This is a genomic window from Bacillus sp. TH17 (genome assembly GCF_016651125.1).
Lineage (GTDB): Bacteria > Bacillota > Bacilli > Bacillales > Bacillaceae_G > Bacillus_A > Bacillus_A mycoides.
The window spans coordinates 1-55,928 of the sequence record NZ_JAEKEN010000004.1; the positions used below are offsets into that span (position 1 = coordinate 1).

Consider the following 55,928-nt stretch of genomic DNA (forward strand, 5'->3'; position numbering starts at 1 on the left):
ACTAATTGGTGTAATTACATAGTTTAAACCAATTAATTATAAAAGGATAGGATCTACAGTTCTATCCTTTTTTATATAATGATTATTAATTTTTATACCTTATTTCTACAATCTATTTATCCCCATGCTATCCCTGAAGCCCACTAGCATTAAAGACATTATAACATCCTTCCTTGTTTAACAAAAGAACATATAGAGCAAGATTCTATAATATAATTATATTGTTATAGAAATACTCAAAAAACAGCTCCCGATATCTGATTATTAAAAGGGAATATGTATGATATATATTCCCTTTTAAAGTTTAAAAATCCACATTATACTTAAACTCAGTTACATGTCTTTAGATGCTAATCCTTTTCTTTCTCTATTCGATTACTTCATATCCTTTGTTTTCATTTTGTCCAATTCTTTTTTCTGTTTATTTTTTAATTCTTCTCTGCCCTTAATCCAAATTCCTAATAAAATGGCTAATCCACCTAAAATAATTATGATGAATATAAGTGTATTCCCTTTGACAGTTAGAGCCTCAGTTACCCATAGATATAGGAGTGTTATCACATATAAAATAGGTAAACATATTCCCCAATAAACATTTTCTCTTCTTGATAAAAAATATTGAAGTCCTATTAATAAAATCGCAATTATAAATCCATATAGACGAAACATTAATTATCCCCTCTTTCATTTTTATATTTTTCAATTATTAATTTTGCATCTTCTAAATTAATACGATCTTCAATGGAAAGTTTTTTGATAAAAGTAATAAACTCTTCATCTTCATCAGTATCATTTACTTTTATTTTTTGAATTAACTTATCTACCCGTACCCTCACCGTGGGATAAGAAACATCATAAATTTTTGCTATTTCTTTCAAAGATCCAGAATGTAAAATGAAATTTTTAATAAATTCAATGTCCTCATTCTCTAAATTTAATAGCCAATTTGGAATCTTTTTAAAATCCATAACCTTCAGCTCCTTTAATTACATTTTAACATAATTAAACAAAAAATCAATTTTATTTTTAATAAAATTGATTTTTTGTTTAACTTTATTAAAATCCAGTTTTTCCTCAAAGCTTCTTAAACCTATTTACAAATAAAAAAAAGAAGCATAAAAATCACAAACGCGATATTTTAAACCCTCTTACATTCCCATTTGATAATGTGCAAACTACTTTTTGCAACTTTAAACAATATATATAGCCATTGCATAAAAAAGTTTCTTCACAAAGAAAACAGTAACAATTATTTTTCATTATTATCTAAAACGGCCTATAAAAAACAACATCTACAGTGTTGACGGTAGACAGTATTCAAAAAGCAAAACTAATAACCTGAGTTATATATTTATATGGCCCCAGGTTATTTAATTTCTTTTGAAACCTTTGATGATTATAGAAGCGTATATATTTGCGCACAGCAAACTTAGCCTCATCAGATGTACGGAAAGAGGATAAATGAAAACACTCTGACTTAAAGTGATTGAAGAAGTTTTCTATATAAGCATTGTCCTAACAGTTTCCCTTTCTGGACATACTAGCTTCACTTGATTTTTTTAGTAGTTGACGGTATGTGTAAGAGAACCCTTTTCATATTCCGTTCTTTTCTTACCTTTTTAATTGTGTCTAGCAATAATTTCATTGTTGTATAAGTCTTTAATCAAGGATAAGTACACTCCCTGTTCATTGAAAGATATCCAAATTCCTGTATTAATTCCAGCTGCTGCTACAGCTCTATTAATTGGTTTAGAAATAATTCCACTTTGTTCTTAATGTAAGGAATCCCAAACAGTTCTACACTTCAATTGATAACCCGTCAATGCTTGAGGGATCTCTTATAATAAAAAAAGACGCCACCCAGACCACGGCAGCGCCTACAATAATTGCTATAAACTTATTTATCCTCAAATCATTTATTTCTTAGCTTCCATACCCCATTCTCTTTACGATAAGTATTCTTTCCATTCATGAATCCTGCTGTATTACCAGGAATGATATATTTCTTATTCTTAGCCTTCTTCTTCATCCTCTTTTCTTCTTGAACAACTTGCAAATCCACCTTCCATTGTTTCAACAAATCCTTTTTACGTCGCATCGAACTTGTACCCCTTATATTGAAATAATAATCCAATAATCATATTATATACATTTACATATTATTTTCAATAAAAAGAGAGCACCCTCGCTATTGGTGCTCTCAATGTGAATTGGGGTTTATCCTGAGCATTGAATAGGACACGAAGAACTCGTCCTATTACATAATATGCTTGTCTTCATTATAATGTGCAATAAAAAAAGCACCCTCGCCCAGGCGCCAAAAGATACATATTTATTGAGGTAACTAACACGCTAGAAAAGACCCTTCCATATCATTGTATGATTATCGATTATCTTTATACCTATCAGACTCATTAAATACGTTTAATGTATAATTTCTATTGATTTAACCATGCATAATTCCATCCAATTCATGGTTAATATAATAGACCAACGATGTATTATAATCCTTTATATACCCAAGGAGGTTCACCATGCTCAACTTTCATAAAACACTACCCATCTTAGGATTCTTTTTGTTTTTATATGTTTTCATCAGTTTCATTGTTTTATTTACTATTTACATGTAGTAACAATGCGTATAAATATAAGTTTAATGTGTAATTTCTATATAACAAAGAAAAAAGCACCCGTTTTGGATGCTTAATGTATACTAATCTTAATATTGAATAGCTTTATTGATAGACTTTCTAGAACAATAAATATACTAGCTGAAACCGATCTATATCCGATATTCTTTCCTGTAACATTAATAGTAATTAAACTTTTCGTAAAATACATCATGGAAATATCTGTTATACGAACACGTTGGAATATTATAGTTATCTATACCTATGAATTCATATTATTATAATTAATATAAATCGAATATAAAGATAGGTCCATCTGTAAGAATCCTACATTCTTCTCTATTTACCTATATTTATATTTTTACTAATTTATTATGATATCAATGTCGATTTAAAATGTTTTATATAAAATAAATAAATGGGATTTTTTAAAAATAAAATACAATAAACTTTTTTTATAATTCACATAATTTCCAAAAATGAAATCTTTCATTGTGAATTTTTGTTATATAATATAGCTAGGCGGTAATCTAAATGGTTTCCCTGTTTTGTATGTTGAATTAGCTTGTTTTGCCCTTTTTTACATTATCTGAAAAATAACTTGTAGTGATTCCTACAAGTTATTTTGCTTTTCTATTTAAACAAGCGTTTAATTCGTCATTATTTGCACAAAAACAGAAGGATTCGCTATTTTATAGCGAATCCTTCTAATTGAATGCATCTTTAATTGCTAGGCTGTGTCTAGGAATCTGTCGTCCTCTTTTTAGATTTCAATACCTTTGCATCAGAATCGTAAAAAGCTTAACAAAGAAAAGAAAGGGTATAAATAATTTAACACATATTAATAGGTGCTTCATTTATTAACCATATACCATCTTTTTGAGTCATTTCAGAATATTTATCATAAAAAAGACGGTAGTTTTATACGAGCATAGTAATTTCCAGTTTCTATAGATTTATTTGCAAATTTAAAAGCAAATAAAATTTGTTTTTAAATTTGCACTTTTTAAAAACATTTTCTTATCTTCTTCATCATAAAGAGTTGTATAAAAGTGATAAGTGGTTTCGTAATGCTCTTGATGAATAGAATATAAAAACAATCTAACGATAGTTTTCGGATCTTGATTTTTCAATATATAGATATCGTTTTTTTGTGAAATTGATTATATATTTTTTGTTCTTGTTGATTTAGTTCTTCTAGGTAAGGTGAAGGGTACATAAACCAAAACAAACAGCTAATACAAAGTAATCCTATAACTCCTGTTAAAATACTTTTTTTAATCATTTCTATATACTCGTTTTTTCAACGAAACGGTGCCATTTAAGGAAATAAAATATAGAATATTCTCCGGACATTTAATTAATATGGGATTCTGTTTTTTTATTTTGAAATTCAGATTTTAATTTATCATATGAAACGGACACGATAGAATCATGCACTTTTTCTGGGAAGGTATCTGGGTTGTCACATATAATATTGGTGTCTCCGTTTTCTGACATACGTAATTGAAATACATTTGGAATATCTAATGTAATCTTTTTATAACTATCCCTATTGAATTGGTATACCCAAATTTTTTGATTGTCAGTTCTAAAAGCCCAATAATTCATAGTTGCACTCATAGATCCAATACCATCTCCTTGTTGGGTATTTACCCCTTCAATGGAAAGTGGTGTTACATGTTTAGAGTCCATATCTAAAATGAAATAATTTTCAATTGAATTTCCAGCTGTTTTTTCATCACTAGATAAGCTTACATAGACTATTTTGTCACCTACAATTTTAGGAGCTAAAACATTATTTTGTGGAACTACATATGTGTTTATATTTTTATTTTTAAGGCTATATGTGCTTATGGTAGTTTGTTTTTCAGTAGAGTTAGTATAGACTAATTTATCTTCATTCATATGAAGTGTCGTACTAGCTGTATCATAGGATTTTACAGTATCTATTTTCGTTTTTGTATTGGTTTCTAGGTCATAGAGAATAATATCCGCATTTTTTTGCTCTTCATTAATTTCCATCCATGATACATAATGTTTATAAAGATAAGGTTCTATAATTTCATTTGTTTTATGGATTTGATTTTCTTTATTATTACTTAAATTTTTTGTGTAGAGAATAGTTTTTGATCCAATAGCATTGGTATCAATCCATAATAACCATTTTTCATTAACATGTACTCCTTGTATATTTGCTTCGCTACCCATTTTCGAATGAAATATAGTCTCTTCAGTTTGGTTAGAAAAATTATATGCAAGAAGTTTATTAGGTAGACGCTCTTTACTATTATCAGAAACAGGTAAGTACAGTTTGTTATTGGATGTAGATGCCATGTAATAGTTTTCATAATCCATTTTTAATTCTGTATAGGTACTATTAAACTCTTTTTCTTTTATATTTAATTTGTTTTGACTGCAAGATACCAGTATACCTAGACATAGAATAAACGATAGTATTTTAAAATTTCTCAATATACTAATGTTGGATTACCACCTGTTGCACTTAGAACAGCTTTTCCTACTCCTTTTCCATTCTCGTCTACTTTCTCCTCGTATGAACCACCTAAAGCTTTTCCATCTTTATCTAATTTGTGATTAGGATCGACAATTTGCATTGTTCTATCTGAACCATGATAGCCATTGATTACTATAAAATGCCTATAGTTCTTTTCTGCTCTTTTATAACGTTCCAAGTGTTCTGTATTTGTCAGTACAATCGGTACATTCGTTCCATCTGATAATTTGTTTTTTACTAATACCTCTAGTTCTCTAATGCTACTAGGGCTCATAGCTCCATAGGTACTATCAGCAAAATCATAATTGTCTTTGTATGCATTTAATCAATCCCCAAGCTAAGTTAAGAGAATTTGTTCCCTGGTTAGTTGTTAACATTAAAGACGCAAGGAGTTCTTCAGTTGGTATTGGAAACGATGATCCACTGTCAGATTTATGAAAAGTTAGAACGCTGCGTGCCGATGCTGGTCCACAATAAAACCAATCACTTTGTTTAAAATGTGTAACAGGTCGGAAATAGCTTTCAGATGGTGGTCGCATCCTGTTTATCTTATTTTTTTGATTCTCTTGTTCCCAAGCTTTCTTAGCTTTTTCTTTTCCAATTTCAAGAATTTTTTTTCCTTCTTCAGGATCTAATGATGGCGATTTTGATGTAACAGCAGTTTTTTTTGCCTGACTGGAATCAATGTTTTCATCTGCAAAACTGACACTAGAAGGAAGTAAAAGACTCATTGCTAAAACACTCATGCTTAATCCTTTAATTATAGGCTTCATATCGCATCTCCTTAATTCGTAATCTTATAATATTTTAGAATAAATGGTATATTATAGCGGATTTTTAACTTAAAATATGCATAACTACATATTTTAAGGATATTATAAAGAAGCTGACTTCAGTATTCAACAGAAGTCAGCTTCTTTATGTTACATAACTTTTTTCGAAATGCCCTTTACAAAAGGGACAGATTAGTATTATCCCTTAATGTTTGGATGTTCGTATATTTGCATCAGAACTGTATTTTTGTTAATTATTGTAAGTTGTAATGTTCTCTTTTGAGAAAATATTATTTACATCTTTACCAGCAAGAGACATAATATGACGGGCATCGCTTCCCTTATTTTCACATATAATGCTAATGTCCAGTCCTTCTGACATTAACGTTTGGAATGGATAGGAGACATCTAACTTATGCTTTTTATATCCATTACTTTGTAATTTGTATATCCATACTTGTTGAGTACTTGTCTGAAATACCATGTAGTCCTCAAATGCACTTGTTAGCCCTATGTTATTATTTGAATCTCCACTAACCCCTTCTAATTGGAGAGGCTCTATATTTTTAGTCCTCATGTCTACAAGGAAGTAAGACTCAGGATACCATTGATTAGGCGCTGGAAAGGTGGTATAAAATACTTTATCTCCCACAATTCGAATATTGCTAATATATTCGTGCGGGATGGGATATATGACTGTTTTCTCGCTTGTAAGGTCATATACATACAAATTAGTTTTATTTTCATCTCTATCAGAATAGACTAATTTTCCCTGGTTCATATGATTTACAGAATAACCTGTGTCATATGAATGTACTGTAGCAATAACTTTTACTTTATCAGTTTTTAGATTGTATACTTTTATGTGACCAACCTGTTTTGCAGAATCAATCTCTGTCCATGTTACATAGTGCTGATATAGATTTGCATCTATTGGACCAGTTGATTGATACAATATTTTTTGTTTGTCATTGTTTAAATTTTTCACATATAAAATTGAATTGCTTCCAAAATCATCAGTATCAAGCCACAATAACCAGTCTTTGTTAGCTTGTTGCCCTTGCATATTTGGACTATTTAATTTTGAGTTGAATATAACCTTAGTTGAGTTTTTCTTAGAATCATATTCAATTAATTTATTAGGCATACCGGACTTACTATTATCATCAATTGTCATGTATAATTTATTTTTGTTAATTGATGGTAAGTAAAACCTATTATATTTTGGGGTGAATTTTGTGAATTCCTCTTCTTTTTTCTGGTCAATCTTTGTACTACTTTGAAGGTTGTTTGGTGTTGCAGAGCATGCATGTAAAATAATGGAATAAATTAAAACAATGATTATATATATATATTTCTTTACCATATGACTACAGCATTTCCACCTTTTTTATCTGCCATAAGTACAGCTTTCCCAACCCCTTTGGAAGATCCATCGCCGATTGTCTCTTTATATCCTCCACCAAAGGGAATCTTATCGTGAACTATATGGTTTGCATCTTGAATACGCATGGAGTTCTCATCACCATAATAACCACTAACCGTAATGTAGTGACGGTAATTTTTTGGTGCTTTACTATAATGTTGCATATTTTCAGTTTCTACTAATAGTATAGGTGCATTTGTTCTATTGGACAATGAAGTTTTAACACGTTGGGTTAGTAATTGTACTGGATTTGCCGAATCTTCAATATCTCCTACCTTATAAGGAGTATCTTCAAAATCAAAATCATGTCTGTATTGATTTATTGCTTTAACCAGTCCAACCGATGTAGAAGCCTGATGGTGTTCTGTTCCAGCTGAAAATGCAATTTGTTCTTGTGAAGGGAAGGGAAGTCCTATACCACTGTCAATCTTATGAAAACTTAGAGCTTGTCTTACTGAAGCTGGTCCACAATAATAAAATTTAGATTGTATATTACCTTCCATTGGGATTTCAAATCTTTCATTAGATGGTCTCATATGGGGGATTCTCTGTTTTCTTTGTTCTTCTTCTTTCATTTTCTTATCTGCTTCTTTTCCCATTTCATATAATTTTTTCCCTTCCTCAGTTTGTTTGAGTGGATCATTTAGTAATGCACCAGTACTTTCAATATTCTGTTCTGCAAAACTGATGTTAGTTGGAAGTAAAAAACTCATTGCTAAAAAACTCATACTTAATCCTTTAATTATAGGCTTCATATCGCATCTCCTTAATTCGTAATCTTATAACATTTTAGAATGTATGGTATATTTTAGCAATTCATATTCCTTGAATATGTATAATTGCATATTTAAGGAATATAAAAACTGGTTCCATTAGTAGGAACCAGTTTGAATGTTTATTCCGATAATCCTTTAGATATACGTTGTATATCTGCTTTAATTTTAGTTTTTTCTTGATTTGTCAGGGCATTAAATTTTTGCTGCTCTGCAGCAGGTTCAAAAGGTTTTACAGGCGGTGGAGGTGGATCTTGGGGATTTGGAAGCAATTTGTTATCCCATAAAATAACCCCATATGCTCTACCTGCTTCATCATTAGGCTGATCAAAATAATTATCAGCCCACCCCTTGAGCTCTTCGCTATACCACATTTGATAAGCACCTTCAATATCAGCTAATAATTCAATTGGTATTGTGCCTGCTCTTGCTACATAACCAAAATGAATGTTACCTAAATCTTCACCTTTCATCAAATAGCCGTTGTAGATGAATTGTTTTTTTCTACCAAACTTTGTTTTATAGTCCCATTCACCACCAGGCTTTACTTTTTCTGCAAACGCCAACCCTACACTCCAAGGATAAGTTCCCTCTTCTTTAGCTTCTTCAGCAGCATATGCCATGATTAAGGCATTTCTCTTTAAAATATAAGAGAAGCTTGAAGTCATTTCATTTGATGGTATTGTTTGAGCAGATACAAAGCCACCATCGGATAAATAAAACGAGAATAATAAACACAAAATAAGTGATGCTTTTTTCCACATATACATGGACCTCCTTTTTTATTTGTCTATATATTTATAATGCAATTCTTTTAATATGTAAATTTTTATATAGAAAAATTATTTCACTTTTTCTAAATATTGTTATATCATATTCGAGAATTGCAAAACATATAGAAAAGGAGTTTTAGTATGTGTAAAGTATCTAAGAGAAGTTATACTGTTTTAACCTTTTTATTTTTACTCTTCCTTGCTACAACAAATGTTAGTGCCGAAGAGAATGGGAATTTAAACGCTGTCCCTGTAGAGAAAGCAACGCAGCAAGCGAAGAATTATTTTAAAATTATTCAAAATAATTCTGATACAGATTGGAAAGAAAGTACGCTAGTATTAGATCGAAAATTATATGATGAAAATAAAAGATTAACTGCGTATTTATTTGTTTTACAAAAAGAAAACCAGGACAATGGGTTTATAATTGTGAGTGGAAACGAAAACCTTCCAGGTGTAATAGAATCCACAAGAAAAGGTGCAAATCCATACAAAGAAGTAGATAGAGAAAATAGTATTTATGTAGGTCCAATTTCGTATTTGCAAAAATCGAATACAGAAGATTCTTTCATAGATTTGAATACCAAAAAATCAGTATCAAAGAAAAAATTAGAAGAAATAAACATATTTACGAATGCAAAGAACACTACTTCTAATAGCGGGAATATAAAAAAAGTTAATGGGTTAACTCGCTCCGCAAATGCTCCATATTATAATCATAAGTACATACCGAACGTGCCAGACTACGACTGGACTCATGGATGTTTACCTACAGCTTATGCAAATGTTACAACTTATTGGTCAAATAATGGATTTCCACGTTTGAAAAATAACCAAGCAGATTATGAAACTTACATTATTGATACCTTACCTAAATTAATGAAAACAGATGCTGAGGGCAATACATTTGGAAATAATGGTATCGCTGGTGCGAAAGAATATTGGGGAAAAACAGGTAAATATTCTGTTTCTATCAAAGAATATAAGAACAAACCTGCAAACCCAGCCGTGTTTGAAGAATATAAGAAAGAGATAGATAAAAATAGACCAGCTATTATTACAACTCAAACCCACCCTATTTATAAAAATCATGCTGTGACGGGCGTTGGTTATGAAGAAATTTTTGATCCAGCTGAAAAAGTATGGCACCGTTCAGCAATTGTACATGATGAATGGATATCTACGCCACAAGATCACTACCTTGTTTGGACTCCTGATATTGATAATTTTTATTCTGTTATTCCCGGTGCGGATATTCCATCTAATGGTAATATCTATAAAGAAAAAACAAGCCAAGTCCACTATAATTGGGGCTTAGGGGCACCAGAAGGCCAAAAAAACGATGAGTTTTCAGCGAAATTTGACCAATCACAAAGTTTAGCAGCAGGAGACTATTTTATGCAAACTCTTGCGGATGATTATGTCAAAGTAAATTTTGATGGAAAAAATATAATTGATGGATGGAATGACTCTTCAATTGGACAAATAAAACGCTCGCTGCTACCAAAGTTAGCACAAGGGGAACACAAAATAGAGACGGATTTTTATGAAAAAACAGGAAACGCAGGTATATTTTCTGATATAGTTCCATTTGATCACTGGTTGGCTTATTATTATCCAAATAAGAACTTACAAGGACTACCTGTAGATGCGAGAGTAATCGCTCCATTTGGACAACAGCAAAAACTTGCAGAAGATAATGGCGAAGGCGCCCCAACTTTGAAAGTACCTAAGGATAATTTTTCAGCGCGCTATACCACGGTAAAGCGTCTACCTAAAGGCGAATATATTATTCGTGGAAAAGCTGATGATGGTCTTCGAGTTTATATTGATGGCAAACTTGTTATAGATCGTTGGCATGGAAGTGGTGGATTTGTAGAAGATGCTCGAAAGGTAATTATTGATGACAATACAGGTGCAACAATCCTTGGAAAGTCTGCAGAAAAAGATGTTCACCTTATTGAAGTACAATATTTAGAAGAAGGTGGCGGAAGTAAAGTAGAATTTGGTATGGAGCCATATGCTGATGCTGTTCCATTCCCACATTGGACAGCAGAATATTATGCCAATAAGGATTTAAAAGGTGATGCAATTGTAAAAGGAGGAAAATGGTCATTAGATAGATTTATTAATATTGATTTTAACTGGGGTAACGCTTCTCCATACCCAAGCATTCCTAATGATAATTTTTCTGCTCGTTTTACAAAATTAGGTCTATTTGAGAATGGAAATTACGAATTTGAAGCCAAGGCTGATGATGGTGTAAGAGTATATGTTGATGATAAACGAGTAATCGATTCTTGGATTCCTAGTGGGGGTGAGATTCGAAAAGTTACAGTACCGATGACTGCGGGTGTACATAAAATCACAGTTGAATACTTAGAATTAGCAGGTAATGCTATTTTAAAGATGGATTATAGAAAAGTAAATTAGTGTACCCAAAGTTATAATAAATGTAGTGGAAAAGCTAGTTCTTATTAGAGGAACTAGCTTTTTTTATATAGTATTTATGGTGAAAAGCGGTACATTAATTAAAATATGTAATTCTGCATATTTTAATTAATGTATTGTTAGAATATACCATTTGGATTAAGATTGATTTGAAAGATGCGCACCTTTCATAATTCGTAAATTGGAATATTTTATCTGATATAATAAAAAATAAAATTTTTAAGGCGGGATTAAAAATGAAAAAGAAAGCAATTACTTTAGCACTTTCAGCTATGTTGGGGATTGGAGCACTAGTACCTATTGCAGCTTCTGCTGCAGAAAGCTTTGATACTGGCTTTGATCAAAATAAAATGGAGCATTTCGCTATATATTATAATTCTGTATTTACACATGCCTCTGGAATCACAAAAAATGGCCATGCTTATAAGAGTACAGTTGCACCAGCTGGTTATAAAGCGGCTTTACATTTATCTTATACTGGACCATATGCTGTAACTTACCAAAAATATGTTTATTAATTAAATATATTGATATTGTGGGGATTTATATAAAATATAAATCCCCTTAAAATGTTTTTTAAGGTGGGATTTATATGATTTCTATAAAGAATATGGATAAGAGTTTTAACAATAAAATGCTTTTTAAAAATTTTAATTTAGAAATAAAAACAGGAGAATTTATTGGAATATATGGAAAAAGTGGTAAAGGAAAGACAACACTTTTAAACATCATTGGTATGTTAGAAAGTCCAGATTCTGGTGAAATTAAAATATTAGGAATGGATACAAATTCTAAGAAGAAAAAAAGAGATTTATTAAGATATGATATTGGATTTATATTTCAAAACTATGCATTAATAGATAACGAGTCTGTAAATAGTAATCTAGAAATTGCTATTAAACATAAAAAATTGAATAAAAAGCAGAAAAAAGAAGCGATGTGCTCAGTATTAAAGGAAGTGGGTCTTACAAACTATGGTGAAGAAAAGGTTCATACTTTAAGTGGAGGGGAACAGCAGCGTGTCGCAATCGCTAGACTACTACTTAAAAACCCAACCCTCATTTTAGCAGATGAACCAACTGGCTCATTGGATAGTGAGAATCGTGATATTATTACTTCTCTTTTTCAAAAGTTACATCAACAAGGAAAAACAATTATTGTAGTAACTCATGATACATCTTTATCTCATCTGTTTTCAAGAATCATTCAATTATAAGAGAAAGGTTATATTATGAAAAAATTAATATTTGTTCTTAGTTTTATTACTTTTACAATTGTGAGCTTTCTATCGATTAAACAATTTGAATACTTAGAGTTTCAGGCTTTTAATTATGATGTTAATCATTCGCAAGAAAATTTTGATTTAGAAATAAGAGAAGGAAATCCTCAAAAAGATAAAATTGAAAATTTCCAAATTTTATCAAAAATAGCAATGCAATCTAAGGTTAATCTGCAAAGGACTTCGCACGAAATTGCAACAAATAAACAAGAAAAAATCGTGTATTACGTAACATTGTATGATTCCAATCAATATTTTAAGCAGATGAAATTAAAAACAGGGGAATTCTTGAATTCAAATAGTAATCCTGATACATTCCTTTCTACTATACAAACTAATAATAAAAATCAAATTGGTCAGATAGAGATATTTCATAATTTTAATCCGATAGAAATTCGGCCAATGATTGCAGCAGCATCAATAAAAGATATTAGAGGCACCTATACTTTAAACAATTCTAAAAACGTTAAATTATTTAAACAAATGGCCGAGAATAACGGATTTTCAATCAAAATAGCAAAAAAAGAATCAACATCTGTTTTTACAGAATATCCGTATCAAACCATGATCTATACAACAAGTTTTGTTTTATGTTTATTATTATTACTGGCTATGTCTTATGACGTTATGAACAATTACAAAGCTATTGCAATTCAATATATGCACGGAGATAGTTTTTTTCAAATTGGAGTATATTTACTTAGACGGTATGTAAATGTCATTTTAGGCTCGTTCCTTCTAGTTAGTATGAGTTTATTAATATATCTTTATTACTACAATCAATATCAACAAATAGTGCCTTTTTTAAGTTTTTGGATAAAAAACATCTCTCTTTTATTCTTAGTCATACTTTTAATTATTATCATCACTTGGATTGGTAGTAAAAGCATACATATATCTCAAATGATTAAAAATAAAAAACCAATAAAACTATTTTTTTATTCTAATCTCGTAATTCGATTTATATTAGCTGTATTTTTAATTCTTGCGTTGCAACAGGGAATTAGCACTTTTAATGAATTAAAAAGAACGACAGCACAACAAGAAAAATGGAAATTGATGAAAGATTATGCATCTCTAGGGATGGAAGTAGGGGCTGGGGATAGATTCGATATCAAAAATGAAGATAACTTGAATCGATTCAATAATTTATATAAGGAATTAGAAAATCAGGGAGCCGTATACATTGCTCCGTCCTATTATTATCTCAATCAAAAAGATAATGAACTAAACCCTAATCCTTGGGGAGTAGAAGGAAAGCAAATCGTTATTAATAAAAATTATTTATTATTAAATCCTATATATGGAATTGATAATAAAAAGATACAGTTACCAAGACCTAATAAATCCGAAATAACAGTTTTAGTGCCTAAAAGATATGAAGAAAATAAAGAAGATATAAAAACAACAGTAAAAAAAGATTATTCTATGATGCTAAATCATGAAAATCCTGATTCAGTGCAAATAAATATACTATATGTGAAAAATGAACAATCTTATTTTACATTTACTCCTCAAATGGCTGTAGATACGAATTATCAAATTATCGATCCAATAGTGGTGATTTTGACGCATGAGTTTGAGCCAATGTATACATCTAGTTCAATTGCCATGGGTTATGGTTACTATACAAAGAATGTAGCTAATGAGTTTCCTTTTAAGAAAACAAAAGAAACAATTGAAAAGTATAATTTTGATAATATTTGGAGTCCTGTATCTATTGCATATTCCCTTGTAGAGCAAAAGATATCAAATGATACAGAAAAACTTCAATTAACTATAATTAGTTGTACATTATTTTTAGTGCTCTCTGCTGTGTTACTTTTCTTTTCTGCTATATATTATTTAGAAATGTTTAAACAAGTACTCGCATTACAATGGGTTTTTGGATACAGTTTTTTTGAAAAGCATAATGTTGTTTATCTCGCTTTATTGGTATTTTGGCAGTTTTCCTTTATGGTTTGTTTTTTCCTTTCTAATAATAGATGGTTATTATTTAAGATTAGTTTAGGTTTGGCAATTTGTGATATTTTATTAATGAGCATTTTATTGATTGCAAAAGAACGCAAAATTACCAAGTTAACGTTACTAGGAAAGTAAGTTAAATATAGTAAAGAGGGGATATATTTGTTACAGAAAAAACAAATAGTTTTATTAAGTTGCTTTATAATTTTGGGTATTCTATCTTTTGGTGGATATCTTCTTCTGAATGATGGTGCAAAGAATGTTACTGAAGAAAAAAGCGTATCTGGTACAAATGATGATAGAGTAGAAGTAAAAAATGAACGTGAAAGTCAGAATAAACATTACTTTGTGTATTTAAAACAAGATAAGGGAGTTCCAGACACTACCTTTATCCCTGAGAAATTAAATCCTGGATTTGATATAACTGCCAGCTCAAATACGCATATTGAATTTGATGATTATGGAAATATTATTCAGGATGAAAAAATGATTGTTATATACAATAATAAGCTATCAGAGAAAAATAAAAAAAAGATAAAAGAAATAGCAGGCAAACAAAATTATGCAGAAGCCTTAAAAGAAATTCAACAAAGAATTGATGAAACGAAGGCTACAGATTTTAATTCCAACTAATTATTATATCAATAAATGTAGTTTAAATAAAAGTATCAGCAACTAGCTCTGTTGCTGATAACTTTTATCTATACAAATTTTACAAAATTTAATACAACCTTATTTATATTATAAAAAAAGTAACTAATTTACTTTTTTATAATATATTTAAAATAATATACAATTCGTTATATTATTATATTAAGTTATTAGCAATTGTTAATTATGAAAATAACTAGGGGGAATAATAATGAAGTTAGGAAAATTAGTATTAATTGGAACATTAGCATTAGGTAGTGTAACAGCAGTTGGAGCATTTGATGCAAAACCAGCGGCAGCAGCTACATCAGTACAAAAAGCAGCTGTAACACAAGATGACTGGGGTATTATAAATACAAATATTTTGTATGAGTACATTCAACCAATGCCTGCTGAATACAAAAAACATATTATGTCTAGATACAAAACTGGAAATATCTTCACAGTTGTTACAGACTGGTCTAGCTCTTTAACTGCAAATGACCAAGTGAAAATTTTCCTTGTACTAGATGATGGACAATTAGCTCGTATTAAAACAATCAACTGGACAAATGAATTTGATTACAGCGCAAATAAGCAAATTGCAGTATTCCAAACGCAAATCACTGACGCTTATGGCCCAGGTAAATACGTTGCAGTTTCTTATATTCACGGCAAACATTTAAGGAGCGATTTCTTTACTATTAATCAGTAATACTATTAACCGGTTCCTTAACGTACAGAGAACCGGTTAATTTGTGTCTAAATGTATAATGATTCTGATGCAAATATATGAAGAAGAACGCGGGCTATCCCTTGCTCATACAACTATCATGCGATGAGTTCATCAATATGGTCCCGAATTAGATAAGCGAGTACGACGTCATCTTAAGTCAAGCAATGATTCTTGGCGAGTCGATGAGACGTATGTGAAAGTCAAAGGCTGATGGACGTACCTATACCGTGCTGTTGATTCAAAAGGAAATACAATTAATTTTCATTTAAGTAAAACAAGAGATCATAGGACTGCAGAAAGCTTTGCAGTCTTTTCATGTTTCAAAGCCCTGTGTGATTACAGTAGATAAAAATCCGGCCTATCCTATAGCGAGTGAAGAGTTGAAGAAAGAGTAAAAGATGCCTGTAGGCATCCAAATAAGGCAGGTAAAATACCTTAATAACATTGTAGAGTAAGATCATCGTTTTATTAAAAAGAGAGTTCGTTCAATGTTAGGATTGAAATCTTTTCGTACAGCTAAATCTATTCTTTCAGGAATAGAAGTGATGCATATCATTAAAAAAGGCCAACTTATTTTACGGGACAAGTCTGTCCAAAATAAAATAAAGTTTATTCATCAACTATTCGGAATGGCTGCAATCTTTGCACCAAAACCATAAATTTAGACTTAATTATTTCTCCATTTTTCATTTAAGACGAGTTTCTTCTATTATATAGTTTACTTTAATAAATGATTAAGTTGAATACATTCCAAATGCTCACCCTCATGATTTAACTACAACAGTCTCTTCATCTTCCCTCTGATACACTATTCCTTTCCCTATACTATTTCTCAGCATATTCACAAAATCATCTGCGGGCAACCTAATTTTGTTCTTCTCTACTAAAAATATTCGTTGTTAATTTTAAAGCTACACCACCAAATATCGAGATTTCCAAGTCCCCTCTGGTACCTCAATCGTCCCTTTACGTCTTTGACTATTTTCAGACCAGGAAGTTATTTTATTCGTGGCTTGTTTCATAGCTTCATCATTATTGAGGCATTTTTATTTTCTATTTTATCTTGCGAAACAGCAAAAGCGTATGATACTGAAAAGAAATTCCAAATTAAAAAGGTACATACGAAACTAAGCAATCCAATCTTATGAATATTTGTCATTTGATATCATTCCTTTCTATATTTTTCAGAACTGCGCACTAAAGCGTTTTCTATGTTTTTTTACTTTCTATGTTTTTTTACTCTCTTTCCTTTTTTACAATTTCACCCCCATCTCATTTTAACTTAGCATATTAATTGAATCTTTAATGATTCATTTTTTCACCTATACTAGTTAAAGAATATACAGTGTAGGAATAAATCTATAAAAATATTTTAATAAACTCTAAATTCCACATATCAAAAGGTACACCTTTTTTAGTACAGTAAACTCTATTAAATTTAGTGCTTCAAAAGGTTAAAAAACACACCTTTGAAGTACTAAATAATTAATGACACCTTTTGAAGTATTTTTGTTATAATTTCATTAGAAGCAATTTTGAAGGGATGTCTATTTATTTTGAATACAAGAAAATTCGGATATATAAGAGTCAGTAGCAAAGACCAAAATGAAGATCGGCAACTCGAAGCAATGAAACAACTCATCACTGACGAACGAGATATTTTTGTCGATAAGCAAAGCGGAAGAGACTTTAACCGTGAACAATACCAACTTGTAAAACGCATGTTAAGAAAAGACGATATTTTATATATTCATTCCCTGGATCGTTTCGGGAGAAATAAAGAAGCTATCCTTCAGGAATGGAAAGATATTACTCAAAATATACAAGCTCATATTGTCGTATTAGACATGCCACTTTTAGATACAACTCAATATAAAGATAGTTTAGGGAATCTTATTACTGATTTGGTACTTCAAATCTTATCGTGGCTTGCTGAAGAAGAACGGACGAAAATAAAAACTCGCCAACGTGAAGGCATTGAAGCTGCAAAGAAAAAAGGTAAGCATTTGGGTAGACCCAAAACTGAAATAACTCAGGAATTTATTGATGTATATAACGATTGGAAACAAGGAAAGATCACAGCGCTATGGGCCATGAAAAAGTGTAATATGACAAGTCCTACATTTTACAGAGTAGTCAAAAGGTATGAGGATAAGGAGTGAAAAATATAACATGACTTCAAAAGAGACCCAACATACAATAGAAGGCTTTTCCTCTTATTTATCAAACAAAGGAAGAAAACCTTCTACAATCAAACGATACATCTACGATGTGGAAAGTTTCATTCAATGGCTGCACCAATCAAAAAGGTTTACTAACGATAATATTTGGGAGTCACTACAGAAAAAAGATTTCGAATCATTTTTTTACTATTTAAAAGTCGATCGTCAATACTCCGATAAAACTGTACACCGTATATATATTGTTTTAAATAGGTTGTACGAATACTTAGATTTACCGAGTACGATTGAAGGAATTATTCATATAGATCCACCTGATCGAGCATTACGTAGGGAGGATTTCGTTTCTTTCCAGGAAGAGAAACACTTAAAAGAAGTTATTTCTTCACTAGAAGGCCTTACAGAAAAACAACAATCAACACGCCCCATGATCTTAGAGCGAAATATTTCTATCGTTACATTACTCTTGGACTATGGATTATCTTTAAAAGAGCTTGTTTCTTTACGAATGGCACACGTTCATTTCGGAAAGAATACTTTATCCATTCCTAAAGACTCAAAAGTAAATAGAATCATTTATTTGAAGGAAGAAGATAAATTACACTTATACAATTACTATAAACTTATCCCGGAACCTGTACGCCCTAAATATCACAGCAATAATCCACTATTTATTGCTTTTGATTTTACACGTAGGACATATCATTGGAGTTATCAAGATGATGCACCAAAATTCTTAACTGAAATCTCAATACAGAAAATGATTCGTTTAGAGGTGAAACGTGCTAATCTTCGAAAGGGAATTTCTGCCCAACATTTTCGAAATACCTATATTTTAAGAAGAATTCAAGAAAACAATACACCTGAAAAAATTATGCAGCAAATTGGATTTAAATCTAACTTGTCATTAAAAAGATATTACGATTATTATAAATTCTCTATAGCAAATACAGACTCACATCTATCACTTAATGTGTAATTTTTACACATCTAGAGGTATCACCAACATTTTCGAAAAAAAACGCTAAGTAAAAATGTAATAAGCTGTCCATATGGACAGCTTATTTACATAATTATCGTTAGCGGAAGTTAAATTTATGAATGTTTATTAAGCAATCAAATCTGTTTGTGGAATCTCCCACTTACTTTTTTGTTTCACCTTTTTTGTTCCCTTGTGGAAAAAGAAGAGAAATAAGGTACAAGAAGGCTGCTGTTGCAACTGCTGACCAACTAATGGATATCCAATCAATTCCATCATGTTTGATCATACTAGCAATTACAATCCCGATAAGAATACCTAAACTGGTTAAAAGGTATGATTTCCAATTTAAATCTGTCGATCTTTTACTATCTTGAATTATTTTTTCTTTCAACTCTCCATCACTCCTTAATAATTCATCGATTGTGATCCCGAATAAATCACTTAAATCGATAATCACTCCAATACTGGGATAGTTTTTACCTGTTTCCCACTTTGAAACTGATTGACGGCTAACATGTATTTTTGTAGCAAGGTATTCCTGTGACCAACCTTTCTTTTCTCTTTCTTTTTTTAATTTATCTCCAAAAAACATATTGTTTATCGCCCTTTCTTATTTCAGTATTGTTGAATTGGATGACTAAAGTAAAGATAGTTATAGGCACATTAAAGGTGCAACAAAAGGTTGCACCTTTAATGTGCCTTCAAATGGCTTGTTTGTTTAATTGTATTATCCATCTATAACAAATTTTACCATAAAAAGAACCGTTTTTTATTTGCTACTCAACTTTTATTTTGTATATCTTATTCATGGTTTGTTAACATAACGTCTCATTATCGGTAGCAATAGTAAAGGAGGAACCCTTGTTTTTATGGGGTTCTTTTTTCTTTTTTAGTGAAATTGATATACATGATTTTATACATGGTTGATGTAGCGGGGATTCTAGGGATTCCCGCTATTCTTTTTTTGCATAAAATCTTGTATACAGAAAAAAGAATTTGAAACAAGTGATACGTGAATTATTAGGAAAAAGGGTATATCATTGCTATAGCGAATATATTTTTGAGGTGAGACGCTATGAAGACGCTATATAGTCCTGGCGAAGTGGCAGAGCAATTAAATATCCAATCTAGCACATTACGTAAGTATGCTGATGTACTCGAAAAGGAGGGTTATACCTTCATTAAAAATGAACGTGGGCATAGGAAATATAGAGAAAGCGATGTAATGGTATTCCGTAAGGTCATAAACCTGAAGAACGACACAGATATGACATTAGAAAACGCCACAAAGCAAATAGTATCATGGCATCAAGGCGTTGAAGTATTGCCATTAGAGCGGCATGAAGTTGAGCGCTATGAAGAACCGGATTTCAACGCTACAACGCTACAGACGATGCTTCAAGATCAAAACGAGGTCATTGAAAAGCAAAATGAATTACTACAAGAATTAAGCAAACGTTTAATTGAACAAGACCAGCGATTTGCACAAAGAGAATCAGAATTATTGAGCGCTATACAAACGATACAGGAATCCCAGGTGCTTATAGCGACAAATTCTAGCGAGGATGTGGCGAAGAACCAAGGGCGTGATGAAATGCTTATGCAAACAATAAGAGAAGTCCAGGAAGTTAAGAAGATGATTGCCGCAAGTAAAGATAAGAAATGGTATGAGTTTTGGAAATAATCTTTTACAAAAGTAAAGCTTAGAGTCATATGAGAACTCTAAGCTTTTTTGGATACTACCGATAAGTGGTGTTATGGTAACTTTATATGTGCAGAATATATAATGTTAATTATTTTAAATATGTTAATATGGAATAAAATGTATTGAAGGGGAAGCTAGATGAAGCAAATTTGGGGCTATATTTCATTAGCATGTTTATTAGTATCAATTTGTTCTTTTATTTGTTTTGTAAATGGATTTAGATTTGAATATAGTGTAATGAATCAGGTTATTTTAGTATTAGCACCATCGCTTGGATTATTAGGAACTATGTTTTTTGGATTACTATCCCCCGAAACAAAAGTAAAAAGAATAGTGGTTTGGATTTTGAGAGGATTTACAGTTTATATTTTTCTATTTTTAATTATTAATAATGTTTTAAGATAGATCTTTTATATAATAGATAAAATAAAGAAGATATTGATTTTTGATTCAATATCTTCTTTATTTATAGTGTTTTGAATGTATACTTTTTTGGTTAAATTTGAGGATATTAAGGTAATCGAGATGAAGTCAATGTTTAAGGGGAAATGAAAGTAAACTAATATTTAAAAGTTTACATTGGATATTTTAATTTTTATATTTTGAGGTCTTTTTAAATTTTAAGTTAAAGCAAAGTATATTGTGGGGTACCGCCAGCATTTCGGAAAAAAACCAGGCTAAGAGTATGCAAGATTTTATACAGTTTTTTGGCTAATCCAGTAACAAACGAGAACTCTAAAACTCACGCCAGGATAGGAATGTATAATAGGATAGATTGGTAATTCATCTTCTTGAGTTGGCCTATTCGGATTTTGATGTGATCTGAATAGGTTCTTTTTTTATTATTTCCGGATGTTTTAAGGGAAAATATGGATAAAACCTAATAAACACTATATAATAATAAACGGGAGGGGATAAAAATGCTAGATCAAATTACTTGGGGAACGCCGGCCAGCTTATTATGCTTAGGATTCTTCTTTGCGGGGTTGGGAATCTTCTTAAAAAGTATTACGTCATATACGAAAAATAAATAAAAGCTTTAAAAAAACACAAAATTTCCGTTTAGGGGATACTTTAAAATTTTAGGTTGATGAGCAGGGGGACTACTCCTATATATCTTTTTGAATAACTGCCGATAACGATAATTATGTAAATAAGCTGCCCATATGGACAGCTTATTTTATTTTTTGCTTAGCGTGGTTTTTTTCCGAAATGCTGGCGGTACCCCATTGTGAACTATTGGTTTACATGTATAGAACTGATAGTTTCTTTATTTTTTATTGTTTTATGTGTAATAATTTTTTAAGAGGTGAAGGGGATGAGTTTAGGTCAACAATTAAAAAAGTTTCGTGAATCACAAAATCTTTCCCAAGAAGATGTAGCGAAAAAAATTGGAGTAACTAGACAAGCTGTTTATAAATGGGAGAATGATAAAAGTTATCCTGATATTGATAATTTGATTATTCTTAGTGAGTTTTACAATGTAACACTAGATGATCTGATAAAGGAAAATGATAGTTTCAAAAAAAAAATAAAGATTGATGATAAAAATTACGTTAGTTTCTATATAAGTTTTATCTTAATATTTGTAGGGATATGTATAAAATCATCATTAGTCTTTGGATTAGGAATTTTATTGCCTATATTTTATGATAGTTTTAAAAAAATGATTAGCTCTATTATTGGTGAATTTAAGTCAATAATTAAAGGGAATTGAGTTGTTTATAAAAAAAGAAGTATAGAATAGAATGTTTTTCTATGCTTCTTTTTAATGTAAATTTTTATTCAAAAGTTTACTTTCAATCAGAAAAGGTTAGATTCTTTAATATAGTTTCACTTGAACCATAGATCTCAAACCTAAAAACAAGGGGGGACTGAAAAAATGTGTTTTTACTAGATGCATATTAAAAAAGATAAGCATAAATTATATTACGTTTTGGTAGAATCCTCTCATCTTTGAATAGGACTTAAATCTTAATAATAGATTTGAGTCCTATTGGGGTTCAGCCGCATGCCCATCAACTTAAGAATTTAGAATTCCCTCCCAAAATTATGAGTTTTTTGTTACAAGTTATCACAAAATTTCGTTTTTGGGGTAGTTTTATTTTCTTAGCTTGATTGCGATGAGCGGTACCCCATAAAGGCCCCTGATACATAATTGATGTTCTTCCATTTGTAGAAAACAATCCACTTATACCATTTTAACAAGAAGAAATATCTCGTCCATGTTGTAATATTGGCTTACGTTAAGCTTGTGAAAAAATCATATTCATGTATAATACAATTGATGTATGATACATTAGTCGTAGGAGGGTGACCTTTTTGAAAAGAGAAGATGCCTTAAAACTAAGAACAGATATTAAGAAAATGATTATAATAACTGGGGTTTTTGAATCTCAAAATTTGCCCAATGGACCATTTGAAAAACCTTTACCAACTTCTCAAATGATGGCGTTAGAGGAACTAGAGGTGGAAAAATTAACTGTTTGGCAACTATCCAATAAACTTAGATTAGAGACTTCAACTGTAAGTAGATTGGTAGATAAGTTAGTAAAAAAGGGGCTTATTTATCGTGAAGTAAATGAAAAAAATAGAAGAGAACTTTTTCTGCACCTCACAGAAAAAGGTCACATAACTGTTAATTGCTTAAGAGAGCAATCCATTACATTTTATCAAAGTATTCTCAATAATTTATCAGAATCAGAACAAAAAATAGTTGTGGATGGTTTTGAATTATTTATTGATTCTATTTCTAAGCCTTTTGATTAGAGTGAGGTAAATCATAACATTTGGAGGATAAAATGAGTTTGGATTTTGAACGTCCTATTATTGAATTAAAAGAGAAATTTGATGAATTAAAGAAAATTATGAAAGAAAATAATGTAGATTTATCGTCAGAAATTCATGTATTAGAAAAACGTTTAAATAAAATGCAAGATAAAATTTATTCTAATATTACACCTTTTCAACGAGTTCAAATTGCAAGGCTACGTAACCGGCCCACGACATTGGACTATATACCTTTATTGTTTACAAACTTTCTCGAACTTCATGGTGATCGATTATATGGTGATGATAAAGCAATGATAGGTGGTATTGCAAAATTTAAAGGGATGCCCGTTACGGTTATTGGTCATCAAAGAGGTAGAAATACAAAGGAAAGTATAGAAAGAAATTTTGGAATGGCACATCCAGAAGGTTATAGAAAAGCGCTAAGACTTATGAAACAAGCTGATAAATTTAATCGCCCTATTATTACATTTATTGATACAATAGGCGCCTATCCAGGGAAAGGGTCTGAAGAACGTGGAATTTCTGAAGCGATAGCTCGAAATCTATTTGAAATGGCTACACTTAAAGTGCCAATTGTTTGTATTGTAATTGGAGAGGCATCAAGTGGTGGAGCTCTTGGCATTAGTGTCGGTAACCATATCCATATGTTAGAGTATTCATGGTACTCGGTAATTTCGCCAGAAGGAGCAGCATCTATCCTATGGAAGGACGCTAAGTATGCTCCAGAAGCTGCTGAACATATGAAAATTTCAGCAAAAGATTTAAAACATTTAGGAATTATTGATGAAATCATTCCTGAAATTAAAGGTGGAGCACAAAATGATATAAAATCACAGGCAAAAATGATTGAATCTGTAATCGAATCATCTCTAAAAAAATTGATACTATTATCCTCGGAAGAGCTTATACAACAGCGATATGAAAAGTATAGACAAATAGAGAATTATAAATGAAAATATTTAAAGTCCGTATTACATTTCGGGGTTCTGGTGCAAATAAAGGATACATTCCAAAAAACAATGAGGATTCCTACCGGATGTACAGAGATAATAAAGTTGTTTAATTTACAATAAAGTCATTTAAAAAATAATATAGTAGTTTAAAAATCCTTCTTCTACTAACGAGGCAGGTTAGTGGAAGAAATAGCAAGTGGGTTTAACTAGGAGAAGTGTCGATGACATTACAGAAGACACCGAGGTGTCTTCTGTTTTTTAAATTAAGGATATCGATAAATTAAGATTTATTTACTTAACATTGTACTTATTTTCGGACCGAGGCATCTAATCGGTGAGTATATACAAACCAAGTAATGCTTGCTGTTAATAATGTTGACGAAATTAAAGCTGTAAGAACACTATATGTTTGCCAAATAAGTATCGTTGACCAATCGAAGGCAAAAAACATTATACACTGGGCAATCGTAGCGATTAGGAAAATAATTGTTACGATTGTTCTCTTTTTTGTCATTGGCTGCTGCTCATTCGTTTTCCTTTTTCTTAATCCTAAGAAAAATAACAGAACGGCTAATAGGCAAAGAATAATTGTGGTAGACGACAAAATGATGTCCAAAAGCTGTGTGCCACTTATCTCATATGACTGAGTTAGATTGCCGTTTAATATATTTTTAACTTGTAGTACCAGGTTTATATTGGTATTTGCGCCGTTGCTCAGTAAGCAGATGGCTGTTCTTTCATTTGGCAGTATGGCTACTTTGGTACTAAAATTTGGATTACCCCCAGTGTGTTCTATAAACGTTTGTTCGGCGTTTACCGACCAACCTGCCGCATAATACATATCATTGACAGCCGAAACAGACATATCACCCCTATGTGATTTTTCGATGGCCCTGTGAAATATTTCGGGTATGTCCTGCACGATACCCATCTGTATGCCCATCCAACGCGCCATATCTTTTGTATTAGAAATGATATAGCCGGCAGGTTTATTCCCAGTATAATCCGGAGCGTTAAATGGAGTTGTTATAAAAAAGGAAGAACGGTAACCCTGTGCTAACTGTCCAGTGGCTTGAGCATCTTCTTTATAAACATACGTCTGGTGAAGACCTAAGGGTAGAAATACCTGCTCCTTCATAAAGTCTTCATAGCTTTGTCGTGATACAATCTCAATAACCAAACCCAATACGTCATAATTAACGGTTCCATAGTTATATTGTTCACCAGGAGAGAACGCCAATTCTGCATCTACCAGCGTTTCCACAGTCTTTTGCAACATATCAGGCGTATTACCTTGTGGAATATTTTGAAGATGTCTAATATTTGTTAGGCCGCTGGTATGGTGAAGAAAGTTATTTAGTGTAAGGTTTTGCATATCAACAGGTTTACCTTGATACTTTAACGTAAACCAAGGTAAATATTTTTGGATAGGGTCAGTCATTGATAGCAGCCCTTGCTCTTCCAATAGCAAAATCCCCATACCAGTAAAAGCTTTACTCACCGAGGCCAACTCATAGAGTGTATTTTCACTTGCAGACAGTCCCTTTTCAAGATCTGCATACCCAGAAGAAAAGTAGAACACTTCACCATCAGCAAGTATTGAGAGTGACATTCCAGGCACACCTGACGTACGACAGGCATCATCTAGCAATGCTTGTATTGCCACAGATTTCGAATCTGACAACGCATAACTTTGTGTTGCGAATCCTGAGAATAATATAAATATCGTTAATACAAAAACAATAGTCTTTTTCATACACTCTCCTTTCTGAAGAATTATAAGGGTATAAATAACTTATTTTTATAACTATAAACTAAATTCTGATTTATATTTCTATTTATCTATATAATATCAAATAATTGTGAAGAGTTACACTTAAACTAACGGGGGCGTTAGTTTAATAAGAAGTAAACAACTTTATTATTCATTTTTTAAGCATTACATAAGCAGATGGATATAATTTGAAACAACTTTAAAGAGCCTTGCTGCATATAGAATGTAGTAAGGCTCTTATCTTTTTTAATCAAAATTCAATAACTTTATTATCACTATACACCGGAATCGTTCTTTACGCTGTTAATCCAAATAATTGATGAATGAATTGTTTTTGATTTTGAACAGACTGATCCCGTAAATCAATCTGTTCTTTTTTTATCATATGCATGGCTTCTACTCCTGCAAGAATAAATGTAGCTGTGCGAAAAGATTTAAGTCCTAACATAGAGCGTATACGTTTTTTAATGAAACGATGGTCTTGCTCTACGATGTTATTTAGATATTTTATCTGCCTGATTTGAATGCCTAACGGCATTTTTTTCTCTTTCTTCAACCCGCTGATAGCAATGGGATAGGCGGGATTTTTATCAACTGTGATTGCACGAGGTTTTGAAACATGAAAAGACCGCAAAGCCTTCTTGAAGAATCGCTTTGCAGCCTTATGGTTTCTAGATTTACTGAGATAAAAATCAATCGTGTTCCCTTCAAAATCAACGGCACGATATAGGTACATCCATTGTCCTTTTACTTTTATGTACGTTTCATCTACTCTCCAGGAGTCATTCGTTTGTTTGAGATGACGTCGAATTCGCTTATCTAACTCCGGCCCATATTGATGGACCCACCGCATAATCGTTGTATGAGCCAAGGATATTCCTCTTTCCTCCATCATTTCTACCAAATCACGAAAACTAAGATTGTACCGTAGGTACCAACGTACAGTTAATAGAATAATATCTGGCTGATAGTGCTTCCATTTAAACAAAGTTTCCTTTTTCATACTGATCACACACCCTTTTGTAGAGTAATAGTATCAGTATGTCCAAGATTTACAGATTCATTGCACAAGTGTTATATTTTTTGCACTAGAACCCTTTATTCTCTTTTACTTTATTTCTGCACCAGAACCGGTGTTTTAAAGACTTGTACTTGTCTATGGTTCAAGTATAACCAAAACACAACTGTTTTTCTATGAAAAAGCGATCCTTTCATCCCATGCCTAAAGGCGGACTAAAGTCCGATAGGGGCTTTCCCATATCGCGAATTCTGTAATCAGTAGCTCTCTCCCAATCATTTTCACGCTACCATTCAATAAAATATTTGAATGCCTCTTCCATAAAAAATATATGTATTTAGGATTTTTATCTAGTTTTATACTCGCTTCACGAGCCGTTAAGACCTCATTCCATATGTATGACAAAAATGTTCCACCTCCCAGCGTTTGAATTTATTTATTACATCTACCAAAAGCTATACAATATCATTTTTTTGATGTGCTATAACTTTTTATCTTTCATTTTCTTTTCTACGCTGTTGCTGCTGTCTTTGTTGCTCTTGTCTATTTACTTCTACTTCTTTTTCTTTCCCTAAACTTCCATAAAGTAAATTTCGTTCTTTTGTCATTACTGACAACTTATAATGTAATTCAGCTTCATCAGTTATACCATAATTCTTTTTTAGATAGTTCATATCACGCTTGGCAACATCATACTGTTTAAATTCATGATAATGCTCTTGCTTAAATGCCATTTTATTTTCAGCTTTTTTATACGCCACGATTAAAGGATGACTCTTTTTATACGTTTGGAAACAGCCCTTCATTTTCTTTAATTTAAAAATTTCATTATCAATACCTAAAAGTTTCTTTTCAAAGCTGTCAATTAACGCTTCCTTATTTGCTTCAATTTCATCAAGTTCCGTAAGTGAAACATTTAGATTATATAGCTTAGAGCTTAATTCATTTAAGTAATTAATATTTTGTTTGGTAGCCCACTTTTGAAGCCCCTTATTATTATTAAATTTCTCTTGTGATTTATCTATCCATTGTCTGTTAATTATACTTGTGTTGATCGATGAATAACCTTTGTTTTCTATTCTGTATTTGATAGAGGATTCAAGGTAATTAAACCCCATTGTTTTAGTACGCATAAACTTCCCTGACTTCGGATTCTTAAACGATAGATATTTTCCTTGTTTATGCTCATATCCTTCTTTTTGCATGAAGCCTATAAATTCAGCAAACGAATTTGATTTTGATATGTTCTTATCAATTGTTTCTTCTAAGTTTCCTTTGAAGGATTTCTTCTTTGATCTAGCTACATATTCGTTAAAAGCTAAATATTTTTTTCTTTTTTTTCTTCCTTTTCTTCCTTCTTCGATTATCGACAAACCATATTTTTCAGAAATTTTATCATTTTCTTCACGTAATCTATCTAAAGAATTTACACGCTTGGAATCGAACATTTTTAAGTTATTAAAATCAATATCATTGAAAATAATATGATTGTGTAAATTATCTGTTTCTGTATGTGTAATTACTGTATATTGATGATTGCCCTTCAGATAATTATCAGCAAACTCTATTCCGTATTGATGAACTTGCTCTGGCGTTAAATTATCGTCACTATCAAACGATTGTATTATCATTCTAGCACTCACGTTTTTATTACTTTTATTCTCTTCATTGTAGTCAAATAAAATACCTTTGAAATCTCTCTCTATTGATTCAATAGAGCATTCATAAGATGTAACTAATCCCTCGTTTGTTTTGTGGTCTTGCATACTGTAATTAATGACAGCTTTCAAGTCTTTGACTTTTTGTATTTTTATAATAGACATTGTAATCAGCCCTTAATTAATAAATTTCATATTCATCTAATATATCTTTCAGTTCAAACCAATCATCATCCGAAAAAACATTATCGAGTTTAGATAACTTAAATTTCAATTTCTGTGCAAAAATAAAAATACTATCGGCCAATTTTATTAATTGGTTATCATCTAACTTGTATAGCGTATCACCATATAAATATTGCCATACATATTCTATTACTCCTTTACCTTGTTCAGGCGAGTTTTCAATACATTCTATAATATAAACAAAATCTTCTTTTATCATCTCATACACTTCTTCTAATACTAATTTCTTTGGTATCTCTATTTGATTTTCCGATAGTGATTTGATTAATTTTTCCTTTTGTTTTTTACTCAAGCTATCGCTATTAAACTTGGTTTTTAAATCAAGTAATCGGTCATATTCTGTATTCATAATATTTATGATTTTCTTCTGATTAACTCTAAGGAAATCAATATCATTATCCGTGTAAATTCCGTCTGTATTGATCCTTCTAATTAAGCTATTTATATTCTTTCCAATATAATTTATTTCTTTAGTTAAATCTCTATAAGCTTTCATATCCACTTCAAGTTTGAAAAATGATTTTGCACTAGTAATTAGAAATGCTGAAACATTTTTATATCCTAATTCAGTTGCTTTATTTTTTATATAATCTTTTTCCTCATGCTCTAAAGACATTTGCAAATATGTTGTTCTTCTTTTAGCCATAATACACACCCCTTTTTTAAAAAAATCGAGCGAAGTGACAACAAATATATAAGTGATTTTGCAAAAAATCGCTTATATATTTGTAAAGGTCGTAGGAATCTCCTACCAAGTCAAAAACGTAGTTTTTGGGGTTTGTCATGACAAACCCGTAGCTTGCCCTTTGCTAAAACCTTAATATTTCTTTCTGAATATTATATCATCTTTCATCAATATATGGGATAATATGTTAAATGATTTATAAGGGCGTTGATATGTACATGGTGACTGTAGATGAGAATACACAAATCGCAATGGAAGTCGTAGCACAAACCTTAAAATTATCGGAGCAAACTTTATTACGTATTTTAGAGGCATTGACAAAGTTAATGGAAAATAAAGAACAAGAACCAAAAGATTATGTACTTGATGACAATACTAAAGTTGGTAAATAAAAAATTAGCGAGCTTATTAATAAGCATGAAAAAACGGTGGCGTAGTTGCTTTAGATGAAAATTTAACAAAGTAACAATTACGTGATTATCAAAAAGAATTAAAAAAATTAGGCGTGTATTTTTCTGTTGTGAGAAATGGTAAAGAGGATTATTCTTTCTTCTTTTCCGCAGCACAAGCAAATGTAATTGAAAAAGCATTAAAAAATGTTGTTGAAAGAAAAATTGCAGTATTAGAAAAAGAAGAAGTAAAACAAGCTGAAAAAATTTTTAAAAAAATTCGTAAAGATTTAACAATAGAGCAAGCTGAAAAAGTAAAAGAAATCTACGACGAAATTTCTACATCAGAAAATAAAGAACCAAAAGAAAATAATATTAATTATGATCGTTTGTCAAAGCAAGAAAAACTTCTGTATTCAAAATTAGAAGAGCTTGACGAAATCAAAATGTAGCTTTGTAAAAAAGATCGATTGTTTAAAATAAAGATTGATAATTTGTAACAAATATCCCATTAAAAAAATGTTTTAGACTATAGGCGTACCACCAACATTTTAACGAAAATATACGCTAAAGATATGCAGGATTTCATGCAGGTTGCGAGAACGGTTTGGACTGCCAAATGCTGTTGTAACAGGAATGTATGAAATCCTGCATATAGGGAAGGGAACGGAAAGCTGGAAACCTCTTGGTATGAATGGTTTTCCATGATTTGGTTACTGCTGATAACATGTATTATATAAATTAGTTAACTGGGAAATACCATGGTATCAGTACTTTTGTTATTACCTATGAATAAGAGGTATTCATAATTTTATACATTGGCTTAAAACCGCCATTTTCAGCACCTCATCACCGTTATTTCCTGCATAAACTTAATATTGTTAACTATCTCTATTTTCGTTCGCTGTGTTCGTTTGTTTTGTTAGACCTTAAATCGAATTGCAACTACATTCTTCTTATTTAATAAGTAGTAATTTAGAAAACCCATAAATAAAAAAAGAGTGCTATAAAGAAGCACACTCATTCAAAGGACTTTACCAATCCTTACGCTTATCACAATCACGATTATGATTACGTCTGCGACGACATTCATCACAATCACAGTCACGATCACGTCTACAACGACGGTCATCACAATCTCTATGTCTGTGTCTGCAAAACATTAAATCATCCCAAAATCTATTACAATCTCTGCAATGTCTGAAATTACAATTACATCCCATAAATATGATTACCTCCTCTTAACTTTAAGATTCATCATATTCTATGCTAAAAAACAAAAACAGCTTGTTTACTAGTCTACTTTCTGCATTTTAAAGTAATAATGTTATGATCTAATTTTTAAGTTTCAAATCTATTTCACCCCTGAGTATCCCTTAACAACAAACAAGACGCCACCCAGATCACGGCAGCGCCTACGATAATTTCTATACACTTAATCAAACTCATTTATTCTCATATTATTTATTTCTTTGCTTCCATACCCCATTCTCTTTATGATAAGTATTCTTGCCATTCATGAAGTCAGCTGTATTACCAGGAATGCTATATTTCTTATTCTTTTTCTTAGCCTTCTTCTTCAGCCTCTTCTCTTCTTGAACAGCTTGCAAGTCCGCCTTCCGTTGTTTCAACAAATCCTTTTCACGTCGCATCGAATTTGTACCCCTTGGATTAAAATGCACATCATATAATTAGATTCTACCTATTTATATAATTATTTAATTCAAATGTCCATTTTGTACAAAATAAAAGAGCACCCCTAATTGATATGATCCCCTTATAGTAGACAGGAAAAAGAAAGCACATTAACCTGTTTACTATGGAGGGGATTTTTTCATGGGAAAAATTAGAGTCACTTACGATGTAGAATTTAAGAAACAAGCTATAGATTTATACTTAAAAGAAGGCATGAGCTATAAAACCATTGCGAAAGAATTAGGTATTCATCACTCGGTTGTAAGTCGTTGGGTGAAACACTTTGAAGCTGAAGGAATCAAAGGACTAGAAGAAAAACGCGGTAAAGCGAAAGGACCAGGTTTAGGTAGACCAAGGGTTAGACCCGAAGATCCTGAAGCTAAGATCAGACGATTAGAAGCGGAAAATGAAATGTTAAAAAAGCTCTTAGGGATGTAAAAGGAGGAATGAAAGTCGTATCCAAAATAAAAAAATTCGAAGTCATCCATGAAATGACAAAAACAGGTTATACAGTGACCATTCTATGCGATATTGCTGGTGTAACCAGAAGTGGATACTACAAATGGCTAAAACGGCATACGACGCCTTCTAAAAAACAATCAGAGGATATCGAAATTAAGAAAAAGATATTGGAGTGTCATAAAAAATTAAGAGGAATTTATGGATATAGAAGAATACAAGTGTGGCTGAAAGCCACATATAACCTTCATTTGAACCATAAGCACATCCAAAGATTGATGAGTGAACTAGGTATCAAAGCCGTAATTAGGAAAAAACGACCTTATTACGGAAAAAAGAAGCTTATGTGATTTCAGAGAACCATCTAAATAGGGAGTTTCAGGCTTCAAAACCGAATGAGAAATGGGTAACCGATATTACCTATTTGATTTTCAATGGACAGCGCTTGTACTTATCCGCTATTAAGGATTTATACAATAATGAAATTGTTGCCTATGAAACCAGTCGTAGAAACGACTTAAAGCTTGTTTTAGATACGCTTAAAAAGGCAAAGAAAAAACGAAATGTGAAGGGAATCCTCTTACATAGTGATCAAGGATCCCAGTATACATCTCGTCAATATAATCAATTACTTAAAAAATATCAGATGAAGGCAAGTATGTCTCGAAGAGGCAACTGTTGGGATAATGCTTGTATGGAAAACTTCTTCAGTCACTTTAAGGCAGAGTGTTTTCATTTATACTCCTTCCGTAAAGCGAATGAGGTCAAACTTGCCGTGCGTAAATATATGCACTTTTATAATCATCAAAGATTTCAAAAGAAATTAAATAACCTGAGTCCATATAAATATAGAACTCAGGTTGCTTAGTTGCGCTTTTTAAATACTGTCTACTTGACAGGGGTCACTGCAAATCGATAGGTGCTCAAATATATGAAGTGGGGCAACCCCATACTCCAATATATGCTTGTCCTTATTAAAAGGTGCAAAATAAAAAGAGTACCCGTCATTAGGTACCCTTCAACAAATAAGTATGGCGCCCCAAGCTTCACCTCATATGATAACTCGTCCCACGAATTCATCATATGCTTGTCTTATTAGAATGTTCACTGGTTTAATGTGTAATTTCTATATAACAAAGAAAAAAGCACCCGTTTCGGATGCTTAATGTATACTAATATTAATATTGAATAGCTCTATTGATAGACTTTCTAGAACAATGAATATACTAGCTGAAGCTGATCTATATCCAATATTATTTCCTGTAACATTAATAGTAATCTCCGCTAAATGGGTTTGCACATCGTCTTTTTCAAAAATTTTATCTTCAACCTTTTCAATTATTGCTACATTATCTACTTCTTTAAAAGTTTTCAGCAATTTTGTTTCTAATAAAGTAAAATCAAAATTTTCATCTTTAACTACATCAAATTTAATCTTCATTTTTCTTTCCCCATTTTTAACCAGTTAATATATTAACATTAGTATAATTATATATACTTTTATTAGATAATTCAAAAGTTATGTTTTACAAAACTCCCCATAGTTCACATATTTAATAGAGAGAAATAAAAAAACAAATGGCAAAAATTCCTCTTCCAAGGTCAAGATAACTCTCAACCTTCTCGTTTATACTCCGTAGAGTCGGCTACTTAATGTCATTTTCTCCAATTTCCTTTACACAACGTTGAAAGGCTTTATATCAAGACGCGTGTATTTCTGCACCTTGTTTGAACCAGCACATTAGACGGAGGTGAAGGTTCCATTGTACTGGCTCAAACAAAGAGCGGAAGCTCCTTGCTCTCGTTTTGGTCATTAATAAGAATCGTGAGTAATTACTAATGAGCCAGATCACGTATACAACTTTGTACCAGAAACGCGCTGTTCATTCAATCAAGAACAACCACCCCATTTCCATTTTCAAGAATCGACATAACAGAGTAATAGACTTATATTCATTATCAACCCAGAGGACGCATTCCGAGCTGAATAGTAAATATAAATAATTTCGGGAAGCTCTTATTCCCTCTAGCCTCCGCGTCACCGAGTAACGTTATTATAATGGGAACGCTATCCCCAAAACGTATTCTTTTTTCAAAGAACTGTTTATAGGAATAGCTTATAATTTTCACGTTTTTATTTAGTCCCCCAAAAAGTTCGCGTTTTGTTCGCGCTTTTTAGATTATTCCCAGCGCTGTAGCAATCAATTTAACGGCACTCTGCTTCTTCTCATAGAAGTAAGTTTTCTTGAGTAATAGATCGTGGTAAACATCTGAATCCTTTACTCTCTCATTTGTCAGGAACTTCCGCTCTACGATATTGCGCTCATCCTCATCTAGTAAATTATTAAGCGCCTTCTCAACCTGCTGCACCTTCCATTTACTCGTATTCCTTGAATCACGTAATTCAGGAAATAAACTGATTCCTTCTTGCTCCACGTCATTACTGAATCGCATCTTGAGTGCTCTGTATTCCTTTAATACACTTACTACTTCCTTTTGTACTTTTTTATCATCTATATCTGGTAATAAAGTTAATTGTCTCTCCATGAAGGAATCCCCCTATTTCTAATTTTGGTTTTTACATTTACATCAGGTACGTGAAATTTTACTATCTAACTACTGAATAAGGGAACATCGCGCATTAACATAGTCCCCACCACACTATTGCACGTTGTTCCGCTATCCATTAAGCCTTTAGCAATTTACGTTTCTTGTTAGCCATCTTCTCTTTTGCTACTTCAATGTTATTCGTTACCTTTTTATGGCCCTGATCAAATTGAATCATGCCATCTATTACCGGTGTAAATCCTTGCTCATCGATGTATTGTAAATAATCAATCGGCGCTCGTTCCGTCTGATCTACTAAGTACCCATAAATATCAAAGTCTGCTCTTTGTATAGACTTCTTGCCCTTCGGTTGATGAGACATCCTTACATAAGATTGAATGACTGATAGTGGTACAACGAATACTGACTTGTCCTTGCTAAACTCAATAAGGAAGAAACAAATCGCTCCCATCTTCTCTGCTTTCTCCAGGTAATCCAATTGGTGCTGCGCAATGTTCTTTAAATCAAATCGTGTAGCATTCTCTGTAGACTTCGCTTCAAACGCTATAGCTCGTCCCTTATAAACGCCATCATAGTCTACTGTACTTTTAGCTTCATAGAATCCGTTTAGCACACGGCCACCTTTACTCTTTAACACCTTCACAGGAGTCGGACGCTTGTTTATAAGCGCCACTCCACCTCTTTGATACATTTCATTCGCTAGATTGATAAGCATTTCAAATGCCATTCCACGGTTTCCTAGTCCCATTGTTATTCCTCGCTTTCTATTCAAAGGATTATTTTGTTTAAAAATTCATTTCAATTTATAACCGCTATCTTTTTCTTTTATTTTCCATTAAGATTAAATGGAAATATTTTAATAACATAGGAGAAAGCTATGAAACATAACATCAATCTATGGTCCTTTATTTTTTCTTTTATTTGCATTGGTTTATTCCTCTTATATCTTGAGATAGGTTCGATAGCCTCATCTGAAACAAAGATGTTTATTATGAATTCACTACCTATCCACCCTTTATCTTTTTTACTAGTTTTAACAATGATCATCTTTTTTGTTGGTATCAAAGGATTCTCTAAAGTAGATAATTGGATAGCAATGCTTAGAAGCATAGTAACAGTTCTACTAACACTGTCATTATCTGTGTTTTTAACACTAATTTTGATTGTGGGCTATGCATTAAGTTAAATGTATTTCTTCGAGAATAAAACTCAATATTCCGTCAATACTGTAGACACATGGTTATCCTTTCTCTGTTTTCCAGTACCCGAGCAGTTAGCTTTTGCTAGCTGCTCTTATTCTGTAAGTACATCTCATCTATAATTACATCTTTTTCAATTAGTTCTTCATCCTCCACAAGACCATTACGAACTTTATCAATTGCTTTATCTAGATCAGGTGCTTCCACAAACGCTTCATAAGATTTAGTTTCAGTAAACTCAACGCGATATCTTTTCAAATCCATTCCTCCTGAATAAAATTTAATAATTCGCAAATGCTATACATAGGCGATAAGCCAGAACTCATTTAACCGTCCCTGTAGTTCTTCTCTTCTCTGTATTAAGCAGTTAGCTTTTGCTAGCTGCTCTTATTTTCTGTAATTGGTTACATTTACCTTATGTTTTTAACGTAATATTACGTTACAATATAAAAGAATAAAATATATTGAGCTGTTATACCATTACCCTAGGAAACTAGGGTTTTTATTTCTACCAAATGAAATTTTTATACTAATTACTTTCATCTCTCATAACCCAATTCAACTTCATAAGTACGTGATCCAGGATACCTATTTGATTATTAACACCATCGCGATATTCCTCACTATGGATTCTCGAAAAGCCATTTTGGATCCGTTTTAAACCTGATTTTCTACGTTCTAAATCTGTAATAAGCTGTTTAACTTCTTCAGATTTCAAACTGCACATCCTTTTCCACCAAATAGCGTTTTTGTTACAAATTATAATCTTGTGCTACCTGGTTTAAGAATTTTCTTACTGTACTCTTCTCTCTTTCTTTTGGATTAATTACAAGCTCATTCACCTTAAATCCCAACAATTCAGCACCTTCTATATTCCCTCTAAGCAAGTTGTGTAAATTATGGCTATAATACTCATCCGTTACCTCAATCACTAATTCAAGTTTATGACCAGCAGGAAATGTAAGCATTTTTGTAGCTGCTCTATATGTTTCATCTTCTTCCATTCGTTTATTGTGCCGACGTAGTTTTTCTTCAAACTCTTCAGTTTTACTGATCTTTATCATTCCGTCTCACCTTTCTCTAAAATAACGATTTTGTTCACTTTTATAGCTTACTATTCCTCATAGTTGTGTTTTTCTTCTAGGACTTTTATAAAGTTAAAGTGTCCATCGAGATAACAATCATTGATATAACCCCAAAAATATATTTCATTAACTTCGCTTAAAGTAAAATTTTCATTTTTTCATTCAACCAAGTTCATAACATATTCTTTTCCTCCGATAAAATAATGATTAGGTGCCCCACGCGCATTTTATCCACTGGAAATAATACCTTTCACGCACTTAACTATTAGAAACTTCATTTCTGCTTCTTCTGCAATAGCAATTTTGTTCACTTTTTCGATACATTTATGAAACATTCATATGTTATCTTCAGTACGTTCTATTCTTTTTATAAAACCGTGTGAGATATACCAAAACAAGAAGCCCTAGAGCCCTAACTCTAGGGCTTCTTCATTTAAAATAAGGGTTTTGTTTGACTCTAGTTCTTACATAAGACTGACTAGACACTAACATTTTTATGTAGTACAATTCCTATCAGAAAAATGTTAGGAGATTTATTTATGACTTTTGAAGATAATCGTAAATTAGGAATTCAACAAGGACGTATAGTAATAACAGATCAATCACAATATCTTGTTGTTAAAAAGAATGAAAATTATTCTTTATTAAACATCGCAACTGCGGAATGCATAAACTTTGAAGTTTCACTTGAACATCTTGAAGAAATGGTCCAAGTAGATTTAAAAGAAAAAATTCAAGATATCATTCCACCAGAGAATATTAAAATAGTAGCTCAAAACAGAATATAAAATGTATTTTCTAAGGGCACTTTCGATAGTGCTCTTTTTTCATGAACAGTTTCAAATACAACATTTTTTGATGCCCCCTTATCTTTCCGTAAGAGGTCTTTTTTTTATAGCTATTTTGTTTAAATTTACCTTAATTCGCATCTAGTTTTCTTAACATTCAAATTAATAACTGTATAATATAATTAAACTATTTGTATGAGAGGTGATTTTTATGAAATGGAAACAAAAATACAATCCAAAGTATCTCTTTTACCGCATGTATAGTTATATTTATAAAGCTCTTGATGATATATCATGGTCCTTAAAATAATTTAGATTGGTATGAGTACACATTTACTGTGTGCTCTTTCCACAGTTCCAAGAACGATCCTTAACCTTGTGTTACGCGTCATAACGCTATGCCTCCTAATCCAAATCCATGATCTCCGCTAACGTCCTTGTACTTATCACCGTTTTTATACTTTGGATTCTTCCATGCTTTGCTATGGCATCGCTCTTTGCATCTTCTTCGCTTTTTGTTTCAAACCAATCTATTTTTTGCTTCTCATCTTGATCGTAAAAATGAACTTCAAATGTAGGTGTTATAGCGTTATGGCTATTACTACGCAGAAATTGTTCGGAAGTACTGGTTGCTGTATAGTCAAAGCTTCCTATAACATCCTCAAAAGAGAGTTGACCGCTTCTCATGCCACAACGCCTGATTTCTCTTCCTGCTGTATTCGATGCATTTCCTTCAATCTCGTCATAACGGCATGACGTCTTCTATCCACTTCTTCAGGTGTCCAATTCCCCGCTTCGCAAATACACGACCCAATTTGATACATACCCATTCCAATATCGTTTCTAATTACTCCAGTTCCTTCACATGCACACATTGTTATTCCCCCTTAGAATGGTAATGCTTTTCTTCTGTAATCCTTTGTATCTTTGAAAACAATCGCTCTAAAGTTATTGAAAATACGTGATACAATCCGTTCGTCATATGCACCCTCTAAACGCTCGCCTGTAAGGTTTGTAGTGAATATAGTAGATATTTACCTTGGCGACCATCGAAAACATCGAATAGCACCCTATTAATGAAGTTTGTTGCTTTTGTATTCGCATCTAATGCTCCTAACTCCGCTCCTAGATCATCAACTATTAACACATCCGCTCGTACTAATGTCCGAATGATTGAATCCTCAGTTAAGGATGAATCTTTACTGAACGTACTTTTAATCTTTCGTAGCAATTCACCGACTGTAACGAAGACAACTGATATTCCAGCTCCTGCGAGTTGATCTGCGATTGCATAAGCAAGATGTGTTTTACCTGCTCCGCAATTACCGGCCATAATCGTGTTAAACACCTTTTCATTGAGATAATCCGTTGCGAGTACCTTTGCAAGTTCAAGGTTCTTCGCTCCTTCCTCGCTAGTAGGTTGGTAGTTTTCAAAGTTAGCTTTCTTAATGTTGCTATCGGCAATCATGCTTTGTTGATGGAACAAGAACTTCTTCTCATTCGCTTTATCTGCATCGTATTTCGCTTGCTCTTGTTCCTGGAGTTTCTTACTTTCGTTTTCAAGGAAGCATCGAGGGCATACAACTTGTCCACCGAACTTCATCTTATTCATGCCATGCGTATCACAAACATCAGAATCCATAGTCATATTCACCTTTTTGGCTATATCGATTGGTATTGCTGCCGCCGCTCTCTGCATTGTTCTTCGCTCCTTTTTTAGAATTCATTTGGATTGTTAATTGATCGAACTTTTCACGTAGCTTTTTAGGAGATAAGATGTTTCCTTGCCAGAATGGATCTACTTGGCACCAATCAATAACATCTTTAATCTCTTGTGGTTCACGGTTATCCTTTTCACGCATTAATCTAAAGTCATTAGCCCAAGTATCGAAGTTAGGTTCCTTTTGTTTAGGGTTGTTATCCTTAATTTTTTCAAATAAATACTTAGCCCCGTTGGTGTCGCAAGTTTCAAACTTGTGACGAGAAGATTTTTCTTTCTTCTTTATATCTTTATCTATATCTAATTCTTTATCTTCTTCTATATCTGTTGCGTGACTACCGTGACCTGTCACAGGACGTAAAAATTTTCCATCTTGATAGTCAACTAAACTCATGATTTTCTTGTTATTTAAAACCGACTTCAGATCCAACACCGGAGTTCCTAACAGTAAACATTCATTAAGGAAGACTTCTAAAGGACGATTTGTTTTCGTTTCATTACATCGTTTGCAACACGCTACGCAATTTTCTTGAGTATCCAATCCACCATGAGATTTAGGAATCAAATGGTCTAGTGTGTTTGCTGTATTTCCGCAATAGGCACATGTACCCATGTCATCCCCTAATAGAAACTGTTTTTCTTTCTCTCTTTGTTTTTGCTTACGTAATCTGTTTTGTTCACGGATTTTATCTAATCCATCAACGTTTTGATGTTTCTCCCAATTTGAAATGCATATATACTGGTCATCTGTTACATCAATCATTCCGAACTGCTTAAATGTTTGTAGCGCAAGTCTCACAGTTGCTATTGGTCTATTAAAAAGTGTTGAAAGCATTTCTTCTGTGAAAGGAATGTTTTCACTCAAGAAGATGTAACCATTGGCATTTGTTCTGCCCGCTTGAGACAACAATTTAATCCAAATGATTAGTAGTGTATCTGCATCTGGTAAGCTTTCAATCAATCGAATCTTTTCATCTTCAAACATGCTAGTAGAGAGTTTTATCCATTTAACATCTGCCATTTAGTTCACCTTCTTCATCCAACATTCATAAGAGACGTATTCTTCCATTCCATTGAATTTATAGCCGCCTTTGATGTTTTTGTTTTCGTTATATACATAATCTTTTGTTGTCTTATAAACTGGTCTGATTTGAGTAACATAATCAAACCCACGTTTTTCTAACTCACGTACCGCTTTTATTATTTCTGCCTTTGAACCTCGTTTAACTCGAATTGGAATCATCACACACTCTCCCTCTCGCATATCGCGATACCATCTTTAACACTCAATATTTTGTATCCTGGATAGCGATCAGGAGTGATGTACTCAATCGCCTTTATCTTCACTTCTTGTTCATTCTTTGCGCCCTTATTTACCCATGAAGGAAGGACGACTTTAGATTGATTTTTATCTAACATGGTTTCATCTCCTTATTAAGCTGATTGTTGATTTGCTTGGAACATCATATTTATAGCTGTTTTTATCCGATCGTCTGCCTTATCGTTTTTCACTAGCCATTCAAGGTAGCCTTTGTTCTCTTTAAATATTGTTCTTAATGTTTTCCCTTCATGTTTTCCGAATGTAAGAACGATTTCTGCACCTTCTGTAGCATTGGTTGGTAAAGGCAACTCGTCTTTCTTTTGATTATTTGAAGCTTGTCCACTGTTACTTTTCGGTTTAGGTTTTCCATCTTTTCCGTAAGTAGCACCGTTTCCATCATCATCCTCGCCTGTGTTCAAACTCAGGAATGCTGCTAATGAATAGCGACGAGCGTATGTGATACAACTTCCTACTGCTTGCGGATCATTCTTTACTGGCTTCATTGTTAATGCATCACTTTCCAGCCATTCGCCACTCTCATGTAGGAGAAGTGTTTTTAACGTAACGTTCTGGCCGTCTCCGCTCGGTATTTGCATGATGCTTAATCCATGTTTAGAAAGGATTGGTCTAATTTCATCTATAATCGTGTCTAAAGTTGCATAATTATTTTTAAAGAAAGGGTTGTCAGCATCTTTTGCTATTTTTGTAACCTCTGAATTGAATTTCACCAACGCTTTAGCTAATTCAGTAATCGTTTCGCTTCTATTCATCGGATTCTCACGCCTTCACTCTGACGTAATGTAATTCCATCCCACTGCATTCCATCTTTAACCGCTGCAAGCAATGATTTCTTATCAACCTTTGCTGGTTGTGGGACCATGTATTCCGGAGGAACTACTGCATCTTCTGCAATATCTAAGCTGGCTGGATTCTTTTGGATTCCTACTGTTACTATCGTTCCTTTGATGCGTTTTACTTCTAATAAAGTCATTTGTTGATATAAGTAATCTTTTAAGCTCTTACAGTTGTTTTCTACCGCTCTCCTACGTTCTGATAAACGCTTTTCTTCCAACTTGATAGCTTCTGTATCTGCTTCAAGGTTGCGAATCAGCAGAGCGATGTTTTGCGCTTTATCTTGAATACTTTCTTCAATTGCTTGTAATGTATCTTGCAATGCTGATGGATCTACACCATCCTCAATCATCATTTGTAGTTCGTTATAGTTATTTGTTAATTCATAAAGTCTCATAGTATATTTCCCTCCTAAAATGGCATTCTTCCATACGCTTGACCTGTTAAAACTGTAATTACATAATCGATATCTAGCTTTTTAAGATTGTCCTGTTCTTGTTCAGACATCTTTTTTAGTTCTTCAACCGCATGAGCCACTTGTTTAGGTAAAAAGTCTGTCATATTCTAACTCCTCCTTGTTTTTAGGAGAAAAGATTTGGTATAATGTAAGTAGAATATTTACATTTCTTTTCTCCAAACCGTCCTATTGGTGAGGGCGTTTTTTTATTTTCTCAATATCAATTAACGAATGATTCTGTTAATATTTAATTACCGATATGTGTAACAACCTGCCTGTACTTCTGTACGGGCTTTTTATGATGCTTTCACGCATCGGAATATCCAGGAACCCATTTGCTAGGTGGGGAATACCGTTAGATTCCTAAATATTCCGACAAGCAAAGGCTTGTCCATTGTCCATAATTCCGTAACACATATACATGAGTTCCTGTGTTAGACTAAGGTCATTCGAAGAAGTCATTCGTTATATAAAATCAACAATTCTTAATACCCCATCCCCTGCCCTAGCTCCCCTGCTAGGGCTTTTTGTTTTCTCTCGACTCTTTTTGGATTTCTAAAAGAGCATGGAACGTATTTCTTTTAATCGTTTCCAACAATCGAAAAGCTTCGTGAGCTGTATAACCTTCTTCTTCAACTAATCTTGTAAGACCGGTGATTATTAGCTGTTGGCCGAAACTATCTAGATTTAATTCGTCTTTACTCATTTTTCACTCCCCTTTGTTCATAATTTCTTAACATTTATATATAAAGTTCTTATAAATTACGTGTTACACTTTGTACATTCCAAGAAGTCCTTATAGAATCGACAACTCAATACTCTTAGTACTGCCCTGCATCCCCTGTAGGGTTTCTTCTTATTTAGCTAGAGTGATATACTTGTATGTTTCCTCAACCTTATCTGCGCTGTTATGTACTTCTCTAGCTCTTAAATCCTTTATGATCCACAATATTTTCTTTCGTTCGTATTCATTACGCTGTTGTTTATCCATCACTTTTCATCCTTCATAATCCTTTTTTCTATGCGTTCCATCAAATAAATAAATCCTGCAAGTCCGATAACTACAACTAGCACCATGAAATGTGAGAACGCGCTCTCTTCCATCTCTACATCGCCTCCTGTTCCTGTTCTTTCTTCAGTCGGTCTATGATGTAAGCTTGTCCTTTTGGTGTTACGTATGTTGTTGTCCATGTGAATGGTTCTCCACTTGGTTTCTGTTTAACGCCTTGTGCGATTTCGAAATATTCTTTTTCAACTGCTGACTGAGTTGGTTCAGTAGATCGTTTGAACATTAACTCCCATTCTCGAAGTTTCGCGAATAACTGACGTTGTCCAATTTTGATATTGTGCTTCGCTGCTAACTTAGCAACTTCACTCACTTTTAGTGATTTATCTGACTGCATACACGCTTCTGCGAATGTTACTAATGGTTGTTGATGCACGATTTGTTGTTGCGCTGCTGCAAGCTTTTCCTTCTCTTCTTTTAATTTAGTGAGAAGACCGATTGCGAAGTCTGGATTGGTTACTGCTTGTTCCAGAACCTGATCTATCATGTATGCTCCGTGTTTTCTAATAGAAGGAAGCACTTCACTTGTTACCCACTTTTTAAATGCTTTTGCTTGTGGTTTGCGGCTTGTCATGATTAGTGAGTAAAGACCACTTTCGTTTATCCCCCATGTATCTTGACTTCCGCCAGGGGTGTGAATATTAATCACAGCCTTTTCATCTTCATCTAACTTCTTTAGTGCGACTGAAGATTGTTTTATCTCCAACACTTCACAAACATCTTTTGCAACAAATAACACTTCTTCACCTTGCTTCACTGTTCGAACCTGGCCGAACTCTTCATTGTTAAAAACTTGTAATTGATTCATTTTATGAAACCTCCTTCATATCTAAGATTTTTATGATTTTTCCCTTAATCTTCTTTCCGTTCCGTTTATTTCGGAGAATATCCGATAAATACGGTCCGGATATTCCAAGCAAAAAGAGTTAGCAAATAGCTTTGCTCGCACTTTCATACCGAATTCATTTACCATTATGTACACCTCTTTTTAGAAAATTAGCTAATTATTAAGCTTTTCATTGACCGAAAATATCCAATACGATATTATTTACTCATAGCTAAATAAACCTACATATATAGCCTTTAAACGTTGGGGAACGTGGTGTTTGGCTTTTATTTAGTAGCGTTTTAACAGCTAAATAAGTAGCTTATGAAAACAGTATAATATCATATTGGATATTATCCAAATCGAAATATCCAATATGATATTTTGAGTCCTGTTCATTTGCGCAAGGATGGTTGATATGACTATTGTTGATAGAATAAAAAAGTTATGTAAAGAACACAAAATAACTATCGCTGAATTAGAAAGAAGAATTCAGCTATCTAATGGTCAGATTAGAAAATGGGATAATCAAACACCAGGCGTGGATAAAATCCAAAAAATAGCTGATTACTTCGACATTTCTATAGATTTTTTATTAGGAAGAACTGAAAAGAAATATTGGGTACTTAATGAAAAAGACGAAAAAGATATACAAAAGAAATTAGAAGAAATAATAGAGGACATGAGTAAAGCTGATGCACTTTCATTCTCTAAAGGTTCTGAACCAATGTCTGAAGAAACAAAACAACTCCTTCTAATATCTTTGGAAAATTCACTTAGACTAGGAAAAGAAATGGCGAAAAAGAAATTCACACCTAAAAAATATCGTAACGAAGAAGAATGATCGGAGTGGGTCTACTTGATTAGAAAAAAGCAAATAAACAAAACAATAGGCGAACTAATAAAACATCATGCAACAAGAGATCCATTTCTGATAGCAAAAGAAAAAGGTATTGTTATTATTCAAGAAGAGTTGGGGAATATATTCGGTTATTACAACAAAGTATGCCGAATCCCCTTCATTCATATTAACTGTAACTTGTCTTATTCAGAACAATTATTTACTTGTGGTCACGAATTAGGCCATGCTATCTTTCATAAAAATGAAAATACCCCAAAACTATCAGTGGAAACGCTTTGCTCCGAGGTAACTATAGAAGCAGAAGCGAATTACTTTGCTACTAAACTAGCTATAGATGGTAGTCACGATGAATATATTCAAACGAAATACGAGTTATTACAGTATTACGGACTACCTTATGAAATGGAAAGGTTTCTATAACCAAATTTTTTTACCCTTAAATCGAACGTATATTCTCAAAAAAAGGAATGATATCATAATTATCAATTTAGATGAATATAGAAAAATAAAACAAAACAATACTGCAAATGCAATTCAAATGACTAAAATCCCTGTTTTTGATCGTATTTTTGTTGAAAATGACAAATTAGTTGGAGAGATCAAAGGAGGCAAGGAAAAGGTAGTTATTGAAGAATTTTAAAAAACAACTCATTAAAATATCTTTTTATTTGTATATTCGACAAAATACGACAAACTAGTTGTAACTGTTTCTGTTATGATAATTTCGGAAATCTTACATATTGACCAAAAACTATAAAAAAAGGCGGATCGAATATGGAAACACTAGCAGTACTGATTTTTCTAGCTTCAATTGTTCTGTTTGTATTATTTATTATTGCTATTTTCAAAAAAAAACCTAAGGCCAAGCTAATTATTAGTTCTATTGTATGCCTTGTGTTAGCAATGATCTTAATACCATCAGAAGATAAAGAAGAAAAACCTAAGGCTAAAGAAACAACTCAACAAGCTTCTACAGAGGCGAAAGAAGAGCCTAAAAAAGAAGAAGTGAAAAAAGAACAGCCTAAAAAGAAAGAGGAACCTAAAAAGGAACTTTCTAAAGAAGGGGAGTCTTCTAAAGTTAAAATCGCTGTAGGTTCTGTTGAATCAATAGATTCTGTTGGTGGCGAATATTTAAAAGAAAAAGCTCAAGGTGTGTTTAAGGTAGTTGAAATTTCTATTACAAACAATCAAAAGGATGCTATTACTGTTGATGCGAATAGTTTCAAATTAATGGACAACCAAGACCGCGAATTTACATATTCTACACAAGCTCAGACAGCTTATGATATTGGAAATGGTGGTAAATCTGATTTCTTCTTAAAACAACTTAACCCTGGTTTATCTCAAACAGGTAAAATCATATTTGACGTTCCTGCTGACGCACAAGGTTTAGTATTAAAAGCTCGTGGCGGTATGACGGGTAAAGAAATTAAATTAAAAGTAGAATAAATTTTAAAGGAGAAATTAGAATGAAAAGAACAACTGAATTTGTATTAGGACTTATTGGTGGTATTTTTGGTATTATTAGTGCTTTTATCGCTTTAATGATCGGCGGTATGGGAGCAGCGTTTGAAGCGGAAGGCGCAGACAGCATCATCGGTTTAGGATGGGGAGCTGTCGGTCTATCAATCTTAGGAATTGTTGGCTGCGTAGTAGTTAAAAAGAATGCTAAAGTTGGCGGTATCATGATGACAGTCGCTGCTATTGGCGGATTCATCTGTATTTCTATCGTTTACTTATTACCAGGAGTATTATTATTAATCGGTGGATTAATGGGAATCTTACGCAAAGATAAAGCTGCTGTATCTGCTTAAAATAGGCACTCGAAAGAGTGCTTTTATTTATGAATTTATACACAAAAGGAGATTGAACAGTGAAACTGACTTTATTTACAATATCTAACGAACAAATCAAAGAACAATTCACAAAAGTTAACGAACAATTGAGCAAGTTGCACACGAAGGTTGAATCTTTGGAGACTGTAAAAGATGTTCAAGATAAAATAATCGCAACGAAAGATAGCCAAATAGCTTTTTTAAACGGGCAAATAGCAAACATTTCTACATGGGTTTCTATAGCAGCTGCAGTTGCTGGACTTATCGCATCTTTTGCCTTCGGTTATGTAACATATTTAAATAAAAAAGCTAATAAAACTATCGAAGAAGGAAAAGAAAAAGATAGAATCGCAGAAGATAAAATTAAACAAGCTGAAGTGTTGATTGAAAAATCTCAGTCTACAGCGGCTATGGCACAAACAAAAATTGATGAACTTAAAGATAAACAAGAAGAACTAACTGACTTATTAACCTCAACAATAATCAATCAACAAGTCGATCTACTATTTAAAAACATCAAATTTAAAATAGAATATATGGACGAATCTACAGAATACGTATTAAATAAAGCAAAACATCATGGATTTAAAATTTCTGATGATGATTTAAAAACTTTCGAGCATTTAATAAATGGATACACTGATGCACAAAGGAACTACACCAACTTTTCAATGGAATTTAATAGTGACATTATACATGGAGATGAAATATTTACTCATGAAAGGGGAAAAATTGAAGACTTAGATAAACATTGTGATAAACTAGTCGACGATTATATGAAATTCATTGAAGAATTTAAACGTAGTTATCTATAATAAAATATAGATTTGAATTTTAAGTCGGAGGAAGGCACCTTAGGGTGTTTTTTCTTATGAATAAGAGATACGTGAGAAAAATAAGTCATAGGAAAGAAATACAGTCTGAAACTTCTAAACTATCTTTTTATTTCCTTTCGACATAATATGACAATATGAAGATATTTAATTTGTTATTATTAACGTGGCAATCTTACATTTTACATAATTGGAGGAACAAACGTGGGAAAAATATTTAAGTTTGGATGCCTAGGCATTATAGCTTTATTTGTAATCGGAATAATTGCTATGGTTGCTGGTGGCGGAGATTCAACTGAAAAAACTTCAACAGACACTAAAGCGGTATCAAAAGAAGGTGTATCTTCTGATGTAAAAATCGCTGTAGGATCTATGGAAACAGTAGATTCTGTGGGTAATGAATACTCAAAAGAACAAGCACAAGGTGTCTTTAAGATTTTAGAAGTTACACTTACTAATAATCAAAAAGACGCTATCACTGTTGATACTAACAGCTTTAAATTGGTAGATAACAAAGGTCGTGAATTCACATCTTCAGTACAAGGTCAAACATCTTTTGACTTAGCTAACGGTGGAAAAACTGACTTCTTCTTAAAACAATTAAATCCTGGTCTAACACAGACAGGTAAAATTGTATTTGATATACCAAAAGATGCTGCAGGACTTTTCTTAAAAGCTAGTGGCGGTATGACAGGTAAAGAAATTAAATTAAAAGTAGAATAGTTGAAGGCACTCGAAAGAGTGCTTTTATTTTTTCTCAATGACCAATATTAATTAACGTGGTAAAATAATATATGGATTGGCGTCCAATACATATTATTAAAATTAAAGTGGTTCAAGTCGGAGGAAGGCACCTTAGGGTGTCTTTTCTTTTATGTAATAATGCATAGAATATTAAATTTAATAGATATTATGATATACTCTCAAGGTGTGATACCTAATTTCTTAAAATTGGAAAACTAAACCTTATCTACCCAATTGTGGGGGACGCCTTATGGCGTCTTTTTTTTTAGGACCTGCTCAATTCAGGCGTAAAAACATAAGGTAAAGTGAACCCGTTAAAATACATGAGTGACCTTAATTTTCCCCTCCTACTCAAAGGAGAGATTAAAATGGGATTTGGTGGTAGTTGCGGTAGTTGTGGCGGCGGCGGCTTTGCTGGAGGCTTTGCTTTATTAGTTGTATTATTTATTTTATTAATCATCGTTGGAGCTTCTTGCTTCTGCTAAAAAAACTATCGGAAAAGACACTCTTATATGAGTGTCTTTTCTTTATGCGTTAAAAAGCCCACCTATTTCCGTAGGTGGGCCTTATCTTTATTACACAATACCAAAGTATACTCTCTTTTTCTCATAAACTTTATGTAATTATACATATTTGTAAAAATTACACCAAATAAATATTACATGTAGTAAAATATAAATTGTGGATACATTCTATAAAGCAGATTCTTTTGAAAGACTTAACATATTGATCTCAAATCTCTTGATATTTTGTGAACTAACAATCTGGTGTATATAAACGATTCTGTTTTATAGGATGTGTTTACACGTATAACAAAGGGGTAATACGTGTATATTTATATAAAATTAAAGTGGTTCAAGTCGGAGTAAGGCACCTTAAGGTGTCTTTTCTTTTGTACATAAAAAAACTCACCATCCAACAGAAATGGCGAGATCCTTATATATTATTTAATATCTTGTTTTCTCTAATGCTTTTCTTCTTAATTAACCAATAACTGCATTATACGTTATATAAGCTAAAATATCTGAAAGGTTTACTCTGATAAAATCCAAATGACTACAAATATTCCTGTCACTGCCGCACCTCCAAAAAATCCTACCAATATTTTTCCATGAGTACCATTAACAATTTCTTTTAATTCTGCTTTTGCTTTTTTCTTGTCTTCTCCTGTTGAAAAGAGATAACTAATAAAATATACGACTACTAAAAATAGTGACGCGATTACCTCTATCATGACTTATGTACCTCCCTAATATATGTGAACCATTAATTTCCTTATATGTTTTAAGCTAAGATATCTGAAATCATACTGATAATAAATATATCCCCCCGATTAAAAGTGCCGCAGCAACGATTAATATTATTACTCCATCCGGACTATTAACAATTTCTTTTATATGATTTTTTGCTATTTGCTTAGTTTCTCCACTTGAAAAGAGATAAACAATAGAATGGAAAATTAGTAAGAAAAATGCCGTAATTACATCTAACATGGCTTATGTGCCTCCCTAATATATGTGCGTTATTAATTAACCAATAATTACCTTATAAATTATATCAACTAGGGTACATGGAAGTATAACAAATTATTTATATAATTTGTTTTATTAATCGATATATTAAAAAAGAAACCGAATAATTCCTTAGCGTATGAAATTCGCGAAATGTTGGTGCTACCCCATCGCTATCAAGCTAAGCTTATGCAAAGTCAATTTTAGGCGAGATTGTTTCTTTTTTCTAAAGAGCAAGTGTAAGTGTTTGAAAGATTTGCATACGAAATAAACCCTAACGGGTTTCACTTTTTTGAATTAAGCGGCTTGGTTATCAGACATGGTACAATTGTAAACGACACCTAATATATCAAAGATCGTTTTTTTATCATATCGATGAGATTTCCGCCCATTTTGCTGTAGGAGATTGAACAGGCGAAGTAACACCTTTGATAGCTCTTGGGTGTTTTTTTGTATAGTTTGGAATAGAAGAAGAAAATAGTCTTTAATCATATATATGGCTTTATACTCACTAAGCTCTTGTTTTTTCTTCATGAGGAGCAATTGGCGCATTTGAAACATGATAGAAGAACAGAGTAGAATGGCAATCAATTGACCATATAAATGGCACTCCAATCGTTCTGGTTTTATCTTTTTACAATGATGGATTTGAAAGAATAACTTCCACGTTTTAAATAAAATTTCGATTTGCCAACGCAAAGAATACCAGTCATGTACCTGTCCCATCGGGACAATATCTGTAGGGGTGTTTGTCATATATACATTGATACCACTGAGCCGTTTACTACGAGGAGAATACTTCATTCCTTTCTTTTTTTCTCTTACAGCTTGATCTTGTAATCGTTTTTGTTGCTGTTGTTTTGTTAATCGGTGAACAATTACACGAGCTGGCACTTTATCAATCATTCCTACATAAGCATCAGCTATTTCACATGTTTGTCCTGGTTGAAGGGAGCTCATTAACGTCTCCATATCTATCTGTATATACTCTGTACCTTTCTTAATTCTTCCGTCTTGAAAATAATCAGGGTTAGGATTTTTTTGATAAATACGTGTATTCGACTTGATACGAGAGATATAGTAGGCCTCTTTATCTTGTATATATTGAAGGTCTTTTAAATGAAAATAACCTAAATCTCGGATACATAAATCATTCGCTGTCACAGTTGGGGCACACAGAGAGCCGTAAGTGCGATCATGTTGTTTACCTGGACCTGTATGAATATGTAAGAACTGTCCACTTAACAAATCATACTCAAGTTGAATTTTTATCCCAGCCGTATGGCTGCATCCTCCTGCACCTGGATAAACCGATGAAAATACATCCGGGAGTTGAAATGCAGTTGAATCTAAAATACGAATACGCTTGAAAACAGAAGTGTATGGAGAAGAAATCGGCATAGATGCGGCCAATTTTTTGCTTAGTAGTTCGGCTAGTAGGTGTTGTAAAAGTTGGACGGCCGCCTTATTAAACCGTTGATTCAGTCCCTCAGGACTGATGAGTACTTCTGTTGATGCTTCTAAACAGCTAGATAACTGAGTTAAAGAAGTCATAGCTATATTTTGGCTCAACCATACACATAAAGCTACTAAATCTTTTGCTTGGTACTTACTGGTTCGTTGTACAAAGCCAACATCTCTAGCAAGATTCCGTAAGGTATTTGGAGATAAAAAACTTTGAATCTCTTGAGCAAATAGTTGTAATTCGTCATACACAGAAACAGACATAAAAAACGCCATCCTTTCCTATGATTCTACAGAAAGAATAGCGCATTTTTTCATTCTAGGGGGCATTTCTTTTTATTAGCTTGATAGCGATGTGGTGCTACCCCATATACTACTTATTATCCGATTCATCAGTTTTATTATAAACACAATTTGGATAGATTTTTACTGGTTTTTAACCTTTTGTGTAATACATTAAATCTATGTTTTTATCCTAAGTTTTTGCATCAAAACGAATTTATTAATTAAGGAGATTATTAAGGTTGCTCTCTTGTTTCTTTATATTCATCAATAATATATCCTGAATAGGTAGTAGCTTGCCTTTCATATCCAATTTTAGTTAAATTTATATCATTAATCCATTGGAAATAATGGGTCAACTCATGGGCAATAGTAACCAGATAGGATCCTAATGCATTATCTTTTCCATTTTTCTCTAATGTATCATAATAATCTCCTGTTGAAATGCGAATATACGGTTCATCATTTCGATTAAATGGCTCGAAGAAAGTTCCATAAACTAACTTTCCATCTATCGCTTTAATTTTACATGCAGATTTCACATATATCGGCACTCTAATTGGGAAAAAATATTCTTGTCGCAACCATTTACAAAATTCTTTAATTGCTCTTCTTACCTCAGGATCAACATCTTTATCAAATTTTAATCGTAATCCAGTACGGTAACTCTTCTCTTCAAGATTATAATGTATCTGCCAATTCGTCAGTGTCCAAATATGCATATTATCACCCTAGCCACTTAATATTTTTTCATGCTCCCAACTTAATAAATGTTTTTTTTTTGGAATATCCACTAGATTAATTTATGTCCAAATTGCTCCTAAACGTACAATTTTCTTTTTTTGATATGACGACCCCTTATACCCCTACAATAATAATTTCACGTACTATATCTGAATGATAAAACCAAATTCCGCAATAAGGCATATTCTAATAATCTGTCCCCTTATCCTCTAACCAAGTAAGTAATAATTCCCTTATTTATTCCTCTATCTTAGCAAGTAGTTCCCCTAGCTATTAAACAATCTCATATTTTTCATCATTTCTTCGAAATTAAGCTTGACAGAAGGTCTTGAGGGTTTTTATCATGCAGAAGCGAAGTTAGGAAAACGGCTGGTTGGCGGATTTATCCCCTATGCTGACAGACTACAAAAAAAGTAATCGATCAGAATAGAATGGATAAGCGTCCTCGGTTCATGCCATGCCTTGCTTAGTCAGTGTTCCGTATGTATAGACCCTGTTCACTCAGCGATCTTCACCGCATACACCCTTTTTCTATGGCTTGTCCTTGTAATATCGTCCCTACACGACAAACTGAATGTACTCCCTAGCACCGTAATGCTAACGATAACCTCCCGAACCTTTTAGAGAATCGTCCCTGGGCAAGTTCTCGCCCACCCTCACCAGAAGAACAGGATTCCAATGAGGGGTGCTGTTCTTGTAGGCGTATACTTTGTACCCCCTGCACGACTAACAGCTAGCCACGCCGTAACACGTTCCCTCTATATAGAAGCACGGAATCACGGCTTATCAGTTTTTATTAACGTGGTATCAGGCAATTCCACGCGAACAAAAAACAAAAAAGGCATCTCCAATTCCTAAATGACCTGTACATTCACAAGACTTCTAGGATTAGAGATGCCCGTTATATATCTTTTGGAATATAAAATAATCAAAACTAGTATTTACTAGTTGATATTTATCCAAACAATAGATAAAATGGGTATATCAAAGAAGCCTCGTGAAAAGGCATAGTTGTTTAAGGTTAGTGATGGTACACTACTTAAACGTAAACACTGTGGGTTAATACAGTTCATTCTAGCCAAGTGGTGGTACACTAGCTAGGAGAGTCATTCCCGTTATCGGTTGGTAGCCAATAGCATATGGGAGTGGCTTTTTTTGTTTTGTGTTCATATTCAATTGTTCTATCGATCTTCGTTTATGTAAAGTATCAAATTATGTTTTGTTTTGTAGAATGGTGCTTGTTGTGTACTACGTTACAACAAGCTTTTTTGTTTGTAAATACTCCTAAAATCTCATTTAATCGCATTACTAAACTAAGAAAGAGGATAAAAAGATACAAAGATAAAAAGATACATTTATCTTTAGATACAAAGATAATTCCACGAACGTTGAGTATCTTTAGATACAAAGATAAAAAGATACAAAGATAAAAAGATACACGCGCAACCACTGGTTTTATGCGTTTCTCGTAAATTAGTTCGTACGCGAAAAACACTGGTTAACTATTAAACACAAAAAAAGATACATTTATCCTTTTACTTTTTGTACAAGCTCATGTTATTATCAATTCGAGAGTGAAAAGATAAAAAGATACATTTATCCTTTGTTACAATTATATTACATTTTTAAAAGGAGCGATTCCTGTGAGAAAAGGATACGTAATAATCAACGCCCAACAAAAAGGTGGAGTTGGAAAAACAACTGATTCGTGTATGGAATCTCTTGTGGCTTCTTTAATCTTTAATAAGAAAGTTTTATTTATTGATACTGACCTTCAAGGGAACGGTACTACATTCTTAGCGAAATCATTTAATATTACCGAAATGCAAAAAACATTAATGAAGTGTCTTGAAGATGGAGACTTATCAGAAGGTATTGTGAATCTGCATGAAAATCTAGATATGATCCCATGTGGATATGATATGAGGAAATACACTGATTTCTTAATTGAAACATTTAATACGATTGAAGACAGAACTTTTTATCTTTCTAGATTACTAGAAAAAATCAAATATAACTATGACTACATATTCATTGACATTCCACCTTCAACAGATTTAAAAGTGGATAATGCTATGGTAGCAAGCGACTACATTATAGTTGTTCAAGAAACACAACAATTTTCATACGAAGGAAGCCAACGTTTAATTTTTGAATATATTCAAACATTAGTTGATGATTTCGGCTCTCTTGTAAAAATGCAAGTTGCTGGGGTACTTCCTGTATTGCTTCAACAAAAACGTGCATTGCATAAAGAAATCGTAAAGAGTACCATCGCTACTTTCGGTGAAGAAAATGTATTTAATACGATTATAAATAACCATGCCCGATTAGAATGGTATCCACGAATCGGACTACAATTTGAAGATCATCATGATAAGAGAATGCTAGCTTTATTCTGTGACATTTTCTGTGAGTTAGAAGAAAGAATTCGCCTTTTCGAAACTGAGGGAGATATAGAAGCTGGATATAGATATACTCAAAAGTATTTAGTGGACAACAAACTGACGAAATTAGGAAAGGGGATTGACATAAGTGGCTTTAATCAAAAGGGAAACACCGCAAGAACCGAAGATAACGCAATCAGCTAATACAGAAAGAAATTTTCAAACTGATAGCAGCCCCAAAAAGGAATCAATGAAAGCTCACGAGCGTAAAAACATAAAAGTTTCACCTGAATCATTTAGTAAAATCAAAACAATTTGTACAATGAAAAGTATGAAAAATTACGAATTTATTGATGAAATTTTAGAGTTTTACATCACTAATAATTTAACAGAGCGCGAGCAACGTATTTTGAAAAACATAACATCTAACAATAAATAGCTTTACGTGATTACTAAATAGGAGTGGTACCCTTTGGAAAATAAAAGTAAATCTTTTGTAGTAACTGTAACACCTATTGTGGAAAGTTCAGATTTAACTATTCAAAACGATCAAACTAGCACAGAAAAGGAAATACAGCCACCAGAGAAACCAGATCAACGTTTAGTTCCCTCTAAAACTGCTAAAATTTCACCAGCCGTTTTGCTAAAGCTAAATACTCTTAAACCATTTATTCAGGAACAAGAGTGTATGGATAAAACATCAATTAACAACATCATTGATATACTTGTTGAAAGTTATGTAGATACTCAGCTGGTAAATCGACATTCTAAAGCATATAAAGATATGTACAAGCGTCTTTACGAGGTGTTAGAGAATAAATAAGGGGAAAAGTTTTAAACAGGGGGTGGTACTTGTGGAGAATAAGGATAATTCATTTGTAGTAACCGTTACA

Annotated in this window: 70 protein-coding genes and 3 pseudogenes (1 of these 73 running past the window's edge); 33 read left to right on the plus strand and 40 right to left on the minus strand. The window is 32.6% G+C overall.

The window, feature by feature from the left end:
- Positions 1–375 precede the first annotated feature (375 nt).
- From JFT95_RS28790 to JFT95_RS28835, 10 genes are all read right to left on the minus strand, one after another.
- Complete coding sequence (locus JFT95_RS28790; protein ID WP_106102812.1) at positions 376–669, minus strand: hypothetical protein; 294 nt, start codon at positions 667–669, stop codon at positions 376–378.
- Entirely contained in the window at positions 669–968 is a 300-nt protein-coding gene (locus tag JFT95_RS28795) for a DUF2089 family protein (protein ID WP_046945618.1), read from the minus strand. Before JFT95_RS28795 ends, JFT95_RS28790 begins: the two co-directional genes overlap by 1 nt.
- 349 nt (positions 969–1,317) lie before the next feature.
- Positions 1,318–1,503, minus strand: coding sequence for an IS3 family transposase (locus JFT95_RS30195; protein WP_201054106.1), 186 nt, complete (start codon positions 1,501–1,503; stop codon positions 1,318–1,320).
- A gap of 409 nt (positions 1,504–1,912) precedes the next feature.
- Positions 1,913–2,098 (minus strand): hypothetical protein, encoded by a 186-nt coding sequence (locus tag JFT95_RS28805; protein WP_201054016.1) that lies wholly within the window; start codon positions 2,096–2,098, stop codon positions 1,913–1,915.
- A 1,888-nt stretch (positions 2,099–3,986) separates the two neighbouring features.
- A complete protein-coding gene (locus JFT95_RS28810; protein WP_242487655.1) occupies positions 3,987–4,967 on the minus strand; it encodes a hypothetical protein in 981 nt (326 codons plus the stop codon).
- Between the two features lie 134 nt (positions 4,968–5,101).
- Positions 5,102–5,422: a hypothetical protein gene (locus JFT95_RS28815; RefSeq protein WP_201054018.1), complete on the minus strand. Its 321-nt coding sequence runs from the start codon at positions 5,420–5,422 to the stop codon at positions 5,102–5,104.
- A 25-nt stretch (positions 5,423–5,447) separates the two neighbouring features.
- Positions 5,448–5,921 carry a cysteine peptidase family C39 domain-containing protein gene (locus tag JFT95_RS28820; protein ID WP_201054020.1) on the minus strand — a complete coding sequence of 158 codons (474 nt, stop codon included), beginning with the start codon at positions 5,919–5,921 and terminating at the stop codon, positions 5,448–5,450.
- Between the two features lie 250 nt (positions 5,922–6,171).
- A complete protein-coding gene (locus JFT95_RS28825; protein WP_201054022.1) occupies positions 6,172–7,287 on the minus strand; it encodes a hypothetical protein in 1,116 nt (371 codons plus the stop codon).
- Positions 7,281–8,102, minus strand: a complete 822-nt coding sequence (locus JFT95_RS28830; RefSeq protein WP_201054024.1) for a C39 family peptidase — start codon at positions 8,100–8,102, stop codon at positions 7,281–7,283. The genes JFT95_RS28825 and JFT95_RS28830 overlap by 7 nt, the downstream gene beginning before the upstream one ends.
- Before the next feature lie 140 nt (positions 8,103–8,242).
- Complete coding sequence (locus JFT95_RS28835) at positions 8,243–8,884, minus strand: polymorphic toxin type 44 domain-containing protein (RefSeq protein WP_201054026.1); 642 nt, start codon at positions 8,882–8,884, stop codon at positions 8,243–8,245.
- Between the two features lie 150 nt (positions 8,885–9,034).
- On the opposite strand from JFT95_RS28835, the gene JFT95_RS28840 reads away from it, so the two are divergent.
- From JFT95_RS28840 to JFT95_RS28880, 9 genes and pseudogenes are all read left to right on the plus strand, one after another.
- Positions 9,035–11,326, plus strand: a complete 2,292-nt coding sequence (locus tag JFT95_RS28840; RefSeq protein WP_201054029.1) for a PA14 domain-containing protein — start codon at positions 9,035–9,037, stop codon at positions 11,324–11,326.
- Positions 11,327–11,580: 254 nt separating this feature from the next.
- The gene (locus JFT95_RS28845; protein ID WP_085313487.1) at positions 11,581–11,862 is read left to right on the plus strand and encodes a hypothetical protein; all 282 of its coding nucleotides are present in this window, start codon (positions 11,581–11,583) and stop codon (positions 11,860–11,862) included.
- Positions 11,863–11,936: 74 nt separating this feature from the next.
- Complete coding sequence (locus JFT95_RS28850; protein ID WP_060749717.1) at positions 11,937–12,560, plus strand: putative bacteriocin export ABC transporter; 624 nt, start codon at positions 11,937–11,939, stop codon at positions 12,558–12,560.
- A gap of 15 nt (positions 12,561–12,575) precedes the next feature.
- Complete coding sequence (locus JFT95_RS28855; RefSeq protein ID WP_085313488.1) at positions 12,576–14,723, plus strand: DUF1430 domain-containing protein; 2,148 nt, start codon at positions 12,576–12,578, stop codon at positions 14,721–14,723.
- Positions 14,724–14,750: 27 nt separating this feature from the next.
- Positions 14,751–15,221: a hypothetical protein gene (locus JFT95_RS28860; RefSeq protein WP_085313489.1), complete on the plus strand. Its 471-nt coding sequence runs from the start codon at positions 14,751–14,753 to the stop codon at positions 15,219–15,221.
- A gap of 229 nt (positions 15,222–15,450) precedes the next feature.
- Positions 15,451–15,933, plus strand: a complete 483-nt coding sequence (locus JFT95_RS28865) for a DUF5065 family protein (RefSeq protein WP_201054031.1) — start codon at positions 15,451–15,453, stop codon at positions 15,931–15,933.
- Positions 15,934–16,015: 82 nt separating this feature from the next.
- A pseudogene (locus JFT95_RS28870) lies at positions 16,016–16,613 on the plus strand (IS6 family transposase); the annotation flags it as partial.
- An 897-nt stretch (positions 16,614–17,510) separates the two neighbouring features.
- Complete coding sequence (locus JFT95_RS28875) at positions 17,511–18,116, plus strand: recombinase family protein (RefSeq protein WP_201054032.1); 606 nt, start codon at positions 17,511–17,513, stop codon at positions 18,114–18,116.
- A 10-nt stretch (positions 18,117–18,126) separates the two neighbouring features.
- A complete protein-coding gene (locus JFT95_RS28880; protein ID WP_201054035.1) occupies positions 18,127–19,113 on the plus strand; it encodes a tyrosine-type recombinase/integrase in 987 nt (328 codons plus the stop codon).
- Positions 19,114–19,276: 163 nt separating this feature from the next.
- On the opposite strand, the gene JFT95_RS28885 is transcribed toward JFT95_RS28880, so the two are convergent.
- Complete coding sequence (locus JFT95_RS28885; RefSeq protein WP_201054037.1) at positions 19,277–19,708, minus strand: helix-turn-helix domain-containing protein; 432 nt, start codon at positions 19,706–19,708, stop codon at positions 19,277–19,279.
- Between the two features lie 483 nt (positions 19,709–20,191).
- Here JFT95_RS28885 and JFT95_RS28890 point away from each other — a divergent pair, with 483 nt between their 5' ends.
- The 5 genes from JFT95_RS28890 to JFT95_RS28910 all read left to right on the plus strand — a co-directional run bounded on the left by JFT95_RS28890 (position 20,192) and on the right by JFT95_RS28910 (position 24,567).
- Positions 20,192–20,800 (plus strand): DUF3967 domain-containing protein, encoded by a 609-nt coding sequence (locus JFT95_RS28890; protein ID WP_002204370.1) that lies wholly within the window; start codon positions 20,192–20,194, stop codon positions 20,798–20,800.
- 159 nt (positions 20,801–20,959) lie between these two features.
- Positions 20,960–21,226 (plus strand): hypothetical protein, encoded by a 267-nt coding sequence (locus JFT95_RS28895; protein WP_002204371.1) that lies wholly within the window; start codon positions 20,960–20,962, stop codon positions 21,224–21,226.
- Between the two features lie 913 nt (positions 21,227–22,139).
- Complete coding sequence (locus JFT95_RS28900; RefSeq protein WP_201054038.1) at positions 22,140–22,538, plus strand: helix-turn-helix transcriptional regulator; 399 nt, start codon at positions 22,140–22,142, stop codon at positions 22,536–22,538.
- Positions 22,539–23,143: 605 nt separating this feature from the next.
- The gene (locus JFT95_RS28905; RefSeq protein WP_000817662.1) at positions 23,144–23,590 is read left to right on the plus strand and encodes a MarR family winged helix-turn-helix transcriptional regulator; all 447 of its coding nucleotides are present in this window, start codon (positions 23,144–23,146) and stop codon (positions 23,588–23,590) included.
- 32 nt (positions 23,591–23,622) lie between these two features.
- Positions 23,623–24,567: an acetyl-CoA carboxylase carboxyltransferase subunit alpha gene (locus JFT95_RS28910; RefSeq protein WP_016091897.1), complete on the plus strand. Its 945-nt coding sequence runs from the start codon at positions 23,623–23,625 to the stop codon at positions 24,565–24,567.
- 307 nt (positions 24,568–24,874) lie between these two features.
- Here JFT95_RS28910 and JFT95_RS28915 read toward each other — a convergent pair whose 3' ends face one another.
- The 4 genes from JFT95_RS28915 to JFT95_RS28930 all read right to left on the minus strand — a co-directional run bounded on the left by JFT95_RS28915 (position 24,875) and on the right by JFT95_RS28930 (position 29,909).
- A complete protein-coding gene (locus JFT95_RS28915; protein WP_078422374.1) occupies positions 24,875–26,323 on the minus strand; it encodes a serine hydrolase domain-containing protein in 1,449 nt (482 codons plus the stop codon).
- 313 nt (positions 26,324–26,636) lie between these two features.
- Positions 26,637–27,344, minus strand: a complete 708-nt coding sequence (locus JFT95_RS28920) for an IS6 family transposase (protein ID WP_201054039.1) — start codon at positions 27,342–27,344, stop codon at positions 26,637–26,639.
- 506 nt (positions 27,345–27,850) lie between these two features.
- The gene (locus tag JFT95_RS28925; protein ID WP_201054040.1) at positions 27,851–29,182 is read right to left on the minus strand and encodes a relaxase/mobilization nuclease domain-containing protein; all 1,332 of its coding nucleotides are present in this window, start codon (positions 29,180–29,182) and stop codon (positions 27,851–27,853) included.
- Between the two features lie 16 nt (positions 29,183–29,198).
- Positions 29,199–29,909, minus strand: a complete 711-nt coding sequence (locus JFT95_RS28930) for a hypothetical protein (protein ID WP_201054041.1) — start codon at positions 29,907–29,909, stop codon at positions 29,199–29,201.
- Between the two features lie 251 nt (positions 29,910–30,160).
- Here JFT95_RS28930 and JFT95_RS29790 point away from each other — a divergent pair, with 251 nt between their 5' ends.
- Both JFT95_RS29790 and JFT95_RS29795 read left to right on the plus strand, forming a co-directional pair.
- Positions 30,161–30,340 (plus strand): hypothetical protein, encoded by a 180-nt coding sequence (locus tag JFT95_RS29790; RefSeq protein ID WP_242487656.1) that lies wholly within the window; start codon positions 30,161–30,163, stop codon positions 30,338–30,340.
- Positions 30,341–30,468: 128 nt separating this feature from the next.
- Complete coding sequence (locus tag JFT95_RS29795; RefSeq protein ID WP_307838422.1) at positions 30,469–30,789, plus strand: hypothetical protein; 321 nt, start codon at positions 30,469–30,471, stop codon at positions 30,787–30,789.
- A gap of 582 nt (positions 30,790–31,371) precedes the next feature.
- Here the strand turns inward: JFT95_RS29795 and JFT95_RS29800 are convergent.
- Both JFT95_RS29800 and JFT95_RS28940 read right to left on the minus strand, forming a co-directional pair.
- On the minus strand, positions 31,372–31,560 hold the full coding sequence (locus JFT95_RS29800; protein ID WP_242487657.1) for a hypothetical protein: 189 nt from the start codon (positions 31,558–31,560) through the stop codon (positions 31,372–31,374).
- A 237-nt stretch (positions 31,561–31,797) separates the two neighbouring features.
- Positions 31,798–31,989: a hypothetical protein gene (locus tag JFT95_RS28940; protein ID WP_201054043.1), complete on the minus strand. Its 192-nt coding sequence runs from the start codon at positions 31,987–31,989 to the stop codon at positions 31,798–31,800.
- Positions 31,990–32,173: 184 nt separating this feature from the next.
- Between JFT95_RS28940 and JFT95_RS28945 the strand changes: the two genes are divergently transcribed.
- From JFT95_RS28945 to JFT95_RS28955, 3 genes are read left to right on the plus strand one after another with little or no spacing between them, the layout of a single operon-like run.
- Positions 32,174–32,470: a transposase gene (locus tag JFT95_RS28945; RefSeq protein ID WP_002135468.1), complete on the plus strand. Its 297-nt coding sequence runs from the start codon at positions 32,174–32,176 to the stop codon at positions 32,468–32,470.
- Positions 32,471–32,478: 8 nt separating this feature from the next.
- Positions 32,479–32,841 carry an IS3 family transposase gene (locus JFT95_RS28950; RefSeq protein ID WP_201052560.1) on the plus strand — a complete coding sequence of 121 codons (363 nt, stop codon included), beginning with the start codon at positions 32,479–32,481 and terminating at the stop codon, positions 32,839–32,841.
- Positions 32,838–33,359, plus strand: a complete 522-nt coding sequence (locus JFT95_RS28955) for an IS3 family transposase (protein ID WP_201052561.1) — start codon at positions 32,838–32,840, stop codon at positions 33,357–33,359. The genes JFT95_RS28950 and JFT95_RS28955 overlap by 4 nt, the downstream gene beginning before the upstream one ends.
- 294 nt (positions 33,360–33,653) lie before the next feature.
- Here the strand turns inward: JFT95_RS28955 and JFT95_RS28960 are convergent, their stop codons facing one another.
- The 3 genes from JFT95_RS28960 to JFT95_RS28970 form a co-directional block, all read right to left on the minus strand.
- Positions 33,654–33,932: a hypothetical protein gene (locus JFT95_RS28960; RefSeq protein WP_002187120.1), complete on the minus strand. Its 279-nt coding sequence runs from the start codon at positions 33,930–33,932 to the stop codon at positions 33,654–33,656.
- A gap of 734 nt (positions 33,933–34,666) precedes the next feature.
- Entirely contained in the window at positions 34,667–35,038 is a 372-nt protein-coding gene (locus JFT95_RS28965; protein ID WP_078206787.1) for an ArpU family phage packaging/lysis transcriptional regulator, read from the minus strand.
- A gap of 139 nt (positions 35,039–35,177) precedes the next feature.
- Positions 35,178–35,807: a Holliday junction resolvase RecU gene (locus JFT95_RS28970; protein ID WP_201054045.1), complete on the minus strand. Its 630-nt coding sequence runs from the start codon at positions 35,805–35,807 to the stop codon at positions 35,178–35,180.
- Between the two features lie 129 nt (positions 35,808–35,936).
- Here JFT95_RS28970 and JFT95_RS29805 point away from each other — a divergent pair, with 129 nt between their 5' ends.
- On the plus strand, positions 35,937–36,245 hold the full coding sequence (locus JFT95_RS29805) for a hypothetical protein (protein ID WP_242487658.1): 309 nt from the start codon (positions 35,937–35,939) through the stop codon (positions 36,243–36,245).
- Positions 36,246–36,342: 97 nt separating this feature from the next.
- On the opposite strand, the gene JFT95_RS28975 is transcribed toward JFT95_RS29805, so the two are convergent.
- The 3 genes from JFT95_RS28975 to JFT95_RS28985 all read right to left on the minus strand — a co-directional run bounded on the left by JFT95_RS28975 (position 36,343) and on the right by JFT95_RS28985 (position 37,322).
- A complete protein-coding gene (locus JFT95_RS28975) occupies positions 36,343–36,516 on the minus strand; it encodes a hypothetical protein (protein WP_002144262.1) in 174 nt (57 codons plus the stop codon).
- A 271-nt stretch (positions 36,517–36,787) separates the two neighbouring features.
- Positions 36,788–36,985 carry a hypothetical protein gene (locus tag JFT95_RS28980; protein WP_201054047.1) on the minus strand — a complete coding sequence of 66 codons (198 nt, stop codon included), beginning with the start codon at positions 36,983–36,985 and terminating at the stop codon, positions 36,788–36,790.
- 25 nt (positions 36,986–37,010) lie between these two features.
- On the minus strand, positions 37,011–37,322 hold the full coding sequence (locus tag JFT95_RS28985; RefSeq protein WP_201054048.1) for a hypothetical protein: 312 nt from the start codon (positions 37,320–37,322) through the stop codon (positions 37,011–37,013).
- A 560-nt stretch (positions 37,323–37,882) separates the two neighbouring features.
- On the opposite strand from JFT95_RS28985, the gene JFT95_RS28990 reads away from it, so the two are divergent.
- Entirely contained in the window at positions 37,883–38,131 is a 249-nt protein-coding gene (locus JFT95_RS28990) for a hypothetical protein (RefSeq protein WP_201054049.1), read from the plus strand.
- 405 nt (positions 38,132–38,536) lie between these two features.
- On the opposite strand, the gene JFT95_RS28995 is transcribed toward JFT95_RS28990, so the two are convergent.
- The 13 genes and pseudogenes from JFT95_RS28995 to JFT95_RS29810 form a co-directional block, all read right to left on the minus strand.
- Entirely contained in the window at positions 38,537–38,818 is a 282-nt protein-coding gene (locus JFT95_RS28995) for a hypothetical protein (RefSeq protein WP_201054050.1), read from the minus strand.
- Positions 38,815–39,006, minus strand: a complete 192-nt coding sequence (locus tag JFT95_RS29000; RefSeq protein WP_201054051.1) for a hypothetical protein — start codon at positions 39,004–39,006, stop codon at positions 38,815–38,817. The genes JFT95_RS28995 and JFT95_RS29000 overlap by 4 nt, the downstream gene beginning before the upstream one ends.
- A 12-nt stretch (positions 39,007–39,018) precedes the next feature.
- A pseudogene (locus tag JFT95_RS29005) lies at positions 39,019–39,779 on the minus strand (ATP-binding protein).
- Positions 39,763–40,872 carry a phage replisome organizer N-terminal domain-containing protein gene (locus JFT95_RS29010; protein WP_201054052.1) on the minus strand — a complete coding sequence of 370 codons (1,110 nt, stop codon included), beginning with the start codon at positions 40,870–40,872 and terminating at the stop codon, positions 39,763–39,765. The pseudogene JFT95_RS29005 and the gene JFT95_RS29010 overlap by 17 nt, the downstream one beginning before the upstream one ends.
- A complete protein-coding gene (locus JFT95_RS29015) occupies positions 40,873–41,094 on the minus strand; it encodes a hypothetical protein (protein ID WP_201054054.1) in 222 nt (73 codons plus the stop codon). It lies immediately after the preceding gene.
- Positions 41,094–41,270 carry a hypothetical protein gene (locus tag JFT95_RS29020; RefSeq protein WP_201054056.1) on the minus strand — a complete coding sequence of 59 codons (177 nt, stop codon included), beginning with the start codon at positions 41,268–41,270 and terminating at the stop codon, positions 41,094–41,096. Before JFT95_RS29020 ends, JFT95_RS29015 begins: the two co-directional genes overlap by 1 nt.
- 15 nt (positions 41,271–41,285) lie before the next feature.
- Positions 41,286–41,942 (minus strand): ERF family protein, encoded by a 657-nt coding sequence (locus JFT95_RS29025; RefSeq protein WP_242487659.1) that lies wholly within the window; start codon positions 41,940–41,942, stop codon positions 41,286–41,288.
- Positions 41,939–42,421: a siphovirus Gp157 family protein gene (locus tag JFT95_RS29030; protein ID WP_201054058.1), complete on the minus strand. Its 483-nt coding sequence runs from the start codon at positions 42,419–42,421 to the stop codon at positions 41,939–41,941. The genes JFT95_RS29025 and JFT95_RS29030 overlap by 4 nt, the downstream gene beginning before the upstream one ends.
- Positions 42,422–42,435: 14 nt before the next feature.
- The gene (locus tag JFT95_RS29035) at positions 42,436–42,585 is read right to left on the minus strand and encodes a hypothetical protein (RefSeq protein WP_000129164.1); all 150 of its coding nucleotides are present in this window, start codon (positions 42,583–42,585) and stop codon (positions 42,436–42,438) included.
- A 413-nt stretch (positions 42,586–42,998) separates the two neighbouring features.
- Positions 42,999–43,187: a hypothetical protein gene (locus JFT95_RS29040; protein ID WP_078205591.1), complete on the minus strand. Its 189-nt coding sequence runs from the start codon at positions 43,185–43,187 to the stop codon at positions 42,999–43,001.
- Between the two features lie 150 nt (positions 43,188–43,337).
- Positions 43,338–43,472, minus strand: coding sequence for a hypothetical protein (locus tag JFT95_RS29965; RefSeq protein ID WP_274606800.1), 135 nt, complete (start codon positions 43,470–43,472; stop codon positions 43,338–43,340).
- A 115-nt stretch (positions 43,473–43,587) separates the two neighbouring features.
- Complete coding sequence (locus JFT95_RS29045; RefSeq protein WP_201054060.1) at positions 43,588–44,355, minus strand: BRO family protein; 768 nt, start codon at positions 44,353–44,355, stop codon at positions 43,588–43,590.
- 1 nt (position 44,356) lies between these two features.
- Positions 44,357–44,520 (minus strand): annotated as a pseudogene (locus JFT95_RS29810) (XRE family transcriptional regulator).
- 271 nt (positions 44,521–44,791) lie between these two features.
- On the opposite strand from JFT95_RS29810, the gene JFT95_RS29050 reads away from it, so the two are divergent.
- The 8 genes from JFT95_RS29050 to JFT95_RS29085 all read left to right on the plus strand — a co-directional run bounded on the left by JFT95_RS29050 (position 44,792) and on the right by JFT95_RS29085 (position 49,132).
- Positions 44,792–45,217 carry a helix-turn-helix domain-containing protein gene (locus JFT95_RS29050; RefSeq protein WP_201054062.1) on the plus strand — a complete coding sequence of 142 codons (426 nt, stop codon included), beginning with the start codon at positions 44,792–44,794 and terminating at the stop codon, positions 45,215–45,217.
- Between the two features lie 15 nt (positions 45,218–45,232).
- Entirely contained in the window at positions 45,233–45,655 is a 423-nt protein-coding gene (locus JFT95_RS29055) for an ImmA/IrrE family metallo-endopeptidase (protein ID WP_201054070.1), read from the plus strand.
- On the plus strand, positions 45,633–45,875 hold the full coding sequence (locus tag JFT95_RS29060; protein WP_201054110.1) for a hypothetical protein: 243 nt from the start codon (positions 45,633–45,635) through the stop codon (positions 45,873–45,875). The genes JFT95_RS29055 and JFT95_RS29060 overlap by 23 nt, the downstream gene beginning before the upstream one ends.
- 134 nt (positions 45,876–46,009) lie before the next feature.
- Positions 46,010–46,684 carry a DUF4352 domain-containing protein gene (locus JFT95_RS29065; RefSeq protein WP_201054073.1) on the plus strand — a complete coding sequence of 225 codons (675 nt, stop codon included), beginning with the start codon at positions 46,010–46,012 and terminating at the stop codon, positions 46,682–46,684.
- A 20-nt stretch (positions 46,685–46,704) separates the two neighbouring features.
- A complete protein-coding gene (locus JFT95_RS29070; protein ID WP_201054075.1) occupies positions 46,705–47,049 on the plus strand; it encodes a DUF4064 domain-containing protein in 345 nt (114 codons plus the stop codon).
- A gap of 59 nt (positions 47,050–47,108) precedes the next feature.
- Positions 47,109–47,885, plus strand: coding sequence for a coiled-coil domain-containing protein (locus JFT95_RS29385; RefSeq protein ID WP_207192496.1), 777 nt, complete (start codon positions 47,109–47,111; stop codon positions 47,883–47,885).
- 222 nt (positions 47,886–48,107) lie between these two features.
- Positions 48,108–48,626: a DUF4352 domain-containing protein gene (locus JFT95_RS29080; RefSeq protein ID WP_201054077.1), complete on the plus strand. Its 519-nt coding sequence runs from the start codon at positions 48,108–48,110 to the stop codon at positions 48,624–48,626.
- Between the two features lie 389 nt (positions 48,627–49,015).
- Entirely contained in the window at positions 49,016–49,132 is a 117-nt protein-coding gene (locus tag JFT95_RS29085; protein WP_002069235.1) for a YjcZ family sporulation protein, read from the plus strand.
- 548 nt (positions 49,133–49,680) lie between these two features.
- Here JFT95_RS29085 and JFT95_RS29090 read toward each other — a convergent pair.
- From JFT95_RS29090 to JFT95_RS29105, 4 genes are all read right to left on the minus strand, one after another.
- The gene (locus tag JFT95_RS29090) at positions 49,681–49,881 is read right to left on the minus strand and encodes a hypothetical protein (protein WP_000573587.1); all 201 of its coding nucleotides are present in this window, start codon (positions 49,879–49,881) and stop codon (positions 49,681–49,683) included.
- Positions 49,882–49,951: 70 nt separating this feature from the next.
- A complete protein-coding gene (locus tag JFT95_RS29095) occupies positions 49,952–50,140 on the minus strand; it encodes a hypothetical protein (protein ID WP_201033480.1) in 189 nt (62 codons plus the stop codon).
- Positions 50,141–50,455: 315 nt separating this feature from the next.
- On the minus strand, positions 50,456–51,886 hold the full coding sequence (locus tag JFT95_RS29100; RefSeq protein ID WP_201054079.1) for an IS4 family transposase: 1,431 nt from the start codon (positions 51,884–51,886) through the stop codon (positions 50,456–50,458).
- A gap of 254 nt (positions 51,887–52,140) precedes the next feature.
- Entirely contained in the window at positions 52,141–52,626 is a 486-nt protein-coding gene (locus JFT95_RS29105; RefSeq protein ID WP_201054081.1) for a hypothetical protein, read from the minus strand.
- Positions 52,627–54,291: 1,665 nt separating this feature from the next.
- On the opposite strand from JFT95_RS29105, the gene prgP reads away from it, so the two are divergent.
- The 4 genes in view from prgP to JFT95_RS29125 are tightly spaced (at most 33 nt apart) and all read left to right on the plus strand, a layout consistent with a single transcriptional unit that may run on beyond the window.
- On the plus strand, positions 54,292–55,239 hold the full coding sequence (prgP, locus tag JFT95_RS29110; protein ID WP_201054083.1) for a ParA superfamily DNA segregation protein PrgP: 948 nt from the start codon (positions 54,292–54,294) through the stop codon (positions 55,237–55,239).
- Positions 55,223–55,474, plus strand: a complete 252-nt coding sequence (locus JFT95_RS29115) for a hypothetical protein (RefSeq protein WP_201054108.1) — start codon at positions 55,223–55,225, stop codon at positions 55,472–55,474. Before prgP ends, JFT95_RS29115 begins: the two co-directional genes overlap by 17 nt.
- Positions 55,475–55,507: 33 nt before the next feature.
- Complete coding sequence (locus JFT95_RS29120; protein WP_201054084.1) at positions 55,508–55,858, plus strand: hypothetical protein; 351 nt, start codon at positions 55,508–55,510, stop codon at positions 55,856–55,858.
- A gap of 31 nt (positions 55,859–55,889) precedes the next feature.
- A protein-coding gene (locus tag JFT95_RS29125; RefSeq protein WP_201054085.1) for a hypothetical protein crosses the window boundary here: on the plus strand, positions 55,890–55,928 show its 5' portion. The gene runs 240 nt beyond the window's last position; 39 of the gene's 279 nt are visible here — the first part of the coding sequence; its start codon is at positions 55,890–55,892; the stop codon falls past the right edge of the window.

What these genes read in the sequence shown, in the direction of transcription:
- JFT95_RS28790 (WP_106102812.1), bottom strand. Translation starts at nt 669, where the DNA reads ATGTTTCGTCTATATGGATTTATAATTGCGATTTTATTAATAGGACTT.
- JFT95_RS28795 (WP_046945618.1), bottom strand. Translation starts at nt 968, where the DNA reads ATGGATTTTAAAAAGATTCCAAATTGGCTATTAAATTTAGAGAATGAG.
- JFT95_RS28805 (WP_201054016.1), bottom strand. Translation starts at nt 2,098, where the DNA reads ATGCGACGTAAAAAGGATTTGTTGAAACAATGGAAGGTGGATTTGCAA.
- JFT95_RS28810 (WP_242487655.1), bottom strand. Translation starts at nt 4,967, where the DNA reads ATGGCATCTACATCCAATAACAAACTGTACTTACCTGTTTCTGATAAT.
- JFT95_RS28815 (WP_201054018.1), bottom strand. Translation starts at nt 5,422, where the DNA reads ATGAGCCCTAGTAGCATTAGAGAACTAGAGGTATTAGTAAAAAACAAA.
- JFT95_RS28820 (WP_201054020.1), bottom strand. Translation starts at nt 5,921, where the DNA reads ATGAAGCCTATAATTAAAGGATTAAGCATGAGTGTTTTAGCAATGAGT.
- JFT95_RS28825 (WP_201054022.1), bottom strand. Translation starts at nt 7,287, where the DNA reads ATGGTAAAGAAATATATATATATAATCATTGTTTTAATTTATTCCATT.
- JFT95_RS28830 (WP_201054024.1), bottom strand. Translation starts at nt 8,102, where the DNA reads ATGAAGCCTATAATTAAAGGATTAAGTATGAGTTTTTTAGCAATGAGT.
- JFT95_RS28835 (WP_201054026.1), bottom strand. Translation starts at nt 8,884, where the DNA reads ATGTGGAAAAAAGCATCACTTATTTTGTGTTTATTATTCTCGTTTTAT.
- JFT95_RS28840 (WP_201054029.1), top strand. Translation starts at nt 9,035, where the DNA reads ATGTGTAAAGTATCTAAGAGAAGTTATACTGTTTTAACCTTTTTATTT.
- JFT95_RS28845 (WP_085313487.1), top strand. Translation starts at nt 11,581, where the DNA reads ATGAAAAAGAAAGCAATTACTTTAGCACTTTCAGCTATGTTGGGGATT.
- JFT95_RS28850 (WP_060749717.1), top strand. Translation starts at nt 11,937, where the DNA reads ATGATTTCTATAAAGAATATGGATAAGAGTTTTAACAATAAAATGCTT.
- JFT95_RS28855 (WP_085313488.1), top strand. Translation starts at nt 12,576, where the DNA reads ATGAAAAAATTAATATTTGTTCTTAGTTTTATTACTTTTACAATTGTG.
- JFT95_RS28865 (WP_201054031.1), top strand. Translation starts at nt 15,451, where the DNA reads ATGAAGTTAGGAAAATTAGTATTAATTGGAACATTAGCATTAGGTAGT.
- JFT95_RS28880 (WP_201054035.1), top strand. Translation starts at nt 18,127, where the DNA reads ATGACTTCAAAAGAGACCCAACATACAATAGAAGGCTTTTCCTCTTAT.
- JFT95_RS28885 (WP_201054037.1), bottom strand. Translation starts at nt 19,708, where the DNA reads ATGTTTTTTGGAGATAAATTAAAAAAAGAAAGAGAAAAGAAAGGTTGG.
- JFT95_RS28890 (WP_002204370.1), top strand. Translation starts at nt 20,192, where the DNA reads ATGAAGACGCTATATAGTCCTGGCGAAGTGGCAGAGCAATTAAATATC.
- JFT95_RS28895 (WP_002204371.1), top strand. Translation starts at nt 20,960, where the DNA reads ATGAAGCAAATTTGGGGCTATATTTCATTAGCATGTTTATTAGTATCA.
- JFT95_RS28900 (WP_201054038.1), top strand. Translation starts at nt 22,140, where the DNA reads ATGAGTTTAGGTCAACAATTAAAAAAGTTTCGTGAATCACAAAATCTT.
- JFT95_RS28910 (WP_016091897.1), top strand. Translation starts at nt 23,623, where the DNA reads ATGAGTTTGGATTTTGAACGTCCTATTATTGAATTAAAAGAGAAATTT.
- JFT95_RS28915 (WP_078422374.1), bottom strand. Translation starts at nt 26,323, where the DNA reads ATGAAAAAGACTATTGTTTTTGTATTAACGATATTTATATTATTCTCA.
- JFT95_RS28920 (WP_201054039.1), bottom strand. Translation starts at nt 27,344, where the DNA reads ATGAAAAAGGAAACTTTGTTTAAATGGAAGCACTATCAGCCAGATATT.
- JFT95_RS28925 (WP_201054040.1), bottom strand. Translation starts at nt 29,182, where the DNA reads ATGTCTATTATAAAAATACAAAAAGTCAAAGACTTGAAAGCTGTCATT.
- JFT95_RS28930 (WP_201054041.1), bottom strand. Translation starts at nt 29,909, where the DNA reads ATGGCTAAAAGAAGAACAACATATTTGCAAATGTCTTTAGAGCATGAG.
- JFT95_RS29790 (WP_242487656.1), top strand. Translation starts at nt 30,161, where the DNA reads ATGTACATGGTGACTGTAGATGAGAATACACAAATCGCAATGGAAGTC.
- JFT95_RS29800 (WP_242487657.1), bottom strand. Translation starts at nt 31,560, where the DNA reads ATGGGATGTAATTGTAATTTCAGACATTGCAGAGATTGTAATAGATTT.
- JFT95_RS28940 (WP_201054043.1), bottom strand. Translation starts at nt 31,989, where the DNA reads ATGCGACGTGAAAAGGATTTGTTGAAACAACGGAAGGCGGACTTGCAA.
- JFT95_RS28945 (WP_002135468.1), top strand. Translation starts at nt 32,174, where the DNA reads ATGGGAAAAATTAGAGTCACTTACGATGTAGAATTTAAGAAACAAGCT.
- JFT95_RS28950 (WP_201052560.1), top strand. Translation starts at nt 32,479, where the DNA reads ATGAAAGTCGTATCCAAAATAAAAAAATTCGAAGTCATCCATGAAATG.
- JFT95_RS28960 (WP_002187120.1), bottom strand. Translation starts at nt 33,932, where the DNA reads ATGAAGATTAAATTTGATGTAGTTAAAGATGAAAATTTTGATTTTACT.
- JFT95_RS28965 (WP_078206787.1), bottom strand. Translation starts at nt 35,038, where the DNA reads ATGGAGAGACAATTAACTTTATTACCAGATATAGATGATAAAAAAGTA.
- JFT95_RS28970 (WP_201054045.1), bottom strand. Translation starts at nt 35,807, where the DNA reads ATGGGACTAGGAAACCGTGGAATGGCATTTGAAATGCTTATCAATCTA.
- JFT95_RS29805 (WP_242487658.1), top strand. Translation starts at nt 35,937, where the DNA reads ATGAAACATAACATCAATCTATGGTCCTTTATTTTTTCTTTTATTTGC.
- JFT95_RS28980 (WP_201054047.1), bottom strand. Translation starts at nt 36,985, where the DNA reads ATGTGCAGTTTGAAATCTGAAGAAGTTAAACAGCTTATTACAGATTTA.
- JFT95_RS28985 (WP_201054048.1), bottom strand. Translation starts at nt 37,322, where the DNA reads ATGATAAAGATCAGTAAAACTGAAGAGTTTGAAGAAAAACTACGTCGG.
- JFT95_RS28990 (WP_201054049.1), top strand. Translation starts at nt 37,883, where the DNA reads ATGACTTTTGAAGATAATCGTAAATTAGGAATTCAACAAGGACGTATA.
- JFT95_RS28995 (WP_201054050.1), bottom strand. Translation starts at nt 38,818, where the DNA reads ATGAGAAGCGGTCAACTCTCTTTTGAGGATGTTATAGGAAGCTTTGAC.
- JFT95_RS29000 (WP_201054051.1), bottom strand. Translation starts at nt 39,006, where the DNA reads ATGTGTGCATGTGAAGGAACTGGAGTAATTAGAAACGATATTGGAATG.
- JFT95_RS29010 (WP_201054052.1), bottom strand. Translation starts at nt 40,872, where the DNA reads ATGGCAGATGTTAAATGGATAAAACTCTCTACTAGCATGTTTGAAGAT.
- JFT95_RS29015 (WP_201054054.1), bottom strand. Translation starts at nt 41,094, where the DNA reads ATGATTCCAATTCGAGTTAAACGAGGTTCAAAGGCAGAAATAATAAAA.
- JFT95_RS29020 (WP_201054056.1), bottom strand. Translation starts at nt 41,270, where the DNA reads ATGTTAGATAAAAATCAATCTAAAGTCGTCCTTCCTTCATGGGTAAAT.
- JFT95_RS29025 (WP_242487659.1), bottom strand. Translation starts at nt 41,942, where the DNA reads ATGAATAGAAGCGAAACGATTACTGAATTAGCTAAAGCGTTGGTGAAA.
- JFT95_RS29030 (WP_201054058.1), bottom strand. Translation starts at nt 42,421, where the DNA reads ATGAGACTTTATGAATTAACAAATAACTATAACGAACTACAAATGATG.
- JFT95_RS29035 (WP_000129164.1), bottom strand. Translation starts at nt 42,585, where the DNA reads ATGACAGACTTTTTACCTAAACAAGTGGCTCATGCGGTTGAAGAACTA.
- JFT95_RS29040 (WP_078205591.1), bottom strand. Translation starts at nt 43,187, where the DNA reads ATGAGTAAAGACGAATTAAATCTAGATAGTTTCGGCCAACAGCTAATA.
- JFT95_RS29965 (WP_274606800.1), bottom strand. Translation starts at nt 43,472, where the DNA reads ATGGATAAACAACAGCGTAATGAATACGAACGAAAGAAAATATTGTGG.
- JFT95_RS29045 (WP_201054060.1), bottom strand. Translation starts at nt 44,355, where the DNA reads ATGAATCAATTACAAGTTTTTAACAATGAAGAGTTCGGCCAGGTTCGA.
- JFT95_RS29050 (WP_201054062.1), top strand. Translation starts at nt 44,792, where the DNA reads ATGACTATTGTTGATAGAATAAAAAAGTTATGTAAAGAACACAAAATA.
- JFT95_RS29060 (WP_201054110.1), top strand. Translation starts at nt 45,633, where the DNA reads ATGAAATGGAAAGGTTTCTATAACCAAATTTTTTTACCCTTAAATCGA.
- JFT95_RS29065 (WP_201054073.1), top strand. Translation starts at nt 46,010, where the DNA reads ATGGAAACACTAGCAGTACTGATTTTTCTAGCTTCAATTGTTCTGTTT.
- JFT95_RS29070 (WP_201054075.1), top strand. Translation starts at nt 46,705, where the DNA reads ATGAAAAGAACAACTGAATTTGTATTAGGACTTATTGGTGGTATTTTT.
- JFT95_RS29085 (WP_002069235.1), top strand. Translation starts at nt 49,016, where the DNA reads ATGGGATTTGGTGGTAGTTGCGGTAGTTGTGGCGGCGGCGGCTTTGCT.
- JFT95_RS29090 (WP_000573587.1), bottom strand. Translation starts at nt 49,881, where the DNA reads ATGATAGAGGTAATCGCGTCACTATTTTTAGTAGTCGTATATTTTATT.
- JFT95_RS29095 (WP_201033480.1), bottom strand. Translation starts at nt 50,140, where the DNA reads ATGTTAGATGTAATTACGGCATTTTTCTTACTAATTTTCCATTCTATT.
- JFT95_RS29100 (WP_201054079.1), bottom strand. Translation starts at nt 51,886, where the DNA reads ATGTCTGTTTCTGTGTATGACGAATTACAACTATTTGCTCAAGAGATT.
- JFT95_RS29105 (WP_201054081.1), bottom strand. Translation starts at nt 52,626, where the DNA reads ATGCATATTTGGACACTGACGAATTGGCAGATACATTATAATCTTGAA.